At 70.2% G+C, this 54,476-nt stretch carries 53 protein-coding genes and 1 pseudogene (1 of these 54 only partly in view); 23 read left to right on the top strand and 31 right to left on the bottom strand.

Annotated features, from left to right (window positions below; all coding sequences use genetic code 11):
• The first annotated feature begins 167 nt into the window (after positions 1-167).
• A complete protein-coding gene (locus A6B37_RS10655) occupies positions 168-851 on the top strand; it encodes a peptidoglycan DD-metalloendopeptidase family protein (RefSeq protein WP_246842483.1) in 684 nt (227 codons plus the stop codon).
• A 12-nt stretch (positions 852-863) separates the two neighbouring features.
• Here A6B37_RS10655 and A6B37_RS10650 read toward each other — a convergent pair whose 3' ends face one another.
• The 3 genes from A6B37_RS10650 to A6B37_RS10640 all read right to left on the bottom strand — a co-directional run bounded on the left by A6B37_RS10650 (position 864) and on the right by A6B37_RS10640 (position 3,178).
• Entirely contained in the window at positions 864-1,634 is a 771-nt protein-coding gene (locus tag A6B37_RS10650) for an amino acid ABC transporter ATP-binding protein (protein ID WP_111825720.1), read from the bottom strand.
• Positions 1,631-2,311, bottom strand: a complete 681-nt coding sequence (locus tag A6B37_RS10645) for an amino acid ABC transporter permease (RefSeq protein WP_102774152.1) — start codon at positions 2,309-2,311, stop codon at positions 1,631-1,633. The genes A6B37_RS10650 and A6B37_RS10645 overlap by 4 nt, the downstream gene beginning before the upstream one ends.
• 84 nt (positions 2,312-2,395) lie before the next feature.
• Positions 2,396-3,178, bottom strand: a complete 783-nt coding sequence (locus A6B37_RS10640) for an amino acid ABC transporter substrate-binding protein (protein ID WP_111825719.1) — start codon at positions 3,176-3,178, stop codon at positions 2,396-2,398.
• A gap of 193 nt (positions 3,179-3,371) precedes the next feature.
• On the opposite strand from A6B37_RS10640, the gene A6B37_RS10635 reads away from it, so the two are divergent.
• Both A6B37_RS10635 and A6B37_RS10630 read left to right on the top strand, forming a co-directional pair.
• The gene (locus A6B37_RS10635; RefSeq protein ID WP_210405804.1) at positions 3,372-4,457 is read left to right on the top strand and encodes a P1 family peptidase; all 1,086 of its coding nucleotides are present in this window, start codon (positions 3,372-3,374) and stop codon (positions 4,455-4,457) included.
• 91 nt (positions 4,458-4,548) lie between these two features.
• Positions 4,549-5,187: a hemolysin III family protein gene (locus tag A6B37_RS10630; RefSeq protein WP_111826309.1), complete on the top strand. Its 639-nt coding sequence runs from the start codon at positions 4,549-4,551 to the stop codon at positions 5,185-5,187.
• A 178-nt stretch (positions 5,188-5,365) separates the two neighbouring features.
• Here A6B37_RS10630 and A6B37_RS10625 read toward each other — a convergent pair whose 3' ends face one another.
• On the bottom strand, positions 5,366-5,839 hold the full coding sequence (locus A6B37_RS10625) for an Lrp/AsnC family transcriptional regulator (protein WP_102773789.1): 474 nt from the start codon (positions 5,837-5,839) through the stop codon (positions 5,366-5,368).
• 139 nt (positions 5,840-5,978) lie between these two features.
• Between A6B37_RS10625 and kynU the strand changes: the two genes are divergently transcribed.
• Positions 5,979-7,229 (top strand): kynureninase, encoded by a 1,251-nt coding sequence (gene kynU / locus A6B37_RS10620; protein WP_102773788.1) that lies wholly within the window; start codon positions 5,979-5,981, stop codon positions 7,227-7,229.
• 83 nt (positions 7,230-7,312) lie between these two features.
• Positions 7,313-8,719, top strand: coding sequence for an amino acid permease (locus tag A6B37_RS10615; RefSeq protein WP_111825717.1), 1,407 nt, complete (start codon positions 7,313-7,315; stop codon positions 8,717-8,719).
• Between the two features lie 14 nt (positions 8,720-8,733).
• On the opposite strand, the gene A6B37_RS10610 is transcribed toward A6B37_RS10615, so the two are convergent.
• From A6B37_RS10610 to A6B37_RS10595, 4 genes are all read right to left on the bottom strand, one after another.
• The gene (locus A6B37_RS10610; RefSeq protein ID WP_102773786.1) at positions 8,734-9,156 is read right to left on the bottom strand and encodes a VOC family protein; all 423 of its coding nucleotides are present in this window, start codon (positions 9,154-9,156) and stop codon (positions 8,734-8,736) included.
• Positions 9,157-9,222: 66 nt separating this feature from the next.
• Positions 9,223-9,915 (bottom strand): YafY family protein, encoded by a 693-nt coding sequence (locus A6B37_RS10605; RefSeq protein WP_111825716.1) that lies wholly within the window; start codon positions 9,913-9,915, stop codon positions 9,223-9,225.
• 76 nt (positions 9,916-9,991) lie between these two features.
• Positions 9,992-10,855 (bottom strand): hypothetical protein, encoded by an 864-nt coding sequence (locus tag A6B37_RS10600; RefSeq protein WP_111825715.1) that lies wholly within the window; start codon positions 10,853-10,855, stop codon positions 9,992-9,994.
• Between the two features lie 122 nt (positions 10,856-10,977).
• On the bottom strand, positions 10,978-11,445 hold the full coding sequence (locus A6B37_RS10595) for a CopD family protein (protein WP_111825714.1): 468 nt from the start codon (positions 11,443-11,445) through the stop codon (positions 10,978-10,980).
• A 141-nt stretch (positions 11,446-11,586) separates the two neighbouring features.
• Between A6B37_RS10595 and A6B37_RS10590 the strand changes: the two genes are divergently transcribed.
• The 9 genes and pseudogenes from A6B37_RS10590 to A6B37_RS10550 all read left to right on the top strand — a co-directional run bounded on the left by A6B37_RS10590 (position 11,587) and on the right by A6B37_RS10550 (position 19,929).
• A complete protein-coding gene (locus tag A6B37_RS10590; protein ID WP_246842443.1) occupies positions 11,587-12,096 on the top strand; it encodes a sigma-70 family RNA polymerase sigma factor in 510 nt (169 codons plus the stop codon).
• A 47-nt stretch (positions 12,097-12,143) separates the two neighbouring features.
• A pseudogene (locus A6B37_RS26225) lies at positions 12,144-12,332 on the top strand (DUF4880 domain-containing protein); the annotation flags it as partial.
• Between the two features lie 75 nt (positions 12,333-12,407).
• Positions 12,408-14,726, top strand: coding sequence for a TonB-dependent hemoglobin/transferrin/lactoferrin family receptor (locus A6B37_RS10580; protein WP_111825712.1), 2,319 nt, complete (start codon positions 12,408-12,410; stop codon positions 14,724-14,726).
• A gap of 55 nt (positions 14,727-14,781) precedes the next feature.
• Complete coding sequence (locus A6B37_RS10575) at positions 14,782-15,825, top strand: ChuX/HutX family heme-like substrate-binding protein (protein ID WP_111825711.1); 1,044 nt, start codon at positions 14,782-14,784, stop codon at positions 15,823-15,825.
• A gap of 8 nt (positions 15,826-15,833) precedes the next feature.
• Positions 15,834-16,667, top strand: a complete 834-nt coding sequence (locus A6B37_RS10570; protein ID WP_102774150.1) for an ABC transporter substrate-binding protein — start codon at positions 15,834-15,836, stop codon at positions 16,665-16,667.
• 34 nt (positions 16,668-16,701) lie between these two features.
• Complete coding sequence (locus A6B37_RS10565; protein ID WP_111826308.1) at positions 16,702-17,664, top strand: iron ABC transporter permease; 963 nt, start codon at positions 16,702-16,704, stop codon at positions 17,662-17,664.
• Positions 17,661-18,449, top strand: a complete 789-nt coding sequence (locus tag A6B37_RS10560) for a heme ABC transporter ATP-binding protein (RefSeq protein ID WP_210405803.1) — start codon at positions 17,661-17,663, stop codon at positions 18,447-18,449. The genes A6B37_RS10565 and A6B37_RS10560 overlap by 4 nt, the downstream gene beginning before the upstream one ends.
• Before the next feature lie 68 nt (positions 18,450-18,517).
• A complete protein-coding gene (locus A6B37_RS10555) occupies positions 18,518-19,000 on the top strand; it encodes a YajQ family cyclic di-GMP-binding protein (RefSeq protein WP_102773778.1) in 483 nt (160 codons plus the stop codon).
• Between the two features lie 23 nt (positions 19,001-19,023).
• A complete protein-coding gene (locus tag A6B37_RS10550) occupies positions 19,024-19,929 on the top strand; it encodes a LysR family transcriptional regulator (protein ID WP_102773777.1) in 906 nt (301 codons plus the stop codon).
• Between the two features lies 1 nt (position 19,930).
• Here A6B37_RS10550 and A6B37_RS10545 read toward each other — a convergent pair whose 3' ends face one another.
• Positions 19,931-21,376 carry an AlkA N-terminal domain-containing protein gene (locus A6B37_RS10545; protein WP_111825709.1) on the bottom strand — a complete coding sequence of 482 codons (1,446 nt, stop codon included), beginning with the start codon at positions 21,374-21,376 and terminating at the stop codon, positions 19,931-19,933.
• A gap of 146 nt (positions 21,377-21,522) precedes the next feature.
• Here A6B37_RS10545 and A6B37_RS10540 point away from each other — a divergent pair, with 146 nt between their 5' ends.
• From A6B37_RS10540 to A6B37_RS10530, 3 genes are all read left to right on the top strand, one after another.
• On the top strand, positions 21,523-22,062 hold the full coding sequence (locus A6B37_RS10540) for a methylated-DNA--[protein]-cysteine S-methyltransferase (RefSeq protein WP_210405790.1): 540 nt from the start codon (positions 21,523-21,525) through the stop codon (positions 22,060-22,062).
• 93 nt (positions 22,063-22,155) lie between these two features.
• A complete protein-coding gene (locus A6B37_RS10535; RefSeq protein ID WP_102773774.1) occupies positions 22,156-23,241 on the top strand; it encodes a tartrate dehydrogenase in 1,086 nt (361 codons plus the stop codon).
• Positions 23,242-23,282: 41 nt separating this feature from the next.
• Positions 23,283-24,263 carry a tripartite tricarboxylate transporter substrate binding protein gene (locus tag A6B37_RS10530; protein ID WP_111825708.1) on the top strand — a complete coding sequence of 327 codons (981 nt, stop codon included), beginning with the start codon at positions 23,283-23,285 and terminating at the stop codon, positions 24,261-24,263.
• A gap of 252 nt (positions 24,264-24,515) precedes the next feature.
• Here A6B37_RS10530 and A6B37_RS10525 read toward each other — a convergent pair whose 3' ends face one another.
• The 10 genes from A6B37_RS10525 to urtA form a co-directional block, all read right to left on the bottom strand.
• The gene (locus A6B37_RS10525) at positions 24,516-25,121 is read right to left on the bottom strand and encodes a phosphatase PAP2 family protein (protein WP_102773773.1); all 606 of its coding nucleotides are present in this window, start codon (positions 25,119-25,121) and stop codon (positions 24,516-24,518) included.
• A 91-nt stretch (positions 25,122-25,212) separates the two neighbouring features.
• Positions 25,213-25,641, bottom strand: coding sequence for an arsenate reductase (glutaredoxin) (gene arsC, locus A6B37_RS10520; RefSeq protein ID WP_111825707.1), 429 nt, complete (start codon positions 25,639-25,641; stop codon positions 25,213-25,215).
• A gap of 66 nt (positions 25,642-25,707) precedes the next feature.
• Positions 25,708-27,219, bottom strand: a complete 1,512-nt coding sequence (locus tag A6B37_RS10515; protein ID WP_111825706.1) for a PepSY domain-containing protein — start codon at positions 27,217-27,219, stop codon at positions 25,708-25,710.
• Positions 27,220-27,234: 15 nt separating this feature from the next.
• The gene (locus tag A6B37_RS10510; protein ID WP_111825705.1) at positions 27,235-29,436 is read right to left on the bottom strand and encodes a TonB-dependent receptor; all 2,202 of its coding nucleotides are present in this window, start codon (positions 29,434-29,436) and stop codon (positions 27,235-27,237) included.
• A 188-nt stretch (positions 29,437-29,624) separates the two neighbouring features.
• Positions 29,625-30,038, bottom strand: coding sequence for a DUF2946 domain-containing protein (locus A6B37_RS10505; RefSeq protein ID WP_102773768.1), 414 nt, complete (start codon positions 30,036-30,038; stop codon positions 29,625-29,627).
• A gap of 36 nt (positions 30,039-30,074) precedes the next feature.
• A complete protein-coding gene (urtE, locus tag A6B37_RS10500) occupies positions 30,075-30,773 on the bottom strand; it encodes an urea ABC transporter ATP-binding subunit UrtE (RefSeq protein WP_102773767.1) in 699 nt (232 codons plus the stop codon).
• 1 nt (position 30,774) lies between these two features.
• Positions 30,775-31,614: an urea ABC transporter ATP-binding protein UrtD gene (gene urtD, locus A6B37_RS10495; RefSeq protein ID WP_111825704.1), complete on the bottom strand. Its 840-nt coding sequence runs from the start codon at positions 31,612-31,614 to the stop codon at positions 30,775-30,777.
• A complete protein-coding gene (urtC, locus tag A6B37_RS10490; protein WP_102773765.1) occupies positions 31,611-32,738 on the bottom strand; it encodes an urea ABC transporter permease subunit UrtC in 1,128 nt (375 codons plus the stop codon). The genes urtD and urtC overlap by 4 nt, the downstream gene beginning before the upstream one ends.
• Positions 32,735-34,354, bottom strand: coding sequence for an urea ABC transporter permease subunit UrtB (urtB, locus tag A6B37_RS10485; protein WP_102773764.1), 1,620 nt, complete (start codon positions 34,352-34,354; stop codon positions 32,735-32,737). Before urtB ends, urtC begins: the two co-directional genes overlap by 4 nt.
• Positions 34,355-34,374: 20 nt before the next feature.
• On the bottom strand, positions 34,375-35,628 hold the full coding sequence (urtA, locus tag A6B37_RS10480) for an urea ABC transporter substrate-binding protein (RefSeq protein WP_111825703.1): 1,254 nt from the start codon (positions 35,626-35,628) through the stop codon (positions 34,375-34,377).
• A 331-nt stretch (positions 35,629-35,959) separates the two neighbouring features.
• On the opposite strand from urtA, the gene atzF reads away from it, so the two are divergent.
• The 3 genes from atzF to A6B37_RS10465 are packed head-to-tail and all read left to right on the top strand — an operon-like array spanning position 35,960 to position 42,227.
• Complete coding sequence (gene atzF / locus A6B37_RS10475; protein WP_111825702.1) at positions 35,960-37,831, top strand: allophanate hydrolase; 1,872 nt, start codon at positions 35,960-35,962, stop codon at positions 37,829-37,831.
• Between the two features lie 29 nt (positions 37,832-37,860).
• On the top strand, positions 37,861-41,493 hold the full coding sequence (gene uca, locus A6B37_RS10470) for an urea carboxylase (RefSeq protein WP_111825701.1): 3,633 nt from the start codon (positions 37,861-37,863) through the stop codon (positions 41,491-41,493).
• A gap of 2 nt (positions 41,494-41,495) precedes the next feature.
• Positions 41,496-42,227 (top strand): GntR family transcriptional regulator, encoded by a 732-nt coding sequence (locus A6B37_RS10465; RefSeq protein ID WP_111825700.1) that lies wholly within the window; start codon positions 41,496-41,498, stop codon positions 42,225-42,227.
• Here A6B37_RS10465 and A6B37_RS10460 read toward each other — a convergent pair.
• From A6B37_RS10460 to A6B37_RS10415, 9 genes are all read right to left on the bottom strand, one after another.
• Positions 42,224-43,039: an anti-sigma factor gene (locus A6B37_RS10460; protein WP_102773758.1), complete on the bottom strand. Its 816-nt coding sequence runs from the start codon at positions 43,037-43,039 to the stop codon at positions 42,224-42,226. The two genes, A6B37_RS10465 and A6B37_RS10460, sit on opposite strands and share 4 nt — an antisense overlap.
• 1 nt (position 43,040) lies before the next feature.
• Positions 43,041-43,553 (bottom strand): RNA polymerase sigma factor, encoded by a 513-nt coding sequence (locus tag A6B37_RS10455; RefSeq protein ID WP_102773757.1) that lies wholly within the window; start codon positions 43,551-43,553, stop codon positions 43,041-43,043.
• Between the two features lie 17 nt (positions 43,554-43,570).
• Positions 43,571-43,939 (bottom strand): hypothetical protein, encoded by a 369-nt coding sequence (locus tag A6B37_RS10450; protein ID WP_111825699.1) that lies wholly within the window; start codon positions 43,937-43,939, stop codon positions 43,571-43,573.
• Positions 43,940-44,024: 85 nt separating this feature from the next.
• Complete coding sequence (locus tag A6B37_RS26330) at positions 44,025-45,035, bottom strand: transposase (protein WP_348639088.1); 1,011 nt, start codon at positions 45,033-45,035, stop codon at positions 44,025-44,027.
• A gap of 254 nt (positions 45,036-45,289) precedes the next feature.
• On the bottom strand, positions 45,290-46,669 hold the full coding sequence (locus A6B37_RS10435) for a DUF1501 domain-containing protein (protein ID WP_111825698.1): 1,380 nt from the start codon (positions 46,667-46,669) through the stop codon (positions 45,290-45,292).
• A 10-nt stretch (positions 46,670-46,679) separates the two neighbouring features.
• Positions 46,680-48,245 (bottom strand): DUF1800 domain-containing protein, encoded by a 1,566-nt coding sequence (locus A6B37_RS10430; RefSeq protein WP_111825697.1) that lies wholly within the window; start codon positions 48,243-48,245, stop codon positions 46,680-46,682.
• Positions 48,246-48,345: 100 nt separating this feature from the next.
• Complete coding sequence (locus A6B37_RS10425) at positions 48,346-49,050, bottom strand: SDR family oxidoreductase (RefSeq protein ID WP_111825696.1); 705 nt, start codon at positions 49,048-49,050, stop codon at positions 48,346-48,348.
• 46 nt (positions 49,051-49,096) lie between these two features.
• The gene (locus A6B37_RS10420) at positions 49,097-50,407 is read right to left on the bottom strand and encodes a sorbosone dehydrogenase family protein (RefSeq protein WP_111825695.1); all 1,311 of its coding nucleotides are present in this window, start codon (positions 50,405-50,407) and stop codon (positions 49,097-49,099) included.
• 57 nt (positions 50,408-50,464) lie between these two features.
• Positions 50,465-50,779, bottom strand: coding sequence for a PepSY domain-containing protein (locus A6B37_RS10415; protein WP_209165762.1), 315 nt, complete (start codon positions 50,777-50,779; stop codon positions 50,465-50,467).
• 222 nt (positions 50,780-51,001) lie between these two features.
• Here A6B37_RS10415 and A6B37_RS10410 point away from each other — a divergent pair, with 222 nt between their 5' ends.
• From A6B37_RS10410 to A6B37_RS10400, 3 genes are read left to right on the top strand one after another with little or no spacing between them, the layout of a single operon-like run.
• The gene (locus A6B37_RS10410; RefSeq protein ID WP_102773751.1) at positions 51,002-51,322 is read left to right on the top strand and encodes a PepSY domain-containing protein; all 321 of its coding nucleotides are present in this window, start codon (positions 51,002-51,004) and stop codon (positions 51,320-51,322) included.
• Positions 51,322-51,984: a response regulator transcription factor gene (locus A6B37_RS10405; protein ID WP_102773750.1), complete on the top strand. Its 663-nt coding sequence runs from the start codon at positions 51,322-51,324 to the stop codon at positions 51,982-51,984. The genes A6B37_RS10410 and A6B37_RS10405 overlap by 1 nt, the downstream gene beginning before the upstream one ends.
• Positions 51,981-53,354: a sensor histidine kinase gene (locus A6B37_RS10400; RefSeq protein WP_102773749.1), complete on the top strand. Its 1,374-nt coding sequence runs from the start codon at positions 51,981-51,983 to the stop codon at positions 53,352-53,354. The genes A6B37_RS10405 and A6B37_RS10400 overlap by 4 nt, the downstream gene beginning before the upstream one ends.
• Positions 53,355-53,367: 13 nt before the next feature.
• On the opposite strand, the gene A6B37_RS10395 is transcribed toward A6B37_RS10400, so the two are convergent.
• The 3 genes from A6B37_RS10395 to murI all read right to left on the bottom strand — a co-directional run.
• Positions 53,368-53,796, bottom strand: coding sequence for a universal stress protein (locus A6B37_RS10395; RefSeq protein ID WP_102773748.1), 429 nt, complete (start codon positions 53,794-53,796; stop codon positions 53,368-53,370).
• A 17-nt stretch (positions 53,797-53,813) separates the two neighbouring features.
• Positions 53,814-54,239, bottom strand: a complete 426-nt coding sequence (locus tag A6B37_RS10390) for a universal stress protein (RefSeq protein ID WP_102773747.1) — start codon at positions 54,237-54,239, stop codon at positions 53,814-53,816.
• 92 nt (positions 54,240-54,331) lie between these two features.
• Positions 54,332-54,476: the end of a glutamate racemase gene (gene murI / locus A6B37_RS10385; protein ID WP_111825693.1), read on the bottom strand. 659 nt of this gene lie beyond the right edge of the window; the window shows 145 of its 804 coding nt (coding positions 660-804); its start codon lies beyond the right edge, outside the window; its stop codon occupies positions 54,332-54,334.

The raw sequence follows: 54,476 nt of genomic DNA, 5'->3' as shown, positions 1-54,476 counted from the left end.
GCCGCGCGAAAATCTTGGTACCCTTGAACGCACTTCGTCCCGACCACCGATTTTCAGTGCCCCAGGTTTCAGCGCTTTCCTCGTCCCCTGTCCCACTCATAGGCGCGCCGCATGCCGGCGCCAGCCGGCCCCGGCCGTCGCGGCACCGGTCCATCCTGCGCCGCTGGCTGGGGCTGGCCGGCATCGCGCTGCTGGTGCTGCTGTCGGCCTGCGGTTCCACCAAGGTCCAGCCCGGCTATTACCGCGTGCAGTCGGGCGACACGCTCTACCAGATCGCGCGCAAGCAGGGCGCCAGCGTCAGCGACCTGGTGCGCTGGAACCGCCTGTCCAACGCCAACGCCATCGAAGTCGGCCAGGTGCTGCGCGTCGAACCGCCCGCCGGCCAGGCGCGCACGTCCACGCCCACCAAGGCCAAGACGCGCGCGCAGACCACGCGCAAGCCGGCGGCCACCTCGTCGGCGCGGCGGCGCACGGCGCCGCCGGGCGCGATCTCGCTGATCTGGCCGGCGCAGGGCAAGGTCACGCGCGGCTACGACGGCTCGGGGTCCAACGGCATCGTCATCAGCAATTCCGCCGGCACGCCGGTGGTGGCGGCGGCGCCGGGCACGGTGGCTTATTCGGGCAGCGGGCTGCGCGGCTACGGCCATCTGGTCATCGTCAAGCACAACGCCAGCTTCCTGAGCATCTACGCCCACAACCGCAAGCTGCTGGTCACCGAAGGCCAGCGCGTCAGCCAGGGGCAGAAGATCGCGGAAATGGGCAATAGCGACAGCAAGCAGGTGGGCCTGTATTTCGAGCTGCGCTACGACGGCCAGGCCGTCGATCCGGCCGGCTCGCTGCCGCCGAAGTAAGCCGCGCCTCCCTCAGACGCCCGGGGCGGCGTGCGCCGCCTCTTGCGTCAGGGTGGAGATGAACGCCGCGGTGCGCGGGTCCGCGGGCCGGCTGAACAGCTGGCCCGAATCGCCGGATTCGACCACGGCGCCGTCCAGCAGGAACACCACCTCGCGCGATACGCTGGCCGCCAGCCGCAGGTCGTGCGTGGCCATCAGCATGGTCATGCCCTCGGCCGCCAGCTGGCGCAGCACGTCCACCACCTCGGCCGCCAGGCCGGGATCGAGCGCCGAGGTCGGCTCGTCGCACAGCAGCACGCGCGGGGCCGGCGCCAGCGCGCGGGCGATGGCCACACGCTGCTGCTGGCCGCCCGACAGGTTGGCGGGCCAGGCGTCGGCCTTCGGCAGCATGCCGACCTTTTGCAGCAGTTCCTCGGCGCGGGCGCGGGCCCGGTCGGCCGGCCACTTCTGCACCGTCACCAGGCCTTCCATGACATTGCCGATCACGGTCTGGTGCGGAAACAGCTGGAAGTTCTGGAACACCATGCCGGTCTGCATGCGCACGCGCTGCACCTGCTCGCGCGGTAGCTTGCGGCCGGGTTCGAAATCCACGCTTTCCGGGCCGATCACGAGCCGGCCGCGGTCGGGCACTTCGAGCAGGTTCACGCAGCGCAGCAGCGTGCTCTTGCCGCTGCCGGACGGGCCGATCAGGGCGGTGACGCTGCCTTCGGCGATGCTCACGTCGACCTGCTTGAGCACCGGGTTGCCGCCGAACGCTTTCTCTATCTTTTCCAGGCGGATCATCGGTTCTTCTCCGCAAACACCGCGTGCTGGCCGAAGCGCCTTTCCAGCCGGACCTGGGCGGCCGACAGGACGGAACTGAACGCCAGGTAGATCAGCGCGGTCTCGGTGTAGAGGATCAGCGGTTCATAGGTGACCGCGGCGATGCGCTGCGCGGCCTGGAAAATCTCGGGCACGGTGATCGCCGCGGCCAGCGAGGTGTCCTTGACCAGCGCGATGAAGGAATTCGACAGCGGCGGCACGGCCACGCGGGCCGCCTGCGGCAGCACGGTGCGGCGCAGCGCCTGCGCGCGCGTCATGCTCAGCGAATAGGCGGCCTCCCATTGGCCCTTGCCGATGGATTCGATGGCGCCGCGGATGACTTCCGAGTTGTAGGCGCCCACGTTGAGCGTGAAGCCGATCAGCGCGGCCGGCAGCGGGTCCAGCACCAGGCCGGCCTTGGGCAGCCCGTAGAAGATCACGAAGAGCTGCACCAGCAGCGGCGTGCCGCGGATCAGCCACACGTAGAAACGCGCCACCGCCACCAGCGGCGCCGGGCCGAACAGCCGGATCAGCGCGACCACGAAGGCCAGCGCCAGGCCCAGCACGAAAGACAGCAGCGTCAGCGGCACCGTGAACGTCAGCCCGGCCATGAGCAGCGGCCAGAACGAATCGGCCATGAGCTGGATCCAGGCCGGCATCGTCCACGCCGCGACCTGGGCCAGCAGCCAGTCGGGCATCACCGCTTGCAGCCAGGCAGGTGGCGTCATGTAGGCTCCAGCGGCTTATTGGGCCGACAGGTCGGTGCCGAAGTATTTGACCGAGATGGTCTTGTAGGTGCCGTCGGCCTTCATGTCGGCCAGCGCCTTGTTGATGGCGGCCTGCAGCTCGGGGTTGCCCTTGCGGATCAGCACGCCCGAGTTGCTGAATTCGGCGGTCTTGTCGGTGGCGGCGATCTTGACGCGCGCGTTGGGCTTTTGCTTCTTGAAATCCAGGAACGACAGGTTGTCGTTGACCGTGGCTTCGACCCGGCCCGAGGTCAGCAGGTCGATGGCCTCGTTGAAGCCCTGCACCGCGATGACCTGCGCGCCGTGGCTCTGCGCGAGCTTGCCGAAATTGCTGGTCAGCGTGTTGGCCGACTTCTTGCCCTTGAGATCGGCGAAGGACTTGATGCTGGTATTGTCGTCGCGCACGATCAGCACGGCGGCCGAGGAGATGTACGGATCGGAAAAGTCGTACTTGGCGCGGCGCGCGTCGGTGATGCCCACCTGGTTGATCACGGCGTCGTAGCGCTTGGCGTCCAGGCCGGCGATGAGGCCGTCCCACTTGCCTTCGACGAATTGGGCCTTCACGCCCAGGCGCTGGGCGATGGCGCGGCCGATGTCCACGTCGAAACCGGTAAGCTCGCCGGATGCGTTGTGGAAAGTGAAGGGAGCGTAGGTGCCTTCGGTGCCGATCTTGAAGACGCCCGCGGCCTTGATCTGGTCCAGGCCGGACTGGGCATGGACGGCGGACAGGGCGGCGAACTGGACCAGGCCGGCGGCCAGCAGGGTACGGAAGAGTTTCATGGCGGTGCTCCACGGATGGTGGGTATCACTGTGGAGAGCATGCGGGGCTGCGATGCCCTCCGGCGTAGCCGCACTCTAACAACTGGCCTATTTTTCCACAAAGCATAAGGAATAGTAAAAATATAGCGGCAAGTCATATGGTGTTACCCAAGCCCCGGCGCCCAGCCGCCGGGCTCTTTCATGCGGGACCTTGATGGAGATCGGTGTGGAACAGCGATGGAACAGGCGGGCTTTCATGATGGCGGCCGCGGGCGCCGCGGCGGCCGGGGCGATGCCGGCCAGGGGCGCCGACGGCGCGCGGCGCATGCCGGGCGGAGGCAGCATCACGGACGTGGCCGGCCTGCGCGTGGGCCACTACACCGATACGCGCCGCCCGACAGGCTGCACGGTCATCATCGCCGAGGCCGGCGCCACGGGCGGGGTCGACGTGCGCGGCGCGGCGCCCGGCACCCGTGAAACCGACCTGCTTAATCCGATGAACATGGTGGAGCAGGTGCACGCCGTCCTGCTGGCCGGCGGCAGCGCGTTCGGCCTGGACGCGGCCTCCGGCGTCATGCGCTACCTGGAGGAAAAGAAGATCGGTTTCGACGTGGGCGTGGCGCACGTGCCCATCGTGCCGGCGGCCATTCTGTTCGACCTGGGGGTGGGCGACGCCTCGATCCGCCCGGACGCGGCCGCCGGCTACCAGGCCTGCAAGACGGCCAGCGAGCAGGCCTCCGAAGAGGGCAACGTCGGCGCGGGGGCGGGCGCGACGGTGGGCAAGCTGTACGGTCCCAAGCGCGCCATGAAGGGCGGGCTGGGCAGCGCCTCGCTGCGCGTGGCCGGCGTGACCGTGGGCGCCATCGTGGCGGTCAACGCGGTGGGCGACGTGCTGGACCCGTCGACCGGACGCATCCTGGCCGGCGCGCGCACCGCCGACGGCAAGATGCTGCTGGACACCCGCGCCGCCATCCTGGCCGGCGACCTGCCCAAGTCGATGCGCCCGGGCGCGGCCACCACCATCGGCGCGGTCGCCACCGACGCCAGGCTCACCAAGGCGCAGGCGCAGAAGATCGCCGCCATGGCGCACGATGGCCTGGCCCGGACCATCAACCCGATCCACACCATGCTCGACGGCGACACGATCTTTGCGTTGGGCACGGGGGCTTCCGGCAAGACCGCCAACGTCACGCTGCTGGGCGTGATGGCGGCCGAGGCCATGGCCATCGCGGTGCAGCGCGCCATCCTGTCGGCGCGCGCGCTGGAGGGCTATCCGGCCGCGGTGGATTTCATCGTCTGATATTGCGGGTTCGTTCGTCCGCCTGACCCGCCTTTGTCACAGAATCGGCCCATGATTCAAGGTCCGGCGCATGGCCGGCGTGGAGGGGCGCATGTACCAAGGCGAACGACTCAACGGCGCGACGCATCTGGCGGGCCTGGCGCTGGCGGTGGCCGCGTCGGGCGCGCTCATTTCGCGCGCCGCCGAACTCAACGTGAATACCCGCCAGATCGTCGGCTGCGCCGTGTTCGCCGCCTCCATGATCGCGGTCTACGCCTCGTCGGTGCTGTTCCACTGGTCGCGCGGCCGGCGCAAGGCGCTGTGGGCCAAGGCCGACCACAGCGCCATCTACCTGCTGATCGCCGGCACCTACACGCCGCTGGCGTTCGGCCCGGTCGAGCACGGCTGGGGCGCGGCCATGGGCGTGGCCATCTGGCTGCTGGCCGCGCTGGGCATCGGCCGTGAACTCTGGTGGGCGCGCGGGGCGCCGCCGGCGCTGCCGCTCTACCTGACGATGGGCTGGCTGGGCGTGGCGTTCGCCGCGCCCATCGCGGGCTCGCTATCGTCGGCCGGGCTGGCTTGGCTGCTGGCCGGCGCGGCCATCTATACCGCGGGTACGCTGTTCTACGTCAACGACAAGCGCTGGCGCCATGCGCATGGCATCTGGCATCTGTGCGTCATGGGGGGGACGGCCTGCCATTTCGTGACGGTGTTCGGGTTTCTGCATGCGGGGGCGGCTTTCGCCGCCTGAAGGGTTGCGCGCGCTCGATATCCGAGTTTTTGCGCAAGGAATTTCGCGCTGCACCCATCCTACGATCCCCGAACGGGGAATGTTCGACGACTCGTAGGATGGGTGCAGCGCGAGAACCCCGACGCAAGAACCCAAGTCTCGAGCGCGCGAAACCCATCAGCCCGAAACCCACCCTAACTCACCGCCATCCCCCCAACGGCAACATCCCGCCGCGGCTCTTCACCTTGCGCATGACGATATGCGAGCAAAGATCCCGCACGCCCGGGATCTTGCTGAGCTTGTCCTCCACGAACTGCGAAAACGCCGCAAGATTACGGGTGCGCACGGTCAGGATGTAGTTGGACGCGCCCGTCACGATGGAGGCCTCGGTGATTTCGTCGTGCAGCGCGATGCCGGCCAGGAATTCCTCGTGCCAGCCGGGGCGGGACTGGTCCAGCGACACGTGCACCACGGCCTCCAGTTCGAAGCCCAGCTTTTCGCCGTCGAGCACGGCGCGGTAGCCGCGTATCAGGCCGGCTTCTTCCAGCGCGCGCACGCGCCGCAGGCAGGCCGAGGGCGACAGCGCCACCTGCTCGGCCAGGTCCTGGTTGCTGAGGTGGGCGTCTTCCTGCAGGCGGTAAAGAATCCGCTTGTCTATGGCGTCTATCTGCATGGCGCAATCAAATTCCGAAAAAGTCGATTTCGTGCAATTCACTGCGGAAACCTAGGGTATTCCGCGCCCGGATTTGCAATATATCAGCCTGCCGGCGCTGATAGTATTTATCGGGAAATATGCCCGAGATGGAGCCGTGATGAATACCCGCGAAGATTGCGTGAACGCCGACCGCCAGGACCCCCTGGCGCCCCTCAAAGACCGTTTCGACCTGCCGCCGGGCGTGCTGTACATGGACGGCAATTCGCTGGGCGTGCTGCCCAAGGCCGCCGCCGGCCGCGCGGCCGCCGTGATCGGCCAGGAATGGGGCGCGGGCCTGATCCGCAGCTGGAACACCGCCGGCTGGTTCGAGCTGCCCGCACGCCTGGGCGACAAGCTGGGCGGCCTGCTGGGCGCGCGCGAAGGCGAACTGGTGGTCACCGACACGACCTCGCTGAACATCTTCAAGGCGCTGGCCGCCGCGCTGCGCATCCAGCAGCAGAAGCAGCCGGCGCGCCGCGTGATCCTGTCCGAGCGCGACAACTTCCCCACCGATCTGTACATGATCCAGGGCATGATCGACCTGCTGCAGCAGGGCTACGAAATGCGCCTGATCGACGAGCAGCTGCCGCTGGAGGCCGCGCTGGACGATTCCGTGGCGGTGATGCTGCTCTCGCATGTGAACTACCGCAGCGGCCAGATGCACGACATGGCCGCCGTGACCGCGCTGGCGCACGAGCGCGGCGCGCTGGCGATCTGGGACCTGGCGCACGCCGCGGGCGCGGTGCCGGTGGACCTGAACGGCGCCGACGCCGACTTCGCCGTGGGCTGCACCTATAAGTACCTGAACGGCGGCCCCGGATCGCCGGCCTTCATCTGGGTGGCGCCGCGCCACACCAAGGACTTCCGGCAGCCGCTGTCCGGCTGGTGGGGCCATACGCGTCCCTTCGACATGGCGGTGGCCTACGAGCCGGCCGGCGGCATCCGGCGCTACCTGTGCGGCACCCAGCCCATCGTCTCGCTGTCGCTGGTGGAGTGCGGCCTGGACGTGGCGCTGGCGGCCGACATGGCCGAGGTGCGCAGGAAGTCGCTGGCGCTGGGCGACCTGTTCATCGCGCTGGTCGAGGCGCGCTGCGCGGATCATCCGCTGACGCTGGTGACGCCGCGCAACCACGCCGAGCGCGGCAGCCACGTCAGTTTCCGCCATCCCAACGGCTTCGAGGTGATGCAGGCCCTGATCGCGCGCGGCGTCATCGGCGACTACCGCGAGCCCGAGGTGCTGCGCTTCGGCCTCACGCCGCTGTACTTCGGCTATGCCGACGTATGGGATGCGGTCGACATCCTGAAGGACGTGCTGGACAGCCGCGCCTGGGACCGGCCCGAGTTCAAGCTGCGCGCCGCCGTGACCTGAACCGGGACACGGCAGCGACAGATCCGAGCGCGGGCCGCAAAGGCCCTGTATCCAGATAGAGAGCGCAGTACAAGGAGGAGACTATGCCGCAACAACAGGGATTCGGCCGCATCGCCGAACGCGAACAGGGGCTCAAGCGGCGCTTGACCTCGGGGCAGATGAGCATGATCGCCATCGGGGGCGCGATCGGCACGGGGCTGTTTCTGGGCAGCAAGTTCGCCATCGGCTTCGCCGGTCCCAGCGTGATCCTCAGCTACGCCATCGGCGGGGTGATCACGCTGCTGCTGATGGGCTGCCTGGCGGAAATGACGGTGGCGCATTCCACCTCGGGTTCCTTCGGGGCCTATGCCGAACACTACATCGGCCCGCTGGCCGGCTTCCTGGTGCGCTACGCGTACTGGTCCTGCGTGGTGCTGGCGGTGGGCACCGAGGTCACCGCCGTGGCCGAATACATGAAGCTCTGGTTCCCGGGCGTGCCCGGCTGGCAGTGGGTCTGCCTGTTCTCGGCGCTGCTGATCTGCGTGAACGCCATGAGCGTCAAGGCGTTCGGCACCGTGGAGTACTGGTTCTCGACCGTCAAGGTCAGCGCCATCGTGGCCTTCATCATCCTGGGCGCCTACGTGGTCTGGGGCGAGCCCCAGTACGGCGCGGCGCTGTACACCTCGCATGGCGGCTTCTTCCCGAATGGCGTCTGGGGCATGTGGATCGCGGTGGTGATTTCGATCTTCAGCTACCTGAGCGTGGAGATGATCGCGGTGGCCGCGGGCGAGGCCGAGGACCCCGAACGCGCGGTCAAGCAGGCTTTTCGCGCCACCATCGCGCGCCTGGTGGTGTTCTACCTGCTGACGCTGGCGCTGATCCTGGCCATCGTGCCCTGGGACGAGGCCGGCAAGGGCGGCAGCCCCTTCGTGAAGGTGATGCAGTCGCTGGGCATTCCGGGCGCGGCCGACGTCATCAATTTCATCGTGCTGGTGGCGGCGCTGTCGGCCATGAACAGCCAGCTCTACATCACCACGCGCATGATGTTCAGTTTGTCGCGCGCCGGCCATGCGCCGGCGGCGCTGGGGCGGCTGTCGCGCAGCGGCACGCCGCTCAATGCGCTGCTGGTGTCGACCAGCGGCATCGCCATCGCGGCGGTGCTGAACGTGCTGTATCCCGAAACCGCGTTCACGCTGATGATGGCGATTTCGATGTTCGGCGCCTTGTTCACGTGGATGATGATCTTCGTGACGCATTACTTCTTCCGGCGGCGCTGGGCCCGCGAAGGCGGCGCGCCGCTGTCGTTCCGCATGCCGGGCTTTCCGGTGCTGACGCTGCTGGGCGCGGCCGCCATGCTGGCCATTCTGGGCACCACGTACTTCACCGGCGTATTCAAGATGACGCTGGTGTTCGGCGTGCCGTTCCTGCTGATCCTGGCGGGGGCCTACGGGCTGTTGCTGCGCAAGCGCGCCGCGCCGGCGGCGCTGCCCTCGCGCCAGCCGGGCGCCTGACGGGACGGGCCGCTTCAGGCGTGCGCCAGGCGGTCTGCGCCGCCCGCCGGCGCGGCGGCGGCCGGTTCCTGCGGCGCCGGCGCGAACACCCGCAGCCGGTGGCCGTCGGGGTCCAGCGCGACGAAGGTGCGGCCGAAGTCCATGTCGGTGGGCGGCTGCAGGATGGGCAGGCCGCGCAGGCTCCAGTCCAGGTGGCGGCGGTCCAGCGTGTCGGCGTCCGGCACGGTGAACGCCAGTTCCGAGGCGCCGCCGCGCCCGGCGGCGGCGGGCTCCACGGTATGGCGCGACCACAGGCCCAGCATCAGGCCGGAATCCAGCGCGAACAGCGCGAACGTGGGCGAGCTTTCGATCGGCGGGCGCTGCAGCAGCGCGCTGTAGAACGCGGCGCTGGCGGCCGGCTTGTCCACATAGAGGATAACGAAATTGGTGTCGGACATGATGCGCTCCAGGTGAGTGACGCGCTCATCTTAGACAGCGGTACTGTCAGTTTTTGGCAGTAGTGTTCAAGCCGCCCGGCTGCGGCCGCGCTCGATCGCGCGCCACTCCTTGAGCAGCGCATGGCGGCGCTTGGGATAGCGCGGGCCGGGCGTCAGCGCGGCGATGCGGTCGGTGCGGAAATGGCGGAAATCCTGGCGCAGCTCGCACCAGGCCATGACGATGCGCACGCTGTCGAAAAAGCCCAGCGCGAACGGCCAGATCACGCGCGCCGAATCCGCGCCCTTGTCGTCGCGGTAGCTGATGCCGATCTTGCGTTCGTCGCGGATGGCCTGGCGGATCAGCGACAGGTCCACGCGGTCGACCACGGTCATCATGCTGGGGCCGACCAGCAGCGGGATGGCGTCCAGCCCGTCGCGCAATTCCGCCGGCAGCACCGCGCCGATCTTGGCCAGCGCGTTGCTGGCGGCCTGCGCCAGCCGGGGATCGGCGCGGCCCGCGACCCAGCGGGTGCCCAGCACCAGGGCCTCGATTTCCTCGGTGCTGAACATCAGCGGCGGCAGCATGAAGCCGGGCCGCAGCACGTAGCCCACGCCCGGCTCGCCCTCGATCTCGGCGCCCTGCGATTGCAGCGTGGCGATGTCGCGGTACAGGGTGCGGATGCTGACGCCCAGGTCGGCGGCCAGCTGGCGGCCGCTGACGGGGCGGCGATGGCAGCGCAGCGTCTGCAGCAGATCGAGGAGTCGGGCGGTGCGGGACATGGGGCGGGCGGACGGGCCGGAATTACGTAATGCTGCCACGAAATGGCAGCATCCGGGGCCGCGCCGCCCCGGCGTTTCAGCGGCTTGCCGGCTTGCCGCTGGCCACGTCCAGCACCGAGCCGTCTTCCAGGCTGACGCGGTAGATCTCGCGCACCACGTTGCCGGCGAAGCCGATCTCGACGATGGACACGTCCTTGAACGTGGCGGGGATGCCGTCGGGCAGCGCGGCGTTGAACTTGGCGGCCTCCTGCGCCATGGCCTCCTGCAGCCGGGCGTCGTACTGCGCCATGCTGTAGACCAGGGTGGTGTGCGGGTTGTGCGCGCGCACCTCCTGGCCGTCCTTCATGACGTTCACGCCGCTCACGCCCACGGACTTGACCAGTTCCTTGCCGGCGTCGCCCATCTTGGCGTAGACCGGGCCGGTGACGCGCGGCAGCGGGCCGTCGCGCAGCGGCGCCAACGCGGCGGTGGCCACGGTGTTGTAGCGCATCATGTCCTCGAAGCCCTGGCCGCTCTTGACCACGCCCAGGTCCAGCCACCACGGATGGCCGGCGCCCTTGGCGGCTTCGGTGGGATAGAAGTTCTTCAGCGTCACCTGCAGCGGCGCCGGCGGCTTGGGCAGGGCCTTGAGCATGCGGGCCGGCGTGGCCGGATCGGCGCTGTGGATGTGCACCACGGTCACGTGCGGCATGTTGGGCGTGTCGGCTTCGGTCTTCAGGCCCAGCTTGAGCAGATCGGCCTTGAGCGTGGGCCGGATCTTGGCGTCCAGCACCGCATTGACGTCCTGGGGCAGGCGGTAGACCACGCCGTAGGTGGCCTTGTGTTCGCGGAACCCGGGCTGGTCCAGCGCGCTGTTGTCGATGGGCGCCGCGGCGTGCGCGGCGGACGTGGAGGCGAACAGGCCGAAAGCGGCCAGCTTGAAGAACACGCGCTTGATCATGGGGATTCCTTTGGGCGGCAGGCCGTGAGAGGCATCCGCAGTGTGCGGCGCGCGGATGTAATGCATATTGCAGCAAACAAAAGAATCCCGATGCCAGCCCCCGCTAGGCCGATGGCAGCGCACTAGCCCAGAAAGACGATGGCGACGATGGCGATGCCCAGCAGCAGGTTCACGCCCACCCAGCGGCGCACGCCGCCCAGGGCCGCGCCGGCGGCGGGCCAGTCCGAGCGCGCCACGGCCGCGTTCAGCCGCGGGTACAGGGCGGCCCGGATGTAGGCATAGATGGCCATCATGACCAGGCCGCCCGCGGCCATCGCCGTCCAGCTGCGCGGCATGAAGAAGGCGCCGCCCGTCTGCGCCGCCTGGGACGCCTCCTGGCCGATCATGGCGACGCCCGACAGCAGGATCAGCACGATGGCCCCCAGCACGGCGTTCAGGAAGGGCCCGAGCACCGAGGCCATCAGCGGCAGGCGCACGGGCGGCTCCAGCCGGGCGACGGCGGGACGCAGGAAACAGTGGGCGAACAGCATGCCGCCGACCCAGAGAATCACGGCCATGACATGGACGAACTTGAGCGCGCTGTAAAGCATGGAACCCGCCTTTGCATGAGGCCGTCGGGACGGCGAAATCTGTCCCCATCATATCTCCGACCGATGCGGCGCGCGGCTCGGCTTGGCGGCTCTAGAATGAGATTGATTGTTATTCGTAAATCAAGCCTCAAGGAGCCTGACGTGCTGAATCCCGTACCCGGCCCGAGCGACGCCGTCCACCTCCTGTATCGCGCGCATCATGGCTGGTTGCGCGGCTGGCTGGGGAGCCGGCTGGGCAATGCTTGCGACGCCGCCGATCTGGCGCAGGACACCTTCGTGCGCGTGCTGCGGCACCGCCACGAGGTGGGCGCGCTGCGCGAGCCGCGCGCCTACCTGACCACGGTCGCCGGCCGCCTGCTCATCAACCATCACCGGCGCCGCTCGGTGGAGCAGGCCTATTTCGAGGCCCTGGCGCTGCTGCCCGATCAGGCGGCTCCGTCCGCCGAGCAGCGCGCGATCGTGCTGCAGGCGCTGCAGGACATCGACGACATGCTGGCGGGCCTGTCCGCGCCGGTGCGCCAGGCTTTTCTGATGGCGCAGCTCGAAGGCCGCAGCCACCACGAAATCGCGGCCAGGCTCAATGTGTCCCTGCGTTCGGTGCGCCGCTACGTGGCCAAGGGGCTCGAACAATGCATCATGGCGGCGGCCTGAACGCACTGCGCGAAACCGCGGGCGAACTGCCGGCGGTGCCGCGCCGCGTGGCGCGCCAGGCCGCGCGCTGGCTGCTGCGCCTGAGCTCGCCGCGGGCCACGCAGGCCGACTGGCTGGCCTGCTGCCGGTGGCGGGCCAGCAGGGCCGAGCACGAACATGCCTGGCAGCGCGCGCAGCGCGTGTACGCGCGTTTCGGACTGATTCCGCCTGCTGTGGGCATGGCGACGCTGGGCCGCCGTGGCCGGTTCGGGCCTGCCGACGGTCATGGTCTCTAGAGGCATGTTTTTGCCTCGTGGATCAAGAGGACGACCATGGCTTACTTTTCCGCAGGCCGCGCGAGCGGCTTCCGACTCGCCGCTACGGCGCTGCTATCGGCCGCAAGCGCCGGCGCATTGGCCCAGAACGCGGACGCCTTGCGGCAGTTCGCGCCCGTCATCGTGGAGGGCGAGGGCGTAGAAGCCGCGCCCGCCTGGGAAACCCGCAGCCGCCGCGAGCGCCTGGACGATCTGCAAATCCAGGACTGGACCGATCTGGGCAGGCGCGCCGAGCTGGGCGTGAGCTTCAATCGCCAGAACCACAGCATCAATATCCGCGGCCTGGACCAGGACCGCGTGCTGACGCGGGTGGACGGCATCCGCCTGCCGTGGCTGGACGACGGCGTGCGCGAAGTGAAGGGCGGACTGGAAGCGGTGGATTTCAACAGCCTTGCGCGGCTGGACGTCGCGCGCGGCGCCGACGCCAGCGGCGGCGGTTCCGGCGCATTTGGCGGCGTCGTCAATATGTACACGCTCGATCCCTCCGACCTGCTGCGCGACGGCAGGGACTTCGGCGCGCAGGCCAAGGCCGGCCACGATTCCGCCGACACCGGCTGGACAGGCAGCGCGGCGCTGGCCGGCCGTATCCGCAGCAACACCTTGTGGCTCGTGCTGGCGCGGCAGCGCGAGGGCCACGAACGCGATAACCGTGGCGAAGTCGGCGGCTACGGCCCCGATCGCGACAGACCCGACCCCGCGAATCACCGGCAGCGCAGTCTCCTGCTCAAGCTGCAGCAGCGCTTCGAAGGCGGGCACCGGGCCGGCCTGACGGGCGAATTCTTCAAGCGCAACACCGACATCGACAGCCGCTCGGACCAGGGACCCGGCACCAAGTACGAACTCGGCGAAAAACGCAACCGCAGGCAGACGCAACGCCAGCGCGTGTCGTTCGATTATTCCTATCAGGCGCCGGCGGCCGGCGGCCTGGTCGATACCGCAAGCGTCCTCGTCTACTGGCAGCGCCAGCACCTGGTGCACTCGGCCGACGGCTTGCGCAGCGTCGATCGCCGCGCCTACCTCAAGCCGGGCGACCCGATAGGCTACGGATTCCCCAACGGCCCTTATGGCCGTCGCAATAGCACCTGGCTGGCGCAATTCGGGGCCAGCGCCGAAGCCACCGCGCGCATTGCCCACGACGCCGTGGCGCAGTTGTGGACGCTGGGCGCCGAATGGCGCAGCAGCCAGTCCAGCCAGAATTCCAGCGGCTACGACAACTGCCCGACAATGCTTCCGGACCTGCCGAGGAGGTACGGCCCGCGATCCTGCGAACTGCTGCATACCAACCAGGCCGATCGGCCCCGCTCCCGCGGCAGGCAATGGGCCGTGTGGGCGCAGGACGAATTCAGCTTCGTCGACGGCCGCTACACGATCCTGGCCGCCCTGCGCTACGACGGTTACGAGCAGCGGCCGCTGTCCACTACCGACTACCAGCACAATCCGGTCGCGTCCCCCTTGCCGCCGCGCAACCGTGGCGGCCGGCTTTCGCCCAAGCTGCTGGCCACCTGGAAGGCCGCGCGCCATCTGCGCTTCTACGCGCAGTACGCGCACGGTTTCAAGGCGCCCGACGCCACGCAGCTCTTCATCAACTACGGCGGCCCCGAATCGTTGCTGCGCGCGAGCAACCCCTACCTGAAACCCGAGACCAGCAGGGGCTGGGAGCTGGGCGCCAGGCTCGGGTCCGACGCGCTGGGCGCCTCGCTGTCGTGGTTCGACAACCGCTACCGCGACTTCATCGACGCCAGCGCGGTGGTGACCCCGGGTTCGGCGTTGTGGAAGCCGGAATGGGCGGGCGCGTTCCCATGGGGCATCTACGCGACCCAGAACCGGGCCAGGGTGCGCATCTACGGCGCGGACGCCAGCGCCCACTGGCAGTTCGCGCCGGGCTGGCGCGCCTGGGGCTCGCTGGCCTGGGCCGTGGGCAAGGAAACCGACACGGGCACGTTGCTGCCCTCTGTGGCGCCGCTGAAGGCGGTACTGGGCGTGGGCTACCGCCGCGACGCCTGGGGCCTGGAGGCGCTGTTGACCGCGGTGTTGCGCGCCAAACAGCCCGCGGTCCGCCGGGCCCGGCCCAGGCAGCCCCCGCCGCCGGTTTTCTACGCGCCGGGCTATGGCGTGGCCGACCTGACGGCGTACTGGCGGCCCGGGGCGGTGAAGGGGCTGCTGCTGCGGGCGGGCGTCTTCAATCTGTTCGACAAGAAGTACTGGGACGCCCTTACCGTGCAAAGCCCTGGCGCGCCCTGGATGTCGTCGCGGCCGATCGATTGGCAGACCGAATCGGGTCGCAGCGCCCGTGTTTCGCTGATATACCAGTACTGATCCCGAGCCGTCGGCGGCGGCTTGCGCAACCTGTTCCATCGGTCGGAGGACCACCATGAGCCATACCGATTTCACGTCCCGCGCGCAGGCGCTCAGAGCGCGCGACGAGGCGCTGGCCGCCGCAAGGCCGGGCCTGCGCGCCCGCGACCAGGCCCGGGAGCTGGGCGTCTCCGAAGCCGAGTGGGTGGCCGCCGGCTGCGGCGGCCTGAAGGCCACGGCCCTGCAGGGCGTGCCCCAGGAAATCTTCCGGCAGCTCGGCACGCTGGGCAGGGTCATGGCGCTGACGCGCAACGAGTGGTGCGTGCACGAACGCCACGGCGTCTACCAGGGCATCCATGCCGAGAACATGGTGGGGATGGTGCTGGGGCCTGACATCGACCTGCGCATGTTCTTCAGGCGCTGGAAGTCGGCCTGGGCGGTCGAACGCGACGGCAGGCGCAGCCTGCAGTTCTTCGACGGCGAGGGCGTGGCCGTGCACAAGGTGTACACCGATGAAGATTCGGCGGCGGCCTATGACGCGCTGGTCGCCCGCTTTGCGGGCGCGCCGCAATGGCCCGAACCCGAGCCTTACGCGCCGGCGGCCAACGCCGACAGCGTGGCGGACGAAGCGCAATGGCGCGCAGACTGGCTGGCCATGCAGGACATACACGAATTCTTTCCGCTGCTGCGCAAGTTCAAGGTGTCGCGCCTGGCCGGGCTGGCCGCCGCCGGCCCCGACCTGGCGCAGCCCGTGCCCGCGCAATCCGTCGTGCGCATCCTGGAATCGGCGGCGCAGTCGGGGCTGTCCATCATGTGCTTCGTGGGCAACCGGGGCATGGTCCAGATCCATACCGGCCCGGTGCGGCAGCTGCGCCGCACCGGCGCGTGGTTCAACGTGCTAGACGCCACCTTCAACCTGCACCTGGACACCGAGGCGATCGCGGCGGCCTGGGTGGTGCACAGGCCCACCGTCGATGGCTGGATCACTTCGCTGGAGCTGTATTCCGGCTCCGGAGAACTGATCGCGCAGTTCTTCGGCGAACGCCGGCCCGGCCGTCGGCAACTGACGCAGTGGCGCACGCTGGTGGAAAGCCTGTGCAGCGTGCCGCTGGCCGCGTGAGCCGCGCGATGCAGACCTGGCTGGCGCTGGCGGCCGGATGGACGATGGCCGTGGCCGCGCATGCGGGGGCGCCCGAGCGGGTGGTGACGCTGGGCGGCAGCGTGACCGAAATCGTCTACGGGCTGGGGCAGGAGGGGCGGCTGGTGGGCGACGACCTCTCCAGCCTTTACCCCGAGGCGGCCACGCGGCTGCCGCATGTCGGCTACTACCGCGCGGTGCCGGTGGAAGGCGTGCTGGCGCTGGAACCCGACCTGGTGCTGGCGTCCGAACAGGCCGGCCCGCCCGAGGCGCTGCGGCGCCTGGCCGAGGTCGGCGTGCGCGTGGTCACCGTGCCCGACCGGCCCTCGGTGGATTCGCTGCAGGCGCGCATCCGCAACGTCGCGGCCGCGCTGGACGCGGCCCCGCAGGGAGAGCGCATGGTCGAGCGCGTCGCGCGCGAACTCGAACGGGCCGAGGCGGTTCCGGCTTCGCGCGCCCGCGCCATCCTGCTGTTCAAGCTGGGCGGGGTGCTGCGCGGCGCCGGGAACGGCACCGCCGCTAACAAGGTCATGACGATGGCGGGCCTGGTCAATGTGCTGCATGACCAGCAAGGCTACAAGCCGATCTCCGCCGAGGCGGTCAGCGCGCTGGCGCCGGACGTGATCGTGGTCACGAAATCCTCGCTGGCGGCCAGCGGCGGCAAGGCCGGGCTGCTGGCCACGCCCGGCATCGCGTCCACGCCGGCCGCCGCGCGCCAGCGCCTGATCGTCATGGACGATCCGCTGCTGCTCGGCATGGGGCCGCGGCTGCCGCAGGCCCTGACCGAACTCAAGCGCGAGGTCGCCGGTGCGATGGCGCGCTAGCGCCGACCGGATCACGCCGCCGCTGGCCCTGCTGCTGCTGGCCCTGGCCGTGATCGTGGCGGCGCTGGCGGCCAGCAGCAGCGGCGCGGTCCGCATTCCGTTGACCGAACTGCCCGCGCTGCTGTGGGGAACGCCGGCGCCCGGCGGCGAACTCTGGCGCAAGGTGCTGATCGACATCCGCCTGCCGCGCGTGCTGTTCGCGCTGGTGGCCGGCGCCGCGCTGGCCGTGTCCGGCGCCGCCATACAGGCGCTGTTCCGTAATCCCCTGGCCGAGCCGGGCCTGATCGGCGTGTCGGCCGGCGGCGCGCTGGGGGCGGTCGGGGCCATCGTGCTGACCTCCGGCGGCTTCTGGATTCTGGCGCCGGCCGCGTTCGCGGGCAGCCTGCTGGCGACGTTCTGCGCCTATGCGCTGGGCCGGCGCGTGCCGGGCGTGGCCGGACTGCTGCTGGCCGGCATCGCGATCAACGCGGTGGCCGGCGCGGCGATCGGCCTGTTCACGTACGTCGCCAACGATACCCAGCTGCGCGACCTGACGTTCTGGAGCATGGGCAGCCTGGCGGGCGCCAACTGGACGCTGCTGGCGTTCCTGGGGCCGTGGGTGCTGCTGGTGTCGCTGTGGCTCATGCGCCAATGGCGCGTGATGAACGCCTTGCTGCTGGGCGAGCGCGAGGCCCAGCATCTGGGCTATGCGCTCAGGCGCGTGCGGGCCGGGCTGGTGCTGGCCTGCGCGCTGATCGTCGGCCCGCTGGTGGCGGCCACGGGCGGCATCGCGTTCGTCGGCCTGGTGGTGCCGCACCTGGTGCGCATGACGCTGGGCGCCAACCACCGCTGGCTGCTGCCGGCCTGCGTGCTGGGCGGCGCGCTGGTGCTGGCGCTGGCCGACTGGCTGTCGCGCGTGGCCGTGGCGCCGGCCGAGCTGCCGATCGGCCTGGTCACCAGCCTGGTGGGCGGTCCGTTCTTCCTGTGGCTGCTGGGGCGCGGCAGGCGGCGGGGCTGATGCTGGCGGCCGAAAACCTCACGCTGTCGCGCGGCGGCAGCCGCATCCTGGACCGGGTGTCGCTGGCGCTGCGGCCCGGCGAGGTCGTGGGCCTGCTGGGCGCCAACGGCGCGGGCAAGTCCTCGCTCTTGGCCGCGCTGTCGTGCGAACTGCCGCCCGACGGCGGCCGGGTGCGGCTGGACGGGACCTCCCTGGCGCGGTTGCCGCAGCGGCTGCAGGCCCGCCGGCGCGCCGTGCTGCCGCAAAAGCCCGGGCTGAGCTTCGACCTGGACGTGCGCGAGGTGGTGGCGATGGGCGCCTACCCGTTTCCCGAACTGCCGCCGGCGGCCGTGGACGCGCTGGTGGAGCAGGCGCTCCGGCGGGCCGACGCCGGCCATCTGCGCGTCCGGCGTTATCCCGAACTGTCCGGGGGCGAACAGCAGCGCGTGCAGTTCGCCCGCGTGCTGGCGCAGTGCGAGGCCGCGCGCGTGCCCGGCGAGGCGCGCTATCTGCTGCTGGACGAACCCACCGCCAGCCTGGACCCCAGGCACCAGGGCGAACTGCTGCGGGCGGCGGCGGAACTGGCGCACGCGGGCCATACCGGCGTACTGGTGATCCTGCACGACATGAACCTGGCCGCGCGCTGGTGCGACCGCCTGCTGCTGCTTTGCGCGGGGCGCGCCATCGCCGCCGGCGCGCCGGCCGAGGTGCTGACGCCGGCCAATCTGCGCCTGGCCTACGGCATCGACGCGCAGGTGATCGCGCATCCGCTGCAGGCCGGGCGCCTGCTGGTGGTGACGGCGTGACGCGGGGCCGGGCGCCGGTAAAATGGCGCTGAATCCCATTTCACCCACCATTGCACAGGACCCGTGTCATGCCTACTTTTGACGTCGTCTCCGAAGTCGACAAACACGAACTCACCAACGCCGTCGACCAGGCCAACCGCGAACTGTCCACCCGCTTCGATTTCAAGGGCACGGACGCAAAGTTCGAACTGGAAGGCTTCGTCGTGACGCAGGTCGCCTCCAGCGCATTCCAGCTCAAGCAGATGCTCGACATCCTGCGCGGCCGCCTGTCGGCGCGCGGCATCGACGTGCGCTGCCTGGACGTGGCCGATCCGCTGGAGAACCTGGGCGGCGCGCGCCAGAAGGTCACCATCAAGCAGGGCATCGAACAGCCGGTGGCCAAGAAGCTCATCGCGGCCATCAAGAACGCCAAGCTCAAGGTGGAATCGCAGATCAACGGCGACAAGCTGCGCATCAGCGGCAAGAAGCGCGACGACCTGCAAACCGCCATCGCGCTGCTGAAAAAGACCGACGTCGACCTGCCGCTGCAGTTCGAGAACTTCCGCGACTGAAGCCCGGCTCCGGGACGCGGCCGATGGGACATTCCAGTGAGCTGCTGCTGATCGTCGAACTGGCGCGCGCCGGCGGCATGTCGGCCGCGGCGCGCGAGCTGGGCGTCACGCCGGCGGCGGTCAGCAAGCGGCTGGCCCAGATCGAGGCGCGCCTGGGCGTGCGGCTGGTCAACCGCAGCACGCGGCGCCTGAGCCTGACGGCCGAAGGCGAGCTCTACCTGGAAAACGCCCGCCGCATCCTGGGCGAGATCGAAGACCTGGACCAGCTGATCGCCAGCCGCCAGGACCGTCCGCGCGGCCTGCTCAAGGTCAACGCGCCGCTGGGGTTCGGCCGCAGCTATATCGCGCCGGCCATCGCCGAGTTCGCGCAGAAGTATCCCGAGGTGTCGCTGCAACTGCAGCTGACCGACAGCCCGGCCGATTTCGTGCAGGACGCCTTCGACGTGGCGGTGCGCTTCGGCGACCTGCCCGACACGCGCCTGATCGCCCGCAAGATCGCGCCCAACCGCCGCCTGGTGTGCGCATCGCCCGGCTACCTGAAAGCCCACGGCGTGCCCGCCGCGCCGCATGACCTGACGCGGCACCAGTGCATCGTGCTGCGCCAGAACGAAGCGGCCTACGGCCTGTGGCGCTTCACCAAGGGACGCCGCAGCGAAACCGTGAAGGTGCGCGGCAACCTCAGCAGCAACGACGGCGAAGTCACCCTCACGTGGGGCCTGGCGGGCCTGGGCATTCTGCAGCGCGCCGAATGGGACCTGGCGCGCTACCTGCGCAGCGGCCGGCTGGTGCAGGTACTCAAAGACTACGCCTTGCCGCAGGCGGACATCTACGCCGTGTTTCCCGAGAGGCACCACCTGTCCACCAAGGTGCGGGTGTTCGTGGACTTCCTGGTGGGGTACTTCCAGAAAGGCGCCGAAGGGCAGTGGTAATTCAGGCCGCCCACAGGTGCTGCGCCGCGTAGGCGCGCCACGGCCGCCACGCCTCGGCGCGCGCCAGCAGCTGCGCCGGCGTGTAGGCGCGCGATTCCAGCCGTTCCAGCGCGCGTATCAGGCCGATGTCGGCCGACGGAAACGCATCGGGCTCGCGCAGCTGGCGCAGCGCGATGTATTGCGCCGTCCATTCGCCGATGCCGCGGATTTCGCGCAGCCGCAGCACGGACTCGGCCAGGCTGCCGCCGGCTTCGAACAAATGCCTGTCGGCGACCGCCGCGGCGGCCACCGCCGACAGGGTGGCGGCGCGGCTGCGCGGCATGCCCAGCGACGCGAGCTCGGCGCCGGCCACGGCTTCGGGCAGCGGAAAGACGTGCGTGAGCGCGCCATCGGGCTGCGCCATGGGCGCGCCGTGCGCGGCCACCAGCTTGCCGGCCAGCCGGATCGCGGCGGCGACCGTGATCTGCTGCCCCAGCACGGCGCGCATCGCCAGCTCGAAGCCGTCCCAGGCGCCGGGCACGCGCAGCCCCGGCCTGGCCTGGATCAGCGCGGTCAGGACCGGGTCGCGCGCAAACTGCGCGGCGATGGCCACCGGGTCGCTGGCCAGGTCGAACACGCGGCGCAGCCGCGCGATGATGGCGGGCAGGGCCTGCAGCCGCGGAAAACGCACCACGGCCTGCAAGGCATTGCCGGCGCCGGGCCGCACGCTCACCGTGCCCTGGCTGCCGTCCAGGCAGATGGTGCGCGCGTAGGTGTCGCCCTCGATCCGCTCGACGCCGGGGATGGCGCGCAACCGCAGGAAGTCCAGCATCGCGTCCCAGTCGTAGGGCGGGCGGTAGCGCAGCAGCAGCCTGATCTCGCCGTCCTGCCGCGCGGAGACCTCGGGTTTGCCGGAGCGCCGCAGCTCGCCCGGCGCGCGGCCGAACAAGTCGTGGAATATCTCGTTGAAGCGGCGGATGCTGCCGAAGCCCGAGGCGAAGGCGATCTCGGCCATCGGCAGCCGGGTTTCGTGGATCAGCTGCTTGGCCAGCAGCACGCGCCGCGTCTGGGCGACGGCCACCGGCGAGGCGCCCAGGTGCTGGCGGAACTGGCGCCGCAGCTGGCGTTCGCCCACGCCCAGCCGCCGGGCCAGCGCGTCCACGCCGTCCTCGTCCAGCGCGCCGAGTTCGATCAGCTGCAGCGCGCGCGACACGCTGTCGGGCAGTTCGTGCCCCGGGCCCAGTTCCGGCGCGGTTTCGGGCCGGCAGCGCAGGCAGGGATGGTAGCCGGCCTCCTGCGCCGCGGCCGCCGTGGCGTAGAACGTCACGTTCTTCGATAGCGGGGTGCGCGCCGGGCAGACCGGGCGGCAATAAATGCCCGTGGTCTTGACGGCCGTGAAGAAGCGGCCGTCGTAACGGGCGTCGCGCACCTGGATGGCGCTGTAGCAGGCGTCGTGGTTCAAGTCCATGCGGCCATGCTAACGCCGCCGCGCGGCTCCGATCTAGCGGTTTTCGGACATTGTTGTGCACGCGGCATTGCTGTCCGAAAACCGCGAGCGCCGGTCCGCGGCCGGTTCTATATTCTGCCCATGTCCATCGCATAACCGGAGCCCGCATGTCCGTGCAGCCGCAGGTCTTTTTTCTCGAACGGGCGCCCACGCCCATCGGCCGCATGCTGATCCTCGGCGACGAGCGCGGGCAGCTGCGCGCGGTGGACTGGGAGGACTACGAGCCGCGTATGCACAGGCTGCTGCGCACGCAGTACCGCCGGCAGCCCATCGCGCTGCGCGACGCCGCACAGGCCTCGCCCGCGCGCCGCGCGCTGGAGGCTTATTTCGACGGCGCGGTGCGCGCCATCGACGCGCTGGACGTGGCCACCGGCGGCACCGCTTTCCAGCGCCAGGTCTGGCAGGCCCTGCGCGGCATCGCCGGCGGCGCGCCGATCACGTACGGCGCGCTCGCGCAGCGCATCGCGCGGCCCACGGCCGTGCGTGCGGTGGGGCTGGCCAACGGCGCCAATCCGGTGGGCATCGTCGTGCCCTGCCATTGCGTCGTGGGCGCGGACGCGTCGCTGACCGGCTATGGCGGCGGCCTGCACCGCAAGCGCTGGCTGCTGGAGCACGAGGCGCGCTGGTGCCCGCGATCTTCAACCTGAAGTTAAAGTTGTTTTGAATTCCGGGGCGGCCGCGAACAAAGCGCCTCGGTACAGTGCCGACAGACCCTCACCTGCAAGGAGCCCTGTCGGCATATGAAGACTTACCGCATCGCAACCATTCCCGGCGACGGCATCGGCAAGGAAGTGATTCCGGCCGGCCGCCGGGTCATGCAGGAACTGGCCGGACAGGGCGGCCTGCGTTTCGAGTTCGAGGATTTCGACTGGGGCGGCGACTACTACCGCAAGCACGGCGTCATGATGCCGGCCGACGGCCTGGACGCGCTGCGCGACAAGGACGCGATCCTGTTCGGTTCCGCCGGCGATCCGCACATCGCCGACCACATCACGCTGTGGGGCCTGAGGCTGAAGATCTGCCAGGGCTTCGACCAGTACGCCAACGTGCGCCCCACGCGCATCCTGCCCGGCATCGACGCCCCGCTCAAGCGCTGCGCGCCGGCGCAGCTGGATTGGGTGATCGTGCGCGAGAACTCCGAAGGCGAATATTCGGGCGTGGGCGGCCGCGTGCACCAGGGCCATCCCATCGAAGCGGCGACCGACGTGTCCATCATGACCCGCGCCGGCGTCGAGCGCATCCTGCGCTTCGCGTTCCGGCTGGCGCAGTCGCGCCCGCGCAAGCTGCTGACCGTCATCACCAAATCCAACGCGCAGCGCCACGCCATGGTGATGTGGGACGAGATCGCGCTGCAGGTCAGCCGCGAATTTCCGGACGTGACCTGGGACAAGGAACTGGTCGACGCCGCCACCGCCCGCATGGTCAACCGCCCGGCGTCGCTGGACACCATCGTCGCCACCAATCTGCACGCCGACATCCTGAGCGACCTGGCGGCGGCGCTGGCCGGCAGCCTGGGCATCGCGCCCACCGGCAACATCGATCCCGAGCGCCGCTATCCGTCCATGTTCGAGCCCATCCACGGATCGGCCTTCGACATCATGGGCAAGGGCCTGGCCAATCCGGTGGGCACGTTCTGGTCGGTGGTCATGCTGCTGGAGCACCTGGGCGAAACCCAGGCGGCCGCGCGGCTCATGCAGGCCATCGAAAGCGTCACCGCCGATCCGGCGCTGCACACCGGCGACCTGGGCGGCAGCGCGACCACGGAGCAGGTCACTGCGGCGGTCTGCGCCAAGCTGGCCGCGCTGGCGCCGGCCCGCGCGGCCTGAGGCGCCGGCGACACGGCCATACCCATAACGAGGAGACAACCATGCACAAGAAAGCCGTTCGCGCGCGCGCCCTGGCGTTCGCCTGTCTGTTGGGCCTGTCTTTCGCCGGCGCCACGTCGGCGCAAACCTATCCGGCGCGGCCGATCAACCTGGTGGTGCCGTTCCCGGCCGGCGGCACCACCGACGTGCTGGCCCGCGCGCTGGGCCAGGAACTGAGCAAGAGCCTGGGCCAGCCGGTGGTGGTGGAGAACAAGCCGGGCGCCGGCTCCACGCTGGGCGCCGACTACGTGGCCAAGGCCGCGCCCGACGGCTACACGCTGCTGATGGGGGCGGTGCACCACACCATCGCCACCAGCGTCTACAAGAGCCTGCATTACGACTTCCAGAAGGATTTTGCGCCGGTCACGACGGTGGCCCTGGTGCCCAACGTGCTGGTGGTCAATCCCAGGCTGGAGGCCAGGGACGTCCAGGGCCTGCTGACGATGGCGCGGGCCGCGCCCGGCAAGCTGACCTTCGGATCGAACGGCATGGGCACCGGCCAGCACCTGATCGGCGCGCAGTTCGAGAAAGAAGGCCACGTGAAGCTGCTGCACGTGCCCTACAAGGGCAGCGGCCCGTTGACTACCGACCTGCTGGGCGGGCAGATCGACATGTCGTTCGACACCATCACGCCGGTGCTGGCGCACATCCAGAGCGGCAAGCTGCGCGCGCTGGCCGTGACCACGAACAAGCGTTCGGCGGCCCTGCCCGACGTGCCCACGATGGAGGAGGCCGGCCTCAAGCCCTTCGACATGGGCACGTGGTTCGGCGTGCTGGCGCCGGCAGCCGTGCCCAAGGAGGTGGTGCAGCGGCTGAACGCGGAGATGGTGAAGATCATCCGCTCGCCGGATTTCTCGCGCCGCATGGCGGAGATCGGCGCCGTGCCCATCGGCGACAGCCCGGCCGAAATGCAGGCCCGCATCGGGACCGACACCGCGAATTACGCCAAGCTGGTCAAGGAAGCCAAGGTCGCGATCAATTGACGCAGCCCGAATCGTAGGATGGGTGCAGCGCGAGAATTCTTAAGCAAGAACCCGGATGCTGAACGCGCGAAACCCATCAGGCGGCGCCAGCCGCCGCCTTTCGTGGCAAGAGGTAAAAGCCGGCTTGCACCGGCCGATGGGTTTCGCGCGCTTGGCGCTTGGGTTTTTTCGTCGGGAATCTCGCGCTGCACCCATCGATTGGCGGCGGCCGGCGGCGCCGGTCAAGGACGCCAAGGTCGCGATCAACTGACGTCAGGCGCGGATCCAGCCCCGCGCGATGGGCAGGGCCAGCAGCTTGCGGTACACGGCCTGGGCGAAGTCGGTCAGCGGCGCGCCCGCGCGGTTCCACAGCGGCACGGCCGCCGCCGCGGCCAGCGGAGCCAGGGCCAGGCCGCCGGCGATGTCCAGCGGGAAATGCACGCCCAGGTACACCCGCGAGACGCCGACCGCCACGGCCAGCGCCAGCGCGGCCCAGCCCAGGCCCGCCCAGCGCCGGTCGAAGATCAGCGCCCAGGCCAGGGTGGCGATGATGATGGTGTGGTTGCTGGGAAACGACGAGGTCGCGGCATGCGAGAAAAACGCATGGCCCAGCCCGATGACGAAGGGGCGGGGGTGCGGCCACAGCGCGCCGCACAGATAACTGGCGAACAGCCCCAGGGCCACGCTGGCCAGGGCCTTGAGCGCCAGGTCGCGCTGGGCCGCGCCGCCCCACAGCCAGGCCGCGGCCAATCCGGCCGGGACCAGCAGGATCAAGCGGTTGGCCACCAGCATGGCGGCGTGCAGCTGCCATGCCGGCGTGGCCGGGTCGGCGTTGAGCAGCAGGAACAGGGACTGGTTAAGGTTTTCCAGGGAATTCATGACACGTCATCGCAGCGTAATAAATGAATAGCCACGATGGTAGTGAGGATTCCCGTCAGTCTGCTTACAAAATGCGCCGAATCCCGTGGTTTTACTTCTGGATGCGATTGCCCTGCGCGTCGATCACCGGCTCGCCGTCTTCCTTGGCGAAAGCGCCTTTTTGCGGGGCCGGCAGGATGTCCAGCACCAGTTCGGACGGGCGGCACAGGCGTGCGCCCAGCGGCGTGGAGACGAAGGGGCGGTTGAGCAGGATCGGATGCTGCTCGATGGCGTCCAGCAGCGCCTCGTCAGAGAGGGAAGCGTCGTCCAGGCCCAGTTCGTGGTAAGGCGTGCCTTTTTCCCGCAGGGCGTCGCGCACGCCGATGCCGGCCCGTTTGAACAGGGCCTTCAGGGTGTCGCGCGAGGGCGGGGTTTCCAGGTACAGCACGACCTCGGGTTCGATGCCGGCGTTACGGATCATGGCCAGGGTATTGCGGGAGGTGCCGCACTTGGGGTTGTGATAGATGGTTACGTCGGACATGTCAGGCTCCTCTTTCCGGTGAATCGTCATGCGAGGCAGTGAGCATAGTGCATTCGCGCCCGGGCTTCAGGCACGCAGCTTCCTGCCCAGGCGGCGCCAGCCGATGACCGCGCCCGTCAGACTCAGCGCCGCGCCGCCCAGGCTCAGGAAGATCAGCAGCGCGTCCCACAGCGGGCGGCGGGCCAGCAGGCCGGTCCAGTCCCAGCTGTGCAGGAAGGCGAACAGCCAGCGGCTGGCGCGCGCGCCGCTGTCCTGGCGTGCCAGGATCTGGCCGGTGCGCGGGTCCAGGTAGACCCAGGTCGCGCGCGCGTCGCCGAACACCGCGCGCCAGGCCGGCAGCGGTTTTTCGACGTGACCCAGCATCGCGTGCGCATCGCGCGCGTAGTAGTAGAAGTCGTAGGCGTCCAGTTCTTCGATGCGCAGCAGCGGCGCGCCGGGCAGCAGCCGGGCGGCCGCGTCGCGCAGCGCCGCCGGGTCCAGGCTGATTGGCGCGGCGGCGCGCGCCGACAGCACTTGCGGCGCGCCCGGCCCGCTGCGCGCCAGCGCCAGGTCGCGGCCCTGCGCGCGGGTCCAGGTCAATTCGCGCGGGGGCGCGGGCAGGGCGGCGATCAGCGCCGCCGGCGCGGCCAGCGGCGGCCCGGCCTCGGGCTGGCCGGCGTAGGCCGCCGTCGCCAGCGGCGCCTGATCGCCGGAGAAGATCTTCCATGGATTCATGGACATCAGCCCGCTGAAGATCCAGGTGATGGTGATGACGGCGAACAGCAGCCCGCTCAGGTGGTGCCAGCGCATCATGGACTCGCGGTAGGGCGAGCGGCTGCCGCTGGCGTACGGCCGCGAGAAGCGCCAGCGCAGCAGGCCCACCACGGTGCCGGTCAGCGCCAGCAGCACGCCGGCCACGGACAGCCACACGACGGCGTCGTGCCACCACGGGTCCAGGGCGTTGCCGCGCAGCGGATAGAGCCAGTGGATCCAGGCGCCCGCGTAGTTCCACATGCGTTCGGCGCGCGTGGCGTCGCGCACCACCATGCCGGTGGCCGAGGACACGTACAGGCGCGTGCCCGCCGGATCGTCCAGCTCCAGCCGGTGCAGCGGGCGGTCGGGGTCGAGCGCGCGGGAATGGGTATGGGCGTCCTCGTCGACCAGGCCGTCGTAGCGCGCGGCGTAACGGCCGCCGGACCAGGCCGCGGCCGTGGCCCGCGCGAGCGCGGCGTCGGCGCGGGGCAGCAGCGCGCCGGTGGCCGCGTCCACCACCTTGGGCGCTTCGCGCCGGCCGCCGGGCACCAGATAGACCGGGGCGCCGCCGCGCGCGGCGGCCAGGGTCAGTCCGGGCGCGTCGGCCGCGCCCGCGGCCGCCAGCGCCTGGGCCGGCGTCACGGCGATGGCGGCGGCGTCCAGCGCGGGCAGGTGGGCCAGCCGCTCCTGCGGCGTCAGCTTGGGATAGCCGACGTACATCATCACCACGCCCGAAACGAACCACATGGCGAAGAACAGGCACAGCACGATGCCGGCCCAGCGGTGGGTCAGGTAGAGCCAGCGCTTGATGCGGGCGGCGGGCGGCGCGGAAGAGGAGGTTTTCATGATGGGCGCGCCTGGTCAGAAACGGGCTTGCAGGCTCAGTTCCACCGAGCGCGGCGCGCCCAGGTAGTACATGGTCGGGGTCGCGTACGCGGCATAGACCTTGTCGGTCAGGTTGCGCACGCGCGCCGTGACGCTGAGGCTGCGGTTGATGCGGTGCGACAGCGCCGCGTCGAACACGGTGTAGGACGGCGTCCGCACCGTGTTGGCGGCGTCCGCGTACATGCGGCCCACGTAGCGTGCGGCCAGGCTGGCGCTCCAGTCGGGCGCGAAGGCGTAGTTCAGCCAGACGTTGGCCAGGCGCCGCGGCGTGTTGGCCGGCACGTTGCCGTTGCGCGAGACCGGCACGCCGCCCACCGCCTGCGAGAAATCGTCGTACTGCGGATCGACGAAGGCGGCGTTGGCCTGCAGGGACAGGCTGGAGCTCAGTTGCAGGCCGCCGGCCAGTTCGATGCCGCGCGCCGACTGCGCGCCCACCGGCACGCTGACACCGGGATTGTCCGGGTCGGAGGTGGCCATGTTCTTGCGCCTGATCTCGTACACGGCCAGGGTGGCCGACCCGCGGCCGTCCCAGAAATTGAACTTGGCGCCGGCCTCGGCCTGCCAGCCGGTGGTGAGCTTGTCGTTGTTCAGCACGTCGGCGAACGAGGCCGTGGCCAGCAGGCCCGAGGGAGGATCGGCCGCGGTGGCGTACTGCGCGTACAGCGAGGCCTCGGGGCTCAGCTCCCAGTTCACGCCCAGCCTGCCGGTCAGGGGCGAATAGCTGCGCTGCGCGCTGGCCGGCGAGGCGGCGGTGACGGCGCGGCGGTTGGTCAGGTCCAGGTCGATGAAGTCCTTGCGCAGCGCCGACACGATGGCCACGCCGGGCAGCACTTCGGTGCGATTTTCCAGCGTCAGCGCCAGGGTGCGGATGCGGTTGTCGCGGTCGGCGACGTGGCCGCGCGTCATGCCGGGTATGTCGTAGAAGTCCCCGGCCGCGAAGTCGTAGGGATCGACCGCGTCCACCTGCGCGGGCAGGCTGGTGGGATAGCGCGTGACCTTGTTTTCGCTGAAATCGGCGCCGAACGACCAGTCGCTGGGCAGGCCGGCCAGCGTGGAGCGGTACAGGCCTTCGACACGGTTGCCCAGCAGGCTTTGCTCGTGGCGCTGCAACAGCGCGCCGGAGCGCAGCACCAGGCTGTTGCCGGCATTGAGGCGGTAATTCTCCAGGTTGCGGTAGTCGCGTTCGGCGCGGTAGTAGTACAGCGTGTTCTTCAGCGTCAGGTTGGCGCCGGCGCGCCATTCCGTCAGCGAGCGCGCCCACAGCACGGACTGCTCGTACAGGCCGTCGTTGACGTTGTAGTTCTTGAACCGGGTGCCGTCCAGGATGCGGCCGGTGCCGCGCACCACGCCGTCGGGGCCGGTCTTGAGCGGCGTGCCCCAGTAGGGGCGGTCCACCTGCTCGCGCTGGTATTCGAAGGCGAAGGTCTGGGTCACGTCGGCGCCCAGGTCCGACAGCAGCGACACCGCCACCTGGCTGGCGCGGCTGTGGTTGCCGTCGATCCAGCCGTGGCTGGAGCCGGTGTTGGCGTCCAGGCGCAGGTAATGGCCGCGCCCGCCCGGCTCGCCGGCCAGCTGCTGGTTCAGGCCGACCGAAGCCTGGCGGCTGTCGAACGAACCGATCCGCAGCTGGCCTTCGTAGAAGGTATCGCGCTGCGGCAGCTTGGTGACGTAGTTGATGGCGCCGCCGACCGCGCCCGCGCCGAACAGAAAGGTGGACGGCCCGCCGATCGCCTCGACGCGGTCATAGATCCAGCTGTCCACCGGCCGGCCCGCGACGGCGTCGTACTGCACCGAGATGCCGTTGAACAGCTGCGCGACCTGGCCGCCGGAGAAGCCGCGGTAGCTCACCGCGCCGGGGTTGCCCGGCGGCGAGGCGTTGTCCACGCCCGCGATGCCGCGGGCGATTTCCTGGGTGTTCAGCGACCCGCGCGCCTCGATCTGGTCGCGCGTGATCACGGTGACGCTGGCCGGCGTCTCGCGCAGGGTCAGGCCCAGGCGGCTGCCGGTGCTGTCCTGCACGTCCAGGTCGATCGGGCCGTTGGGCGCGGGCGCCTCGTGGGCGGCGCCGACCACGGTGGTCGGGGCCAGCGTCTGCACGGCGGGTTCGGCGCCCTGGGCGCAGGCGTTGCCGCCGGCGAGCGCGCCGAGCAGCAGGGTATAGCGGGTGGTTTTCTTCATGTCTGGAACCGGTGGTCCGTCCCGCGCGCCCGGCTGCGCTGCCGAAAACGGGCAGGGCGGGTCGGATCGCGAGGGCCGGGATGACGGCGCGCCGCCGCCGGCGCAGGGCGCGCGGCGGAAACGTGGCGACGGGGAAACGAGCGGACGGGCGCGCGCGGTCCGCCTTCAGGCGGCGCGGCGGCGCGGGCTCAGTTCGCGGGCGGGGCGCGCGGCTGGGCCGCGCTCCAGGCATGAAGCGGGTGCGCCGCCAGGAAGAACAGCGGCGGGTAGGTGACGGCGCGCCCGACCGGAGCGGGCACCACCGGCACCGGCGCGGGCAGGATGCCCACGTCGGCATGGGGATTGCGGCAGAGCGGGCAGTGGTGGCTGTCGCCGTGCGTGTCGGTCGCGGTGCCGTCGCCGGCCGGCGGCACGTCCAGGGTCAGGGAGGCCGGGGCCTGGTCGCCGCCGACGCAGTAATCGACGCTGATGCTGCGATGCGCGCCGTGGGCGTCCGAGGGCAGGCCCAGCGCATGAGCCAGCGACGGCGCCAACGACGCCCACAGGATCGCGGCGAGTGCGATCCATGTTGCGGGGCGGGTCAGGAACGATGCGAAGCTCATGGCGCAAAATTATATCGGAGGGCGCCACGTTTCTTTCTATACGGACAAATGCCGTCGCACGTCGTCGCCGTCGATCGCCTCGCGCTCGCCGCTGGCCACCACTTCGCCGCGCGACAGCACGACGAACCGGTCCGCCAGCTCGCGGGCGAAATCGAAATACTGTTCGCACAGGAGGATGGCGATGTCGCCGCGCCGGCGCAGCATGTGGATGACGCGGGCGATGTCCTTGATGATCGAAGGCTGGATGCCCTCGGTGGGCTCGTCCAGGATGATGAGCCTGGGTTCGGCCACCAGGGCGCGCGCGATCGCCAGCTGTTGCTGCTGTCCGCCGGACAGGTCGCCGCCGCGGCGCGACAGCATGGTGGCCAGCACCGGAAACAGTTCGAACACCTCTTCCTTGATGCGGCGCGCGCGCGCCGCCGGCTTGGCCGCCATGCCCATCAGGATGTTCTCTTCGACCGTCAGGCGGGCGAAGATGTCGCGGCCCTGCGGCACGTAGGCGATGCCGCGCGCGGCGCGCTGGTGCGGGGCCAGGCGGGTGATGTCGGCGCCGTCGAACACGATGCTGCCGCGGGCCACCGGCAGCACGCCCATCACGCATTTGAGCAGCGTGGTCTTGCCCACCCCGTTGCGCCCCAGCAGCGTCAGGCATTCGCCCTGCCGCAGCGACAGCGAGACGCCGCGCAGCGTGTGGCTGCCGCCGTAGTATTGGTCGATCGCGTTCACGTCCAGCATTTCAGCGCCCCAGATAAACTTCGATCACGCGCGGATCGGCCTGCACCTTGCTCATCGGCCCTTCGGCCAGCACCGAGCCCTCGTGCAGCACCGTGACCTTGCCGCCGTCCGCGATCTGGTTGACGAAATCCATGTCGTGCTCGACCACCATCAGCGAATGGCGCCCGCGCAGTTCGTTGAGCAGTTCGCCGGTGCGCTCGGTTTCGGCGTCGGTCATGCCGGCCACCGGCTCGTCCAGCAGCAGCAGCTTCGGCTCCTGCATCAGCAGCATGCCGATTTCCAGCCATTGCTTCTGGCCATGCGACAACAGCCCGGCCGGCCGCGCCGCCTCGGGCCGCAGCCGGATCAGGTCCAGCGTTTCGCCTATCCTGTCGGCCTGCTCGCCGCTGAGGCGGGCGAACAGCGTGGGCCGCACGCGCTTGTCGGTCTTCATGGCCAGTTCCAGGTTTTCGAAGACCGTGTGCTGTTCGAACACGGTGGGCCGCTGGAATTTCCGGCCTATGCCCGCGTGCGCGATCTGCGCTTCGTTCAGCGTGCTCAGGTCGATGCTCTGGCCGAAGTAGGCGCTGCCCGCGGTGGGACGGGTCTTGCCGGTGATGACGTCCATCATGGTGGTCTTGCCCGCGCCGTTGGGGCCGATGATGCAGCGCAGTTCGCCCACGCCGATGTCCAGCGTCAGGTCGTTGAGGGCCTTGAAGCCGCCGAAGCTGACCGTGATGCCTTCCAGGTACAGGATGGCGCCGTGGCTGGTGTCGAGGCCCTTGGGGCTGACCCGGCCGTAGCCGGCCTCGCCGCTGGGGCCGCCGTCGAGCGCGGCGGAGTCGATGCGGGGCGCGTTCATGCCTTTCTCCCTTGGATGCGCTGCGCGGCGCGGCGCGCCAGGCCGACCAGGCCGGTGGGCAGGAACAGCGTCACCAGCACGAAAATCAGGCCCAGCGCATACAGCCAGAATTCAGGCAGCACGCTGGTGAACCAGGTCTTCAGGCCGTTGACCGCGCCCGCGCCGACGATGGGGCCGATCAGCGTGCCGCGTCCGCCGGTGGCGACCCAGATCACCATCTCGATGGAAGTTTCCGTGGACATTTCGCTGGGATTGATGATGCCGACCTGCGGCACGTAGAGCGCGCCGGCGATGCCGCACAGCACGGCCGACAGGGTCCAGACGAACAGCTTGAAGCCCAGCGGGTCGTAGCCGAGAAAGCGCAGCCGGCTTTCGCCGTCGCGCACCGCCGTCAGCACGCGGCCCAGCTTGCTGCGGGTGACCAGGCGCGCCGCGATCAGCGCGCCGGCCAGCGCCGCCAGCGTGATCCAGTACAGCGCGGCGCGGGTGCCCGGAGCGGTGATGTCGAAGCCCAGGATGCGCTTGAAGTCGGTAAAGCCGTTGTTGCCGCCGAACCCCGTGTCGTTGCGAAAGAACAGCAGCATGGCGGCGAAGGTCAGGGCCTGCGTGATGATGGAGAAGTACACGCCCTTGATGCGCGAGCGGAAGGCGAAGTAGCCGAACACGAAGGCCAGCACGCCGGGCGCCAGCACCACCAGCAGCATGGCGTACCAGAAATGCTCGGTGAAGGACCAGTACCAGGGGTAGTCCTTCCAGTCCAGGAACACCATGAAGTCGGGCAGGTCGCTCTGGTAGACGCCGTCGCGGCCGATGGCGCGCATCAGGTACATGCCGTGCGCATAGCCGCCCAGCGCGAAGAACAGTCCGTGGCCCAGCGACAGGATGCCGGCGTAGCCCCACACCAGGTCCAGCGCCAGCGCGGCCATGGCGTAGCACATGAACTTGCCCAGCAGCGCCACGGCATAGGCCGATACGTGCAGCGGATGGCCGGGCGGGAACGCCAGGTTCAGCAGCGGCAGCAGCGCCAGCGCGGCGGCGGCCGCGGCCAGCGCCGCCCAGGCGCGGCGCGAGTAAAGCGGGGCGCGGACGGGCAGGGTCGGATCGATCGGGAAACTCGATTTCATTCGACGCTCCGGCCGCGCGGGGCGAACAGGCCTTGCGGCCGCTTTTGGACGAACAGCACGATGAGCGCCAGGATAATGATCTTGGCCATGACGGCTCCTGCGTAAGGTTCCAGGAATTTATTGACCCCGCCCAGGCCCAGCGCGGCGACGACGGTGCCGGCCAGCTGGCCCACGCCGCCCAGCACCACCACCATGAACGAATCCACGATGTAGCCGCGGCCCAGGTCCGGTCCGACGTTGCCCAGCTGGGACAGGGCCACGCCGGCCAGCCCGGCGATGCCCGAGCCCAGGCCGAAGGCCAGCATGTCCACGCGGCCGGTGGGCACGCCGACGCAGTCGGCCATGCGCCGGTTCTGGGTGATGGCGCGCACGAACAGGCCCAGGCGGGTGTGGTTCAGCAGCGCCCACACCAGGAACACCACGAAGAAGGCGAAGCCGATGATGACCAGCCGGTTGTAGGTCAGCACCAGCCCGCCCAGTACCGTGAGGCCGCCGGACATCCAGGCGGGATTGCTCACTTCCACGTTCTGCGCGCCGAACAGGGTGCGCACGCCCTGCATCAGGATCAGGCTGATGCCCCAGGTGGCCAGCAGCGTTTCCAGCGGCCGGCCGTAAAGCCAGCGGATCACGGTGCGTTCCAGCGCCATGCCCACCAGCGCGGTCACGACGAAGGCCAGCGGCAGCGCCGCCAGCACGTACCAGTCCAGCCAGCCCGGCAGCCAGGCGCGGAACGCCGTCTGCACCACATAGGTCACGTAGGCGCCTATCATCAGCAGCTCGCCGTGCGCCATATTGATGACGCCCATCAGGCCGAAGGTGATGGCCAGGCCCAGCGCCGCCAGCAGCAGCACGCTGCCCAGGCTGACGCCGTAGTAGAGATTGCCGGCCCATTCGATCGTGGCCAGGCGGCGGTCGATCTGCTTGAGCGCACGCGCGGCGGCCTGGCGCACGCCGGCGTCGGGTTCCGCGTAGGCCCCATCGCGCTCCAGGGTCAGGGCGGCCAGGGTGGGGCGGAACACCGCGTTGCCGGTTTCGCCCAGCACCTGCACCGCATGGCGCCGCTTTGCGGGATCGTCGCTTTTCAATTCCAGATTGGCCTGCGCGATCTCCAGCGCATCGCGTACGGCCGGGTCCCGCTCGGCGGCCAGCGCCTTCGCAAGCATGGGCAGGCGCGCGGGGTCGCCGGTCTGCTGAAGCCGGCGGGCCGCCGCCAGGCGCACGGCGGGCTGGTCGGCGTACAGGCGCGCGCCGGCCAGCGCGGCCTCGATGGCGCGGCGCAGGCGGTTGTTGACCATCACGGCTTCCGCGTCCGCGGGCAGCTCGGCGGCGGCGCCCGTCGCGGCGTCGGCGGCGCGCGGGCCGCCGTCGCCGATCAGCAGGCGGCCGTCGCCGCCCGCGTAGAGCCGGCCTTCGCCCAGCGCCTCCAGTACGGCCGCCGCGCCGGGGTCGGGCAGCTCGCCCAGCGCGGCGATCGCTTGCAGCCTGGCGTCCGTGTCGTCGCCGGACAGCGGCGCGAGCAGGGCCGGGTCCACGCCGGCCGCCGCCTGCAGCGGCAGGGACGCCAGCCACGCCAGAAGAAAACGACGCAAGTAGAGAGCGATGACAGCGATGCGCATGGCTGCGGTTCCGGTGTGCGTCATAGGCCTTGCTTGGCTTCATTGCCCGGGATGTACGGACTCCAGGGCTGGGCGCGGATCGGTCCCTTGCTCTTCCACACCACGTTGAACTGGCCGTCCGCCTTGATCTCGCCGATGTAGACCGGCTTGTGCAGGTGATGGTTGGTCTTGTCCATCTCGATGGTGTAGCCGTCGGGCGCGTCGAACTTCTGGCCGCCCATGGCCGCGATCACCTTGTCCACGTCCGTGGTCTTGGCCTGCTCGACCGCCTGCTTCCACATGTGGATGCCGATGTAGGTGGCCTCCATCGGATCGTTGGTCACGACCGTGTCGGCGTTGGGCAGCTTGTTCGCCTTGGCGTAGGCCTTCCATTTCTCGATGAAGGCCGCGTTGACCGGGTTGCGGATCGACTGGAAATAGTTCCACGCGGCCAGGTGGCCGACCAGCGGCCTGGTGTCCACGCCGCGCAGCTCTTCCTCGCCCACCGAAAAGGCCACCACCGGCACGTCGGTGGCCTTCAGGCCCGCGTTGCCCAGCTCCTTGTAGAAGGGCACGTTGGAATCGCCGTTGATGGTGGAGATCACGGCGGTCTTGCCGCCGGCGGCGAACTTCTTGATGTTGGCCACGATGGTCTGGTAGTCCGAGTGGCCGAACGGCGTGTAGATCTCGTCGATGTCGCTGTCCTTGACGCCCTTGGAATGCAGGAAGGCGCGCAGGATCTTGTTGGTGGTGCGCGGATAGACGTAGTCGGTGCCCAGCAGCACGAAGCGCTTGGCCCCGCCGCCGTCTTCGCTCATCAGGTACTCCACGGCGGGAATGGCCTGCTGGTTGGGCGCGGCGCCGGTGTAGAACACGTTCTTCTCAAGTTCCTCGCCTTCGTACTGCACGGGATAGAAAAGCAGCCCGTTCAGTTCCTTGAACACCGGCAGCACGGACTTGCGCGACACCGACGTCCAGCAGCCGAAGACCGCCGCCACCTTGTCCTGCGACAGCAGCTGGCGCGCTTTCTCGGCGAACAGCGGCCAGTTCGACGCGGGGTCCACCACCACGGGTTCGAGCTTCCTGCCCAGCACGCCGCCGTTGGCGTTGATTTCGGCGATGGCCATCAGGGCCACGTCCTTGAGCGAGGTTTCCGAGATCGCCATGGTGCCCGAGAGCGAATGCAGGATGCCCACCTTGATGGTGTCCTCGGCGGCGTACGACTGCGGCATCCATCCCGACAGGGCCAACAGGCTCACGGCGGTCAGTTGCTTAAGGGCTAGTCTGCGTTTCATGGTGACTCCTGAAAGGGAAGGCGCCGGCCTGGCCGGCTGGAACGGCGGCTTGCTCGATATGCATGCCCGCCATGACCTCAAAGCAAAGCCCATGCCAGGTCGGTGAGGGGCCGTGGCGCGCCATGAGGCGCACGGGCGGGCAGGGCGGTGGGCGTGGGTCGATGTGGTGCCGCACGCACAACAAGGGTGCGAAAACGGCCCGTTCCGGTGCGTGCGCGGCGAACCGCCCGCGGCGCTTCCGGGCCGAACCGAGGATGGCGCCGGGGAGCAGGCCGACATGGCATACCTATTGCTTGGGAATCCATACGTGAATACCAACGAGGATCCCAGCATGAATGCCGCAGCAACGCAGAAAGGCCCTATCCGCAATCAGGCAGTCCATGACGGGCCGCTGGCCTGGACGATCGCGCAGTGGCAGGCCGCCTACCGCGACGGCGGCGCCGTGCCCGAGACGCTGCTGGCGCCGTGGGCGACTTGCGGCGGCCCCGCGGACAATGCCTGGATCGCGCGCGTGGATGGCGCCATGCTGGCCCGCCAGCTCCACGCGCTGCGCGGCCTGCTGGAGGCTGCCGGCGGCGACCTCGCGCGTCTGCCGCTGTATGGCGTGCCATTCGCGGTCAAGGACAATATCGACGCCGCCGGCTGGCCGACCACGGCCGCCTGCCCCGAGTTCGCCTATGTGCCGGACGAGGACGCCGGGGTGGTCGCCCGCCTGCGCGCGGCCGGCGCCATTCTGGTGGGCAAGACCAACCTGGACCAGTTCGCCACCGGGCTGGTGGGCACCCGCTCGCCCCACGGCGCCGTACCCAACGCCTTCGATCCGGCCTATGTGAGCGGCGGTTCCAGCTCGGGCTCGGCCTCGGTGGTGGCGCGCGGCCTGGTCGCGTTCGCGCTGGGCACGGACACCGCGGGCTCGGGTCGGGTGCCGGCGGGCTTTAACAACATCGTCGGCCTCAAACCCACCAAAGGCCGGCTCAGCACCGCCGGCGTGGTGCCGGCGTGCCGCACCCTGGACTGCGTGTCGGTGTTCGCCTTGACGGTGGACGATGCCGAACTCGTGGCCGACATCGCGGCCGGCCTGGATCAGCGCGATCCCTATTCGCGCGAGCAGCCGGCGCAGGCCGCGCCAGCCTGGCCCGAGCGGCCCAGGCTGGCCATTCCCGCGCAGCTGGAATTCTTCGGCGACGCGCAGGCGGCCGCCGCCTTCGAAGAGGCCGTGCGCCGGTTGAGGGACGGCGGGGCGGCGGTCGAGGCGATCGACTTCACGCCCTGCAGCGAACTGGCGGCGCTGCTCTATCAAGGGCCTTGGGTGGCCGAGCGTTTCGCCGCCGTGGAAGCGCTGTGGAATGCAACCCCGGACGCCATCCATCCGGTGGTGCGCGGCATCGTCGAGCAGGCCGCCGGCTACAGCGCGCTGGATGCGTTCAAGGCGGAGTACCGGCGCGCGGCGCTGGCGCGGCGCATCCACCGGTCGCTGGCGGGCTTCGACGCGCTGGTCGTGCCGACCTCGCCTGCGATCTACACCATCGCCGAGCTGGAGGCCGACCCGGTGACGCTCAATTCGCGCCTCGGCATCTATACCAACTTCGTCAACCTGGCCGACCTGTCGGCGCTGGCATTGCCGGCGGGGATGCGCGCCGACGGCCTGCCCGCCGGCATCACGCTGATCGGCCCGGCCTGGCACGACCGCGCGCTGGCGCGCTTCGGCCGCCAGTGGCAGGCGCGCCTGGGGCTGCCGCTGGGCGCCACCGGCGCGCCGCTGCCGGCGCCCGGCCCTGCCCGAGAGCCGGCCGCCGACGCGGTGCGCGTGTCCGTCGTGGGCGCGCATCTGCGCGGCATGCCGCTGAACCATCAGTTGACCTCGCGCGGCGCCGTGTTCGTCGAACGTACGCGCACGGCGGCCGATTACCGCCTGTTCGCGCTGGCCAACACGTCGCCGCCCAAACCGGGCCTGGTGAAGCGCGACAGCGGCGCGCCCATCGAGGTGGAGCTCTGGGACGTGCCGCTGGCGGCCTTCGGCGCCTTCGTGGCGGAGATTCCCGCGCCGCTGGGCATCGGCACGCTGGAGCTGGAAGACGGCCGCCAGGTCAAGGGATTCATCTGCGAACCGCGCGGCCTGGAGGGCGCGCGCGACATCACCGCTTACGGCGGCTGGCGCGCCTACCTGGCCAGCCTCGACGCCAGTCCCGCCCCGCTTCGCTAACACCCGCACAGACTTCTGGGAGCCGCAACGTGTTCGATACCGTTCTGATCGCCAACCGAGGCGAAATCGCCGTCCGCGCCATCCGCAGCCTCAAGCGGCTGGGCATCCGCAGCGTGGCCGTGTACTCCGATCCGGACCGCAACGCCGCGCACGTGCGCGAGGCCGACGTGGCCGTGGCGCTGGGCGGCGAGAAGGCCGCCGACAGCTACCTGCGCATGGACCTGCTGCTGGCGGCCGCGCGCGAGCATGGCGCGCAGGCGATTTATCCGGGCTACGGATTCCTGTCCGAGAGCGCCGAGTTCGCGCAGGCGTGCGAGGACGCCGGCATCGCGTTCGTCGGCCCCACGCCCACGCAGATCCGCGAGTTCGGCCTGAAGCACCGCGCCCGCGAACTGGCGGCCGCGGCAGGGGTGCCGATGACGCCGGGCACGGGCCTGCTGGGCAGCCTGGGCGAAGCGCTGTCGCAGGCCGAGCGCATCGGCTACCCGGTCATGCTCAAGAGCACCGCGGGCGGCGGCGGCATCGGACTGTCGCGTTGCGCCAACGAGGCCGAACTGACCGCGGCCTTCGATGGCGTGCAGCGCATGGGCGAGCATTTCTTCAAGGATGGCGGCGCGTTCATCGAACGCTACGTGGATAACGCCCGCCACATCGAGGTGCAGATCTTCGGCGACGGCAGCGGCCGGGTGCTGGCGCTGGGAGAGCGCGACTGCTCGGTGCAGCGCCGCAACCAGAAGGTCATCGAGGAAACCCCGGCGCCGCGGCTGCCGCAGGCCACCCGGGCCGCGCTGCACGCGGCCGCGCTGCGGCTGGGCGAGTCGGTCTGCTACCGCTCGGCGGGCACGGTGGAGTTCATCTACGATCCGGCGCGCGACAGCTTCTATTTCCTGGAGGTGAACACGCGGCTGCAGGTCGAGCATCCCGTGACCGAAGAGGTGACCGACCTGGATCTGATCGAATGCATGCTGCGCGTGGCCGCCGGCGAGGCGCTGGACTTCGACGCCATGTCGCGCGCGCCGCGCGGCGCGGCGATCGAGGTGCGCCTGTACGCCGAGGATCCGCTGCGCCAGTTCCAGCCCGCGCCCGGCGTGTTGACCGAGGTGTCGTTTCCGCCCGGGGTGCGGGTCGATGGCTGGGTCTCGACCGGCACGGAGGTGCCGGCATTCTACGACCCCATGCTGGCCAAGCTGATCGTCCACGCGCCGACGCGCGAGCAGGCGCTGGACCGGCTGGCCGAGGCGCTGGCGCGGACCCGGCTGCATGGCATCGCCACCAACCTCGACTACCTGCGGCAGATCGTGGACGACGCGCGCTTTCGCGCCGGCGAGCTTTCCACGCGCTTTCTGGACGGCTTCGTCTACCGGCCGGCCGCGATCGAGGTGCTGGAGGCGGGCACCTACACCAGCGTGCAGGACTATCCGGGGCGCGAGGGGTATTGGAACATCGGCGTGCCGCCGTCGGGGCCGATGGACGATTATGCGTTCCGCATGGCCAATCGCATCGTCGGCAACGCGCCCGACGCGGCCGGGCTGGAAACCACGCTGGTCGGTCCGACCCTGCGATTCCATGGCGACGCCATCGTGGCGCTGACGGGCGCGGCGTGCGCCGCCACGCTGGACGGCGAGCCGCTGCCCATGTGGCGGCCGGTGGCGGTGCGCAGCGGCCAGGTGCTGTCCATCGGCCGGGCGCTGTCGGGCTGCCGCGGCTACCTGGCCGTGCGCAACGGCCTGGACGTGCCGGTCTATCTGGGCAGCCGTTCGACGTTCGCATTGGGCCAGTTCGGCGGCCACGCCGGGCGCACGCTGCGCGTGGGCGACGTGCTGCCCCTGGTGCGCCCGGAACTGGCGGACGCCGCGCCGGCCCTGTCCGCGCCGCAGGCCGCGCCGGCCGAACTGATCCCGGCCTATGGCGACACCTGGGAAATCGGCGTGCTCTACGGTCCCCACGGCGCGCCCGATTTCTTCCGGCCCGAGGCCATCGAAGCCTTCTTCGCCGCCGATTGGGAAGTGCACTACAACTCCAACCGGCTGGGCGTGCGCCTGATCGGCCCCAGGCCGGCCTGGGCGCGCGAGAATGGCGGCGAGGCCGGCCTGCATCCGTCGAACATCCACGATTGCGAATACGCCATCGGCAGTATCAATTTCACCGGCGACAGCCCGGTCATCCTGACGCGCGACGGCCCCAGCCTGGGCGGCTTCGTCTGCCCCGCCACCATCGCCCGCGCCGAACTCTGGAAGGTCGGCCAGGTCAAGCCGGGCGACCGCATCCGCTTCGTGCGCATGGACTACGCCCGGGCCGTGGCGCTGGAGGCGGCGCAGGACCGGCGCGTGGCCGAACTGGCGGCCGCACCCGAGGCCGCGGCGCGCGCGCCGGCGGCGGCGTCCGAGGCCATCGTGGCGGCGCTGCCGGCTCGGGGGTCGCGTCCATCGGTGACCTACCGCCAGGCCGGCGACGGCTACCTGCTGCTGGAATACGGCGACAACGTGCTGGACCTGGCGCTGCGCATGCGCGTGCACCTGCTGATGCAGGCGCTCGACGCCGATCCCGTCGCCGGCGTGCGGGAACTGTCGCCGGGCGTGCGCTCGCTGCAGATCCGCTACGACAGCCACACGATCGCGCAGGACGCGCTGATCGCGCGCCTGCTGGAGATCGAAGCCGGCCTGGCCGACGTGGCCACGCTCAAGGTGCCCACCCGCGTCGTCCATCTGCCGATGGCGTTCGAGGACTCGGCCACGCTGGGCGCCGTGCGGCGTTACCAGGAAACCGTGCGCGCCGAGGCGCCGTGGCTGCCCAACAACGTGGATTTCATCCAGCGCATCAACGGCCTGGAAAGCCGCGAGCAGGTCCGCGACATCGTGTTCGGCGCCAGCTACCTGGTCATGGGCCTGGGCGACGTGTACCTGGGCGCGCCCTGCGCGGTGCCGATCGATCCGCGCCACCGCCTGCTGACGTCGAAGTACAACCCCGCCCGCACCTTTACCGCCGAAGGCACCGTGGGCATCGGCGGCGTGTACATGTGCATCTACGGCATGGATTCGCCCGGCGGCTATCAGCTGGTCGGCCGCACCCTGCCCATCTGGAACAAGTTCCTGAAGAACCCGGTGTTCCAGGACGGCAAGCCGTGGCTGTTGCGCTTTTTCGATCAGGTGCGCTTCTATCCGGTGACCGAGGCCGAACTGGACGCGCTGCGCGCCGATTTCCGGGAAGGCCGGGCCGCCGTCCGCATCGAAGAGGAAGTGTTCGACTTCGCCGCGCACCAGCGCTTTCTGGCGCACCAGGCCGACAGCATCGCCGCGTTCCAGGCGCGCCAGAAACGCGCGTTCGACGCCGAGGTGGCCTTGTGGAAGGCCGGCGAGGCCGAGGCGGCGCAACACGCCGCCGAGACCGAGCCAGACCTCGAACCGCAGGCGGCGCTGTCCGAAGGCGAGCGCCTGGTCAGCGCCGATATGTGCGGCAACGTCTGGAAGATTCCGGTTCAGGTGGGCCAGAGCGTGTCGGCCGGCGACACGCTGGTGGTGGTCGAGGCCATGAAGATGGAGCTGTCCGTCGTCGCGCCCGCCGCCGGCACCGTCGCCGCCATCCGCTGCGCGCCCGGCAAACCGGTCAATGCCGGCGATCCGCTCATCGTCCTGGCCGAAGACGTTTCCTGCCCGGTGAACTGACCATGCGCGGGGAACTCATTGCGCCCGGCTCGGCGCTGCGGCAGGCGCCGGCCCTGGCCCGATCGCTGGCCGAGCAGGTCTATCAACGGCTCAAGGCCGACCTGTTCGACTTCCGTCTGCTGCCGGGCGAACGCTTTACCGAGGCGGATCTGGCGGCGCGCCTGGGCGTGAGCCGCACGCCGGTGCGCCTGAGCCTGGCGCGCCTGGAACGCGAGGGCTACGTGCTGCCGCGTCCGCGCAGCGGCTGGCAGGTGCGGCCCTTCGACTTCGAGCGGTTCGAAGCGCTGTACGACGTGCGCGTGGTGCTGGAGCAGGCGGCGGTGCAACGGCTGTGCGCGCGCGAGCGCGTGGACCAGGCCGGCATGCTGGACGCGCTGCGGGACGTATGGCTGGCGCCGCCGCGCCAGCGCATCGCCGACGGCCGGCAGGTGGCCCAGCTGGACGAGGCTTTCCATTGCGCGCTGGTGGCCGCCGCCGGCAACCCCGAGATGACGCAGATCCACCGCGAAGTGACGGAAAAGATACGCATCGTCCGGCGCCTGGACTTCACCCAGGACCGCCGGGTGGACGCCACCTACGACGAGCATGCGGCCATCCTGCGCGCGGTGCTGGCGCGGCGCGCCGACGAGGCAGCGCAAATGCTGCGCGAGCATATCGGCGCGAGCAAGGCCGAAGTACGCAAGATCACGCTGCACATGCTGCAACAGGCGTGCGGCGGCCGCGCAGCGGGCTAGCCCTGCAGCTGGCGGTAGACCTCCTGCGACACGCGCTGCAGTTCCTCGCGGCTGACCGCGCCGGACAGCGCGTAGCCGAACTGGCCCTCGACCCAGTAGAACACCCGCACGGCGCCTTCCTGCGTGAACTGGAAGGCGGTTTTTTCTCCGGTCGCCTCGCGCGTGACGTACAGCGTCAGGCGCTGCCCGTCGGGGGCGCCGTACATGAAGAGCGCGACCGGGCCGGCGCCGCCGGGCAGCAGGCGTCCGCCCATCAGCTCGTAGCCGGCCTGCGACAGCGAGGGCGCGCGCACCGGCGCGCCCATGCGCTTGGTCAGCCACTTGACCAGGCCCGCTTCGTTGTCCACGCCAACTTCCACCGGGCGGCCCATGTCGGACGCGTAGACCGCGTGGGCGATGGCGGCGCGCTGCGCATAGCCGCCGGCGGCGCGTTCGGGCGCGGCGGCGGCCAGCACCGTCTGCAGGTGGCGGGCGTCCATCGCGCCGCGCGCCATCCAGGCCGCGCTGGCGCTGATCGCGGCCACCGCCACGCCGGCGGCCAGCGCGCGCCAGGGCCAGTGGCGCGCCGGCGGCGCCAGCGGCAGGCGCAGCGGCAGCGGTTCGTCAAGCACGGGGTCCAGCAGCGCGTGCAGCGCGCGGCGCTGCGCCTTCCAGTCGTCCACCCGCGCCTGGTCGTGCGGATGCGCGCCCAGGAAGGCCTCGACCTCCGCATGGCGCGCCGGCGGCAGCTGGCCGTCGGCATAGGCATGCAGATCGGCCTCGGTGATGGGGGCGCCCGGGCCGGGCACCGGGTGCAGGCGTTTGTCGTTCATGTTATTTCACGCGGTGGAGCCGGTTGGAGGTATCGCGGCCCTGCATCAGCGCGCTCAGCTTTTCGCGGGCGCGCGACAGGCGCGACATGACCGTGCCCAAGGGCACGTCCAGTATCTGTGCGGTTTCCTGATAGGAAAGATCCTCCACGCATACCAGCAGCAGGACTTCGCGCTGCTCGGCGGGCAGGGCCTGGAGGCAGCGCTCGAGGTCGCGGACTTCCAGGCGGTCGGTCTGGGTGGCGCGCACCGGCGCGTCGGGCAGGTCGCCGGCGGCGGTCTGGTCCACGCGCCGGCTGTTGGCGCGCACCCCGTCGATGAAATGGTTGTGCATGATGCCGAACATCCAGGCGCGCAGCTCTCCGCGCCGCTGCCAGCGCGAATAGCGGCTCCATGCGCGCTCGAGCGTGTCCTGGACCAGGTCATCGGCCCGCTGCGGGTCGCCCGTCAGCCCGCGGGCGTAGCGCCGCAGGCTGGGGATGCAGGCCAGGATCAGGGCTTCGTCGTCGGGGCGCATGGAGCGGCGACGCGGGATCAGGGCTTGGCCACGTGCCAGACTTCCTTGAAGTTGTCGCCGGTCTTGTCGCCGGCCTTCGCATCCTTGGCGTAGGTGTACAGCGGCTTGCCCTTGCTGGCCCATTGCTTGCTGCCGTCGTCACGGGTGATGACGGTCAGGTCGCCGCTGGGCTTGGCGTCGGCGGCGGCCATGACGGGCGGCCAGATCTTGGCGCACTGGTCATTGCAGGCGCTCTTGCCGCCCGAGTCCTTGTCGAAGGTGTAAAGCGTCATGCCGGCGCTGTTGACCAGCATGCCGTTCTGGGTCTTGACGGCCTGGGCCTGGGCGCCGGCCGAGAACAGGGCGGCGGAAGCCAGGGCCAGGATTGCGACGTAGTGTTTGCGCATGGTGTGCCTCGCGGATAGAAAAAGTGGGGACTGCCTGACACAGACGCTGCCGGCCCCCGGCTTATTCCCGCTACACGAAAAAATATCAGCCGGCCTTCCGGGGGAAGTAGCGCATTTCGGTTTCCAGCGGATGCTCCTCCACGGGGGTGAAGCCCAGCGATTCGTAGAGACGCCGGGCGGGATTGCCATGCAGCACGCCCAGGTCGACCGTCGCCGCCCGGGAGTCGGCCTCTTGCAGCAGGCCGGCCAGCAGGCGCCGGCCCAGGCCCCGCCCCTGGAACTCGGGAGCGATCTGGATCTGCACCACGCGCCAGGCCGCGCCGTTGCGCGTAGCCTTGAACAGCCCCGCCTTGCGGCCGTCGGCCCAGACGATCCGGGCGTCCTCGAAGCGGTGGCGGATACGGACCAGGTGGTAGGCGTCGTCGCTGGGCGCGCCGGCGCGCCGCAGGTGCTCGGTCATGGTGGACTTGCGCAGGGCCAGCAGAAAGGGCAGGTCGGCTTCGGTGGCGGGCGCCAGCGTCAGGGCAGGGGAGGCGGTCATGGGCGGGCGGCAGGTGGCAGGGGCGCGGGCGCCATCGGCCCGCAGATCCAGTTTATAGAACCGCCGGGGCGGTGTTGCCAAGCGCAGGCGGCGGCGTTCCTGCCAGGCGAGCAGGGTGGAATGCGGCCACAGTTCCGGCCGCGCCACGTAGCCGTGTTTGACCGGATTGGCATGGACGTAGCCGATGCAGGCGGTCAGATCCGACTCGTCGCGCACCGTGTGTTCCCAGTAGCGCCGCTGCCATATGCCGCGCTCGCGGCGCGCCGATGTGGAAGTGCGCGTCGCGCCCGGCAGCGCGCGCGAAAAGCGGGTCTTGATCCGGCGCCAACGGTTCGGATAGTCGCTGTCGCCCTGCGGCAGCCGCCAGACCATGTGCAGATGGTCCGGCATGATGACCGCGGCAAGAATCGCGAATGGCGCCAGCCGCTGTTCCGCGCGGATGCAGGCTTTGAGCAGTTCGGCGCGCTGCACCAGCAGCCAGGTTCCGCGCCGCCGCGCGGCCACGGTGAAAAAGTAGGCGCCGCCTGGAACGTAATGGCGTCTGTAGTCGGTCATCCCGGCTCCTCGATAAGCCGGTCAAGCATGGGCCGGCGCGGCCGTGGCGGAGGGCGGGGGTGTCATATCGGTCCGTCGCGGGTGGCCGTGAGGTTGGCGCGTGATGGGTGTCGCGCGTTCGATGATTGGTTTCTTTTGGAAGTCGTCTCGCGCTATACCCATCCTACGGTTCCCCGGCCTCCGTCAATCCCGTAGGATGGGTATAGCGCGAGATTCACCGGGCAAGAACACGAATGCCCAGCGCGCGACACCCATCAGACCCCGCCAGAACCCTCAAACAACCCCAACGCATCGGCATCGAAATGCCGCAGGTTCGGAAACACCAGCTTCAAGTCCTCCGGGCTGGCCCCGAACCATTTCCCCAGCGAGGCGCCGAGCTGGTCCACCGCCAGGGTAGGCAGCAGCCGGCCGTTGTCGACGAAGCCCGGGCCGTCGCGCGCGATCTCGGGGTGCTGGCCGTAGTAGCGGCCGCCCTTGACCGCGCCGCCAAGCACGAAATGGTGCGAGCCCCAGCCGTGGTCGGAGCCGTTGCCGTTGGAGCCCAGGGTGCGGCCGAATTCGGATGCGGTGAAGGTGGTGACCTGGTCGGCCACGCCGGTGGCCGCCAGCGCCTGCTGGAACGCGGCCAGGGCCTGGCCCAGTTCGCGCAGCAGCGCCGGGTGGGTGTCGTTCAGGCCGGCGTGGTTGTCATAGCCGTTCTGGGATACGAAGAACACCTGGCGCCGCGCGCCCAGCGCCTGGCGCGCGCCGATGATGCGGGCGACGATCTTCAGCTGCTGGGCCAGGGGCGTGGAAAAATCCCCGGGCACCGCGACGCCGGCGAGCGCGGCGCGCAGGCGGGCGTCGGCGTCGATGGACTGGGCCGCGATGCGCGACAGTTCGCGTTCCATCAGGTGTTCGCGCGGCTGGGTGATGAGCTGGCGCAGCAGCGCGGTGCAATCGCTGGAGCCGTACATGTCGCGGCCGAGCAGGTCGATGGGGGTCGAGCCGTGGATGCCGACGCGATATCCCGCGACCTGGCGGCCGGCCAGCAGCACGGTGCTGCCGCCGGCGGTGATGCCGGTGAACGTGCGCTGCGCGTTGGCGTCGGCGAACAGGTCGGTGAGCCGCCCGGCCCAGCCCGAGGACGCGCCTTCGGGGGCCAGCGCCTGCCAGTACGACTGCTGGTCGTTGTGGGAGAACAGCTTGGGCGGCAGCGGCACGCGCGCGCCGATGTATTCGGCCTTGGTGGTCGGCACGACCAGGGGGCCGATGTTCAGCAGCACGGCCATGTCGCCGCTTTCGTACAGCGGCTTGAGCGGCGCCAGCGACGGCGCCAGCGCGAATTGCGCGCCGCCGGGCGCGGCCTGCCTGCCGCGCAGCGCGGTCGCCTGCAAGGCGTCTCGCGGCAGCGCGATGTCGGTGCGCGCCTGGGCGTAGGCCCGGTATGCGGGCGCGTCGAACGGCACCAGCGAGTTGTACGGGTCGTTGCCGCCATACAGGAAGACGCAGACCAGCGCCTTGTAGTCATTGGGGGCGGACTGCGCGGCCGCCGCGCCCAGCGCCGCCAGATTCAGCGCCAGCGGGGCGGCGGCATGGGAGGCGCCCAGCGCGCAGGCGCGGAGCAGGAATTCACGGCGGCTGGCGTTTTTCATCTGCGGGCTTTCATTTCTGTACCAGGTATTCCGGGGTGGCCGCCACCAGCGTGATCGCGGCCCGCACCCGGTCGCGCGGGCGCTCGGGCGGGATGCTGGAGACGGCCTGGGCGATCGCCGCGGCGGTCCGGTCGGAGAAGGCGTCGCCCGCCAGCAGCAGCGCCACCCGCGCCACCAGCGCGGCGGGGTCGGGCGCCAGCGCGATCTCGGCGGCGTAGGAGGTCTGCAGGTCTTCCCAGCCGCGGTCCACGTAGATGGCCAGGAAGTTCAGGTAGCCGGCGACGCTGGTTTCGTCGGTGATCTGCAGCTCCGGCGCCACCAGGTGGCGGCGCGCCAGTTCGGTGACCGGCGGCACGTAGCGCGGGCGGAAGAAGTTGAACACGCTGGCCGAGCGCATCGGGCTTTGCGCCAGCCGTATGGTGTTGTCGGTGGTGTCGGGCATGGCCCATACGCCGTTGGTGGAGTTCGCGCCGAAGGCCCGCGCCCAGCCGGAAAAGCGCAGGATGGGTTCGCGCACCTTGCCCCAGTCGGGCGCGTTCAGGTCGGGGTTGCGCGCCTCCGGGTCCAGCAGGATGGCGCGCACCACGGCCTTGAGATTGCCGCGCGCGCCCGTGCCGTCGTCGTCGAAGGCGGCGGATACGCGCCTGACGTAGGCGCGGCTGGGATTGCTGGTGACCAGGCGCTGGATCAGCTGGGTGCCGATGAACGGTCCCACGTTGGGATGGGCGCTGATGACGTCGATGGCGCGCTTGAGCGACAGGTGGCCGTCGGTGCCCGGCGGGATGACGGCGCCCAGGAAGCGTTTTTCGGCCAGCGAGTGCAGCGCGTTGTTCAGCGCCATCGGCCGGCGGTGGAATTCCACGTCGGTCTCCGGACCGTTGATGTCCCAGCCGGTGAATACCTTGGCCAGCCCCTGCACGTCGGCGTTGGTATAGGTTTCCACCGGCTTGCCGTCGACCATCTTGAGCGAGCCGTCCGGCTCCAGCTCCAGCAGGCCGATGCTGAAGAGCTGCATGATTTCGCGGGCGTAGTTCTCGTCGGGATGGCGGCCGGTCTTGGGATCTTCCTTGCGGTTGCCGCGGTAGGTCAGCATGCAGCCCATGGACAGGTTCTGGCTGACCGCGGCCAGCAGGTCGCGGTAATTGCCCAGCGCGTGCTCGGCCAGCAGGTCCATGAAGCCGGCCGCGCCGAACAAGGGCCAGGACGCGGTGATGGACGACACGCCCACCACGAAGATCTCGGACAGCGAAAACGCCACCCGCGTGCGCACCTGGTCGGGGGCGCTGATGAACTTGCGCCAGAGCGTGGATTCGAGGGGGGCGTTGATGCCGTTGCCCTTGAATTCCTCGGTGTTCTTGCCCTGTTGCAGCAGCCAGTCGAAATGCGTCTGCGACGGCGGCATGGCCAGCTGCCTGTCGAGCCAGGCGGCGTAGCCGTCGCGCACCACGGCTTCTATGTCGGCCGGCGTGGGGCCGAACGTCGCCTGCGCCAGGAAGCGCGAGGCCTGGCCCGGCGTGGGGCGGGGTAGCGTAGGGGCAGCGGACTGCGGCGCAGCCGCTGACGGCGTAGCGGACATGCGCAGGCACCTCGTCGAATGCGAAAACCTACGGTACTGAAGCCCCGGGCGGGCTTCAATACCGTCATTCGGATGAGGGACTACGACTAAAGCGGGAGGCTCAGACCGAGCGCGTGATGCCGCCGTCGATGCGGATGTTCTGGCCGGTGATGTAGGACGAGGCGTCCGACGCCAGGAAGGCGATCAGGTCGGCGACTTCTTCGGCCGTGCCGTAGCGGCCCATCGGGATGCGCACGCGCCGGTCTTCCTTTTCCGGCAGGCTGTCGATGAAGCCTGGCAGCACGTTGTTCATGCGCACATTGTGTCCGGCGTATTCGTCGGCGAACACTTTGGTGAAGGCGGCCAGCCCGGCGCGGAACACGCCGGAGGTGGGGAACAAGGCCTCGGGCTCGAAGGTGGCGTAGGTGGAGATGTTGACGATGGCGCCGGACTTCTGCTGCTTCATGATGGGCGCGACCAGGCGCGTGATGCGCACCACGTTCAGCAGGTAGAACTCCATGCCCAGGCGCCAGTCCTCATCGCTGATTTCGAGCAGCGGGCCCTTGGGGCCGTGGCCGGCGCTGTTGACCACCGCGTCCACGCGGCCCCACTTCTGCACGACGGTGTCCACCAGCCGCGCCAGATCCTTGGGCGAACGGTTCGAGCCCGTGACGCCCAGGCCGCCGAGTTCCCGGGCCAGGGCCTCGCCCTTGCCGGAGGACGACAGTATGGCCACGCGAAAGCCGTCGGCCGCCAGCTTGCGCGCCGCCGCCGCGCCCATGCCGCTGCCGCCCGCGGTAACGATCGCCACTTTATCCGTGCTCATGTTCGCTCCTGTGTCGAATATTCGGAGCGGACATTGTAGGGGCGGCTCAGGGCGCGGCGCCGACCCGCCAGACCGCGTTGCCGACGTCGTCGGCCACCAGCAGGCCGCCGCGGCGGTCGACGGCCACGCCGACCGGCCGGCCCTGCGCCTGGCCGCTTTCGTCCAGGAAACCGGTCAGCACGTCTTGCGGCGGCCCGCCGGGCCGGCCGCCGGAGAACGGCACGAAGATGACCTTGTAGCCGCTGGGCGGATTGCGGTTCCAGGAGCCGTGCTGGCCCACGAACATGCCCTCGCCGTAGGGCAGCCTGGCGCCGCCGGACCAGGCCAGGCCCAGCGAGGCGGTGTGCGGTCCCAGCGCGTAGTCGGGCACGATGGCGCGCGCCACCAGGTCGGGCCGCTGCGGCGCGACGCGGGTGTCGACGTGCTGGCCGAAGTAGCTGTAGGGCCAGCCGTAGAAGCCGCCGTCGCGCACCGAGGTCATGTAGTCGGGCACCAGGTCGCTGCCGAGTTCGTCGCGTTCGTTGACCGCGGTCCACAGCGTCTTGCCGTCGGGCCCCCAGGCCATGCCCACCGGATTGCGCAGCCCGGTGGCGTACAGGCGCTTGGCGCCGCTGGCCACGTCGATCTCCCAGATGGCCGCGCGGCCGGTTTCGGCGTCCATGCCGTTCTCGGCCACGTTGCTGTTGGAGCCGACCGAGACGTACAGCCGGGCGCCGTCGGGGCTGGCCAGCAGGTTCTTGGTCCAGTGGTGGTTGATGCCGGCGGGCAGGTCGGTGACTTTTTCGCCCGGCGCGTCGATGCGGGTCTGCCCGGACTCGTACGGAAAGCGCAGCACCGCGTCCGCGTTGGCCACGTACAGGTGCCGGCCGATGAGCGCCATGCCGAACGGCGAGTTCAGGCCTGCGAGCAGCACGCCGCGGGTTTCGGCCACGCCGTCGCCGTCGGCGTCGCGCAGCAGCGTGATGCGGTTGGCGCTGGGCGTGCGGGCCCCGGCCCGCTTCATCACCAGGCCGGCGACCCAGCCCTTCAGCCCGCCCGAGGCCGATTCCGGCTTGGGCGGCGCGTTGGTTTCGGCCACCAGCACGTCGCCGTTGGGCAGCACGTACAGCCAGCGCGGATGGTCCAGGCCGGCGGCGAAGCCGGTCACGGCCAGGCCGTCCGCGGCCCGCGGATGCGCGCCGGCGGGCCAGCCTACGGCCTTGGCGGTCTTGACGGTGGGGATCAGGGTGGGATTGGGGGCGGGCAGCTGCGGCGCCGGCCCCATGCCCGCCTCGACGGGCAGCGTGGCCATTTCGCCGCAGGCGCTGAGCGTGGCCAGCGCCAGGCCGGCCGCCGCCGCGGTACGTAGGATCTGCATGATGCGACTCCCGGACGATGTCCCATCATACTCGGGCGCTGGCGCGCCCTTCGGCCTTCAGTCGTCGAAGCGGCTGCGGGTCACGGCGCCGGTCTGCGGATCGACGTGGAGCTTGACGCGCTGGCCCTGCGGGTCGTCGGCCTTGACCTCGTAGCCGTGCTTGCGGGAACGCTCGATCTCGGAGATGTTGCGGTAGCCGGCCGCCTCCATCTTGTCGTAGACCTGGCGGATCGTCAGCATCGGGGCCGCGGGCGCGGTGGCCGCGGGGGCCGGCGCCTGCTGCGGCGCGGCCTGGGCATGGACGGCGGCGCCCGCCGCCAGGACCGAGCCGCCGATCGCCAGGGCTGCCAGGGTTTTCTGAATGCGCGTCATCATGGAATTCTCCTAAGGTTTGGACTGGATGGATGGGGCCGTCCTCACGGCCTGCCGGCATTATTCGGGTTGGCGCATGAACCGGTTCTGAAGACGCCGTTCATGCCCGGTTCATCCGCGCCGCGGTATAAAAGACGCCTGATCCATCCCCTTTTGAATCCCCCATTTCCACAGAGAGGCCCGGCGTTGCGCGACCCTAGAACCGGATTCAGGCCCGCAGGCATGCTGCCGGCCTGCGCGCTCGCGCTCGCGCTGATCGCGGGGCCGGTGGCCGGCCTGGCCGACGAGAGCGACCACGAGCGCGCGCGCCAGGCGCTGCAGGCCGGCAAGGTGCTGCCGCTGGGCGCGGTGCTGGACATCGTGGAGCGCGATTTCCCGGGGCAGGTGGTCAAGGTCGAGTTCGAGGAGGACGACGACGAATTCATCTACGAGATCCGGGTGCTGCAAAGCGGCGGCGGCATCCTCAAACTGAAGCTCGACGCGCGCGACGGCACGCTGCTGGGGATCAAGGGCCGCGACATCAAGTTCAAAGGCGAACCCTGATGCGGATACTGGTGGTCGAAGACGAACCCACGCTGGCCGGCCAGCTCGCCGAGGCGCTGCGCGCCGCCGGCCATACCGTGGATGCCGCCGCCGACGGCGAATCGGCGCGCTACCTGGGCGACGTGGAGGCGTTCGACGCGGTGGTGCTGGACCTGGGCCTGCCCGTGGTGGACGGCCTGACCGTGCTGAAGGCCTGGCGCGCCGGCGGTCGCAACATGCCGGTGCTGATCCTGACCGCGCGCGACAACTGGCATGAAAAAGTGGCCGGCATAGACGCCGGCGCCGACGATTACCTGACCAAGCCGTTCCACATGGAAGAGCTGCTGGCGCGGGTGCGCGCGCTGCTGCGCCGCAGCACCGCGCACGCCAGCGCGCAATGGCGTTGCGGCCCGCTGCTGCTGGACACGCGCCAGGCGCGGGTCAGCGTGGACGGCCGTCCGCTGACGCTGACCAGTCACGAATTCAAGGTGCTGTCGGTGCTGATGCAGCGCGCCGGCGAAGTGGTCTCGCGCAGCGAACTGACCGAGCACGTCTACGCGCAGGACCTCGACCGCGATTCCAACACCATCGAGGTCTTCGTCGGCCGGCTGCGCAAGAAGCTGCCGCCCGACACCATCGAAACCGTGCGCGGGCTGGGCTACCGCCTGGCGGCCCCGCAATGACGCGGCCCGCGGCGCGCTCGCTGCGGCTGCGGCTGCTGGCCGGCACGCTGGCCTGGATACTGGCCTCGGTGGCGCTGGCGGGCTGGGGCCTGGCCAGCCTGTTCCGCCAGCACATCACCCAGCAACTGCGAGCCGAACTGACGCTGCACCTGAACCAGCTGACGGCCGCCCTCAACGTCGGCGCGGACGGCCGGCCGGCGGTGGCCCCGCCGCTGAGCGATCCGCGCCTGGAGCAGCCGCTGTCGGGCCTGTACTGGCAGATCGACCGGCTGGCCGCGAACGGGCAGCCGGCCGCCGCCGGCGTGGCGCGTTCGCGTTCGTTGTGGGACCAGACCCTGCAGGCGCCGCCCGAGGCGCCGGGCGAGGGCGACCGCGCCTACGACGTGGCTGGCCCCGGCGGGCGCGAACTGGCCGCGCTGGGGCGCGTGGTCACGCCGGCCGAGGACGGCGCGGCGCCGCTGCGGCTGCTGGTGGCGGCGGACCGCGCCGCGCTGGCCGAACCCATCGAACGCTTCAACCACATGCTGGCGATCGCGCTGGGCGCGCTGGCCGCCGGGCTGACCGTGGCCGCGGTGGTGCAGGTGCTGGTCGGCCTGCGGCCGCTGGCGCGGCTGCGGCGCGAGCTGGCGGCGCAGGACGCGGGCGACAGCCGCCGCATCGAGGGAAGTTTTCCCAGCGAGATCCAGCCGCTGGTCGACGATTTCAACCAGGTGCTGGCGATGAACGCCGAGATCGTGCAGCGCGCGCGCACCCAGGCCGGCAACCTGGCGCACGCGGTCAAGACGCCGCTGGCCATCCTGGCCAACGCCGCCGCGCGCGAGCAAGGGCCGCTGGCGGCGCTGGTGCGCGAGCAGGTCGGCATGGCGAACCGGCAGATCGACTATCACCTGGCGCGGGCCCGGGCCGCGGCGGCCTCGGGCGCGGCCGACGGACGCACGCCGCTGGCGGAAACGGCGCAGGGCCTGCTGCGCGTGGTGCGGCGCCTGTACGCGCAGCGCGGCCTGCAGATCGAGGACGCCCAGGCCGCGCCCGGCCTGGCGTTTCGCGGCGAACAGCAGGACCTGCAGGAAATGCTGGGCAACCTGCTGGACAACGCCTGCAAGTGGGCGGCCGGCCGGGTGCGGCTCACGGCGCAGGAGGACGGGCCGGGGCGCCTGTCGATCCACGTCGACGACGACGGCCCGGGCATCGAGGACCACGAGCGCGAGCGCATCTTCCTGCGCGGCGTGCGCATGGACGAACAGCGACCCGGCTCGGGCCTGGGCCTGGACATCGTGCGCGACCTGGCCGCCACCTACGGCGGCGAGGTAAGCGCGGCGCGCTCGCCGCTGGGCGGGCTGCGCGTGTCGCTGCGGCTGCCGGCCGCCTGAACCGCGGGCGCGGCTACTTGATCAGGGTGACCGGCGCGTCGGCCAGCTGCAGCACCTGGTTGGCGGCCGAGCCGATCAGGATGTTGGCCAGCGCGCCGTTGCCGCGCGTGCCCATGACGATGCGCTCGCAGCGGTGGTCGCGCGCGTAGCCGGCGATTTCGCTGGCCACGTGGCCGAAGGCGACGTGCCGCGTGTAGGCGGTGCCGGTCACGTCGAGCAGCTTGCGCGCCTCTTCCATCGCCTCTTCGCCTTCGCGGGCGTAGAACTCGTCGATCATGTCCTGGGTGATGAGCCGCGACAGGCCGGCGCGGCCCTGCACGGGCGTCTGGACATTGAGCAGGTGGATGTGGGCGGCGCCCGCGCCCTGGGCGAGCTCGCGGGCGTACAGGACGGCGCGGTTGGCGTAGTCGGAGCCGTCGACGGGGACCAGGATGTTCAGCATGGTTGTTCCTCCGGGCCTTACTTGGCCAGCGTGACGGGCAGTTCCGCCAGGTGCAGGACGCGGGTCGCGACCGAACCCAGGAACCACGACGAAACCGAGCCCAGGCCGCGCGAGCCCATGTAGATCTCGTCGGCGTCGGTTTCCTGGGCGACGCGCACGATGGTGTCGGCCGCCGCGCCGATTTCGATGCGTTCCTCGAACGGCACGCCGGCCTTGCTCAGCAGCGCGCGGGCGGCCTGCAGGGCGGCCTCGCCTTCCTCCTGGTGGTAGGCGTCGATCTCGGCCTGCGACAGGCCGCGGCCGATCTTGCCGGCCTGCAGCGGAATCTGGACGTTGAGGAGTTCGACCCGTTCGACCGGGGCGTAGCGGCGGGCGTCGATCAGGGCCTGGACGGCGTGGAGGGACGGCTGCGAACCGTCCACGGGGATCAGGATGCGTTTCACGGGTGTCTCCGGATGAGCGCCGGCGTGCGCTGTACGCCCATTATTGGCCGAATCGCGCCGCCGCGGAATGCGCCGGATCAAGCCGCCGGCATTCAGCGCCAGCGTTCGGCCAGCGCGTCGGCGGCCAGCGCCTGGCCCAGCAGGCGGCTGGCCTGCGCAGCGAGCGCGCCGGCCGCGCCGCTGGTCTGTAGCCGCAGCGCGCCCGGGCCGCCCGCGCTCAGCAGGCCGCGTTCCTGC

This window comes from Achromobacter sp. HZ01, from assembly GCF_003267925.1.
GTDB classification, from domain to species: domain Bacteria; phylum Pseudomonadota; class Gammaproteobacteria; order Burkholderiales; family Burkholderiaceae_B; genus Achromobacter; species Achromobacter pulmonis_A.
This window is presented reverse-complemented; position numbering and strand designations above follow the sequence as displayed.

What these genes read in the sequence shown, in the direction of transcription:
- A6B37_RS10650 (WP_111825720.1), bottom strand. Translation starts at nt 1,634, where the DNA reads ATGATCCGCCTGGAAAAGATAGAGAAAGCGTTCGGCGGCAACCCGGTG.
- A6B37_RS10645 (WP_102774152.1), bottom strand. Translation starts at nt 2,311, where the DNA reads ATGCCGGCCTGGATCCAGCTCATGGCCGATTCGTTCTGGCCGCTGCTC.
- A6B37_RS10640 (WP_111825719.1), bottom strand. Translation starts at nt 3,178, where the DNA reads ATGAAACTCTTCCGTACCCTGCTGGCCGCCGGCCTGGTCCAGTTCGCC.
- A6B37_RS10635 (WP_210405804.1), top strand. Translation starts at nt 3,372, where the DNA reads ATGGAGATCGGTGTGGAACAGCGATGGAACAGGCGGGCTTTCATGATG.
- A6B37_RS10630 (WP_111826309.1), top strand. Translation starts at nt 4,549, where the DNA reads ATGTACCAAGGCGAACGACTCAACGGCGCGACGCATCTGGCGGGCCTG.
- A6B37_RS10625 (WP_102773789.1), bottom strand. Translation starts at nt 5,839, where the DNA reads ATGCAGATAGACGCCATAGACAAGCGGATTCTTTACCGCCTGCAGGAA.
- kynU (WP_102773788.1), top strand. Translation starts at nt 5,979, where the DNA reads ATGAATACCCGCGAAGATTGCGTGAACGCCGACCGCCAGGACCCCCTG.
- A6B37_RS10615 (WP_111825717.1), top strand. Translation starts at nt 7,313, where the DNA reads ATGCCGCAACAACAGGGATTCGGCCGCATCGCCGAACGCGAACAGGGG.
- A6B37_RS10610 (WP_102773786.1), bottom strand. Translation starts at nt 9,156, where the DNA reads ATGTCCGACACCAATTTCGTTATCCTCTATGTGGACAAGCCGGCCGCC.
- A6B37_RS10605 (WP_111825716.1), bottom strand. Translation starts at nt 9,915, where the DNA reads ATGTCCCGCACCGCCCGACTCCTCGATCTGCTGCAGACGCTGCGCTGC.
- A6B37_RS10600 (WP_111825715.1), bottom strand. Translation starts at nt 10,855, where the DNA reads ATGATCAAGCGCGTGTTCTTCAAGCTGGCCGCTTTCGGCCTGTTCGCC.
- A6B37_RS10595 (WP_111825714.1), bottom strand. Translation starts at nt 11,445, where the DNA reads ATGCTTTACAGCGCGCTCAAGTTCGTCCATGTCATGGCCGTGATTCTC.
- A6B37_RS10580 (WP_111825712.1), top strand. Translation starts at nt 12,408, where the DNA reads ATGGCTTACTTTTCCGCAGGCCGCGCGAGCGGCTTCCGACTCGCCGCT.
- A6B37_RS10575 (WP_111825711.1), top strand. Translation starts at nt 14,782, where the DNA reads ATGAGCCATACCGATTTCACGTCCCGCGCGCAGGCGCTCAGAGCGCGC.
- A6B37_RS10570 (WP_102774150.1), top strand. Translation starts at nt 15,834, where the DNA reads ATGCAGACCTGGCTGGCGCTGGCGGCCGGATGGACGATGGCCGTGGCC.
- A6B37_RS10555 (WP_102773778.1), top strand. Translation starts at nt 18,518, where the DNA reads ATGCCTACTTTTGACGTCGTCTCCGAAGTCGACAAACACGAACTCACC.
- A6B37_RS10550 (WP_102773777.1), top strand. Translation starts at nt 19,024, where the DNA reads ATGGGACATTCCAGTGAGCTGCTGCTGATCGTCGAACTGGCGCGCGCC.
- A6B37_RS10545 (WP_111825709.1), bottom strand. Translation starts at nt 21,376, where the DNA reads ATGGACTTGAACCACGACGCCTGCTACAGCGCCATCCAGGTGCGCGAC.
- A6B37_RS10540 (WP_210405790.1), top strand. Translation starts at nt 21,523, where the DNA reads ATGTCCGTGCAGCCGCAGGTCTTTTTTCTCGAACGGGCGCCCACGCCC.
- A6B37_RS10535 (WP_102773774.1), top strand. Translation starts at nt 22,156, where the DNA reads ATGAAGACTTACCGCATCGCAACCATTCCCGGCGACGGCATCGGCAAG.
- A6B37_RS10530 (WP_111825708.1), top strand. Translation starts at nt 23,283, where the DNA reads ATGCACAAGAAAGCCGTTCGCGCGCGCGCCCTGGCGTTCGCCTGTCTG.
- A6B37_RS10525 (WP_102773773.1), bottom strand. Translation starts at nt 25,121, where the DNA reads ATGAATTCCCTGGAAAACCTTAACCAGTCCCTGTTCCTGCTGCTCAAC.
- arsC (WP_111825707.1), bottom strand. Translation starts at nt 25,641, where the DNA reads ATGTCCGACGTAACCATCTATCACAACCCCAAGTGCGGCACCTCCCGC.
- A6B37_RS10515 (WP_111825706.1), bottom strand. Translation starts at nt 27,219, where the DNA reads ATGAAAACCTCCTCTTCCGCGCCGCCCGCCGCCCGCATCAAGCGCTGG.
- A6B37_RS10510 (WP_111825705.1), bottom strand. Translation starts at nt 29,436, where the DNA reads ATGAAGAAAACCACCCGCTATACCCTGCTGCTCGGCGCGCTCGCCGGC.
- A6B37_RS10505 (WP_102773768.1), bottom strand. Translation starts at nt 30,038, where the DNA reads ATGAGCTTCGCATCGTTCCTGACCCGCCCCGCAACATGGATCGCACTC.
- urtE (WP_102773767.1), bottom strand. Translation starts at nt 30,773, where the DNA reads ATGCTGGACGTGAACGCGATCGACCAATACTACGGCGGCAGCCACACG.
- urtD (WP_111825704.1), bottom strand. Translation starts at nt 31,614, where the DNA reads ATGAACGCGCCCCGCATCGACTCCGCCGCGCTCGACGGCGGCCCCAGC.
- urtC (WP_102773765.1), bottom strand. Translation starts at nt 32,738, where the DNA reads ATGAAATCGAGTTTCCCGATCGATCCGACCCTGCCCGTCCGCGCCCCG.
- urtB (WP_102773764.1), bottom strand. Translation starts at nt 34,354, where the DNA reads ATGCGCATCGCTGTCATCGCTCTCTACTTGCGTCGTTTTCTTCTGGCG.
- urtA (WP_111825703.1), bottom strand. Translation starts at nt 35,628, where the DNA reads ATGAAACGCAGACTAGCCCTTAAGCAACTGACCGCCGTGAGCCTGTTG.
- atzF (WP_111825702.1), top strand. Translation starts at nt 35,960, where the DNA reads ATGAATGCCGCAGCAACGCAGAAAGGCCCTATCCGCAATCAGGCAGTC.
- A6B37_RS10465 (WP_111825700.1), top strand. Translation starts at nt 41,496, where the DNA reads ATGCGCGGGGAACTCATTGCGCCCGGCTCGGCGCTGCGGCAGGCGCCG.
- A6B37_RS10460 (WP_102773758.1), bottom strand. Translation starts at nt 43,039, where the DNA reads ATGAACGACAAACGCCTGCACCCGGTGCCCGGCCCGGGCGCCCCCATC.
- A6B37_RS10455 (WP_102773757.1), bottom strand. Translation starts at nt 43,553, where the DNA reads ATGCGCCCCGACGACGAAGCCCTGATCCTGGCCTGCATCCCCAGCCTG.
- A6B37_RS10450 (WP_111825699.1), bottom strand. Translation starts at nt 43,939, where the DNA reads ATGCGCAAACACTACGTCGCAATCCTGGCCCTGGCTTCCGCCGCCCTG.
- A6B37_RS26330 (WP_348639088.1), bottom strand. Translation starts at nt 45,035, where the DNA reads ATGACCGACTACAGACGCCATTACGTTCCAGGCGGCGCCTACTTTTTC.
- A6B37_RS10435 (WP_111825698.1), bottom strand. Translation starts at nt 46,669, where the DNA reads ATGAAAAACGCCAGCCGCCGTGAATTCCTGCTCCGCGCCTGCGCGCTG.
- A6B37_RS10430 (WP_111825697.1), bottom strand. Translation starts at nt 48,245, where the DNA reads ATGTCCGCTACGCCGTCAGCGGCTGCGCCGCAGTCCGCTGCCCCTACG.
- A6B37_RS10425 (WP_111825696.1), bottom strand. Translation starts at nt 49,050, where the DNA reads ATGAGCACGGATAAAGTGGCGATCGTTACCGCGGGCGGCAGCGGCATG.
- A6B37_RS10420 (WP_111825695.1), bottom strand. Translation starts at nt 50,407, where the DNA reads ATGCAGATCCTACGTACCGCGGCGGCGGCCGGCCTGGCGCTGGCCACG.
- A6B37_RS10415 (WP_209165762.1), bottom strand. Translation starts at nt 50,779, where the DNA reads ATGACGCGCATTCAGAAAACCCTGGCAGCCCTGGCGATCGGCGGCTCG.
- A6B37_RS10410 (WP_102773751.1), top strand. Translation starts at nt 51,002, where the DNA reads ATGCTGCCGGCCTGCGCGCTCGCGCTCGCGCTGATCGCGGGGCCGGTG.
- A6B37_RS10405 (WP_102773750.1), top strand. Translation starts at nt 51,322, where the DNA reads ATGCGGATACTGGTGGTCGAAGACGAACCCACGCTGGCCGGCCAGCTC.
- A6B37_RS10400 (WP_102773749.1), top strand. Translation starts at nt 51,981, where the DNA reads ATGACGCGGCCCGCGGCGCGCTCGCTGCGGCTGCGGCTGCTGGCCGGC.
- A6B37_RS10395 (WP_102773748.1), bottom strand. Translation starts at nt 53,796, where the DNA reads ATGCTGAACATCCTGGTCCCCGTCGACGGCTCCGACTACGCCAACCGC.